This is a genomic window from Glycomyces artemisiae (assembly GCF_003002955.1).
Lineage (GTDB): Bacteria > Actinomycetota > Actinomycetes > Mycobacteriales > Micromonosporaceae > Glycomyces > Glycomyces artemisiae.
The window spans coordinates 448,176-503,913 of record NZ_PVTJ01000002.1 but is presented as its reverse complement, the minus strand read 5'-3'; the positions used below and the strand labels follow the sequence as shown (position 1 = coordinate 503,913).

Below are 55,738 nucleotides of genomic sequence, written 5' to 3'. Positions count from 1 at the left end.
GAACGCGAGCGCGTCGCCCTGGGGTACCAGCGTGAGGTCGAGCGGCTGGGAGTTGACGGGGATGCGGTGCTCGCCGAACTTGACGGCGTCGCCGTCGAACAGGTCGATGCGGTCCGTGAGGGCCCGCCCGGCCTCGGCGCGGGCGGCGCTGATGCGGCCTTCGATCTCCTCGGCGCGCACGGTGTCGTCGAGGCCGCGCAGCTCCGCGATCACCTTGCGCAGGCGCTCGACCATCGGGTCGGTCGCGAAGTACGTGTTCACTTCGTCCAATGAGGACAGTGCAGCGGTGCGGCGGGCGACGGCTTCGAGGATGCGGTCGGCGGAGGCGGCGAGCTGCTCGGCGCGGCGGGCGGCCTCGTCGAGGAGGTGCTGCTTGCGGGAGGAGAACGCCTCGTAGACGTCGGTCCGCTTGTCCGCCAGGCGCGTCAGGAACTCGTCGAAGTCCGCGAAGCGCGTCTCCAGGTTCTCGATGGTGAGCAGGAGCCGGCCCAGCTGCTCGTCGCATGCGGCGGGCGTGTCGGCGGCGCTGATCGCGGCCGTCACGGACTGGCCGAGGAGCGCGAACTCCGCCGCGAACTCCGCTTTCCCTTCGCCCACGGCGAGTTCGCGGCGGCGCGCGGCGAGCGCGGCGCGGGCGCGGTTGACGGCGGCGAGCACTTCGGAGACGCGCCCGAGGATCGCGGTGCGCACGACGGCGTCGCCGATGTCGAGGTTCGCGACGACCTCGGTGAGGGTCTCCAGGCCCTTCTGGCGGGCGTCGAGGTCGTCGAGGACCGGGTTCGCCTCGGACACGGTCTCGATGGCCTCGGCTTTGCGCTCCAGTCCGGCGATCTGCTCGTGGTAGGCGGTGAACGCGTCGTCGCGTTCGAGGAACGCGACGGCCCGGCGGCCCGTGGCGGCGAGGGATTCGGCGGTGTCGGCGCTGAGCGCGTCGATCCCGGCGAGGTCGATGTAGCGGACCTCGCGGAGGGTCACGAGGTGCCCGGAGGCGGCGCGCAGCTCGGTGAGGAGCCCGACCCATTCCTCCGCGGACTTGGGGGTCTCGCCGCGGGCGCGGCGCAGGAGCTTGACGGTGTCGGTGCGGGCGGCGTCGAGCGCCTTCTCGGCTTCGGCGGTCAGCTCGGCGACCGTGGCGTACTCGTCGAGGACCGATTCGGCGGTGTCCCTGACCTGCTTGAGCGTCACGTCGAGGCCGTGGAGGCCTTCGTCGCCGAGCCACGGGTAGTCGTCGAGGCAGCGCACGGCCGCGGCGATGAGCGCCTCGAACACCGCCTGCGCGGGCTCCATCTCGCGGACCATGCGCGCCACCGAGAGCGCGTCGGAGACGGCGCGCACGGCCTCGGCGTTGCCGATCCGGTGGATCGGGGTGTCGCCCGACTCCGTCTCGGCCGCATGGGCTTCGGAGCAGAACGGGGTGGCCCACACCTGCATCGGGTGGACGCGGGTCGCCTCGTCGCCGCCCGCGCGGAACGCGACCAGGGTGCCGTCGTCGAACACCGCGTAGCCGTGGACGCTCATCGGCGCCGCGACCTCCTTGCGGATCACGTTGTACGGCAGCAGGAGCGAGCGGCCCTCGGTCTGGCTGTAGAAGACGTAGAGGACGTCCTCGCCGTTGGGCGAGCGGATGACCTTCTTGAACCGCAGCCCGGTCGCGTCGTGGTCGAAGGTCTTCAGGCGGCCCTCGTTGAGGTAGTAGCCGCCGGGGAAGATCAGGCCGTGGTCCTCGGGCAGGCGGCGGCACGCGGCGCCGATCGCGTCGGCGCGCACCACCGTGGCGGTGCGGGTGTTGTAGATCAGGTGCCTCGCGGCGGTCTCCTTGTACGGGAGGATCCGCAGGAGGATGAGGGGTCCGATGCGCGCGTATGCGATCTCGGCGTCCGCGAGGGACTGGAGCGGCTCGGCCACGGGCTCGGAGTAGACGCCCTCGCCGGAGTCGGTGTTGTCCTCGATCTTGACGGTGAGGTCGCCGTTGATGCACTCCACGAAGATCTCGTCCTCGATGGACACGTGCGGGAAGCGGCCCGCGACGTGGTGCTCGCGGGTGGTCTCGGTCCACTCGAAGTCGTACGGGTCGGGCCAGACCGCGTCGGCCTCGCCGCGCGCGTCGATGTAGTCGGCGCCGCCGTCGGGCCGCAGCTGCCAGCGCAGGACGCGCTGGTCGGCGAGCTGCTCGCCGATCTTGAAGACGGCGAGGAGGCGGGTGTCGACCTCGCGGACCTGGAGCAGCTCGGCCGAGCGGTAGTAGCGGTAGATCTCGGTGAAGTCGGCGGTGAACTTCGGGTCGTCGAGGAGGTGGCCGGGCTCGGCGACGTCGGTGAACGCGAAGTTCCCGTCTTCGCGGACGAAGTCGTGGAGCGCGAAGACGTCGGCGACGCCGGTCTGCGACTTGAGTCCCATGTGGACGTTGTAGCCGAAGAGGAGGCGGTTCCCGACGCGGGCGATGTCGCGGGGCACGCAGTTGTTCGCGGTGCGGATCCGGGTGGTGCCCAGGAGGGTCAGCTCGGTGGACCCGAACGCGCCGGTGCGGGCGGCGTTCAGCGCCTCGGCCCGGTCGGCGAGCTCGGCGGCGTACCCGGCGAGGCGGGTGGAGAGGACCTCGTAGGTGCCGCCGTCCAGCGAGGACTCGGGCGTGGTGTCGGCGGCGGTCTGCTCTTCGGCCATGGGTTCCCCTGGGAGCGTTGGTGGGCGCGGGCTGACGCCGGGGTTGAGATCCAATTGGATCTCAACCCCGGCGGGAAGTGCTACTTCGCGGCGATCTCCAGCGCCGGGCGCTCGGCGACGCCGAGCTCCCGGGCCTTCGAGAGGAGCCCGCTCAGGGCGCCTTCGTCGCCGCCGCCGTTGATGAGCTTCAGGAGCGCGGCGGAGACGGTGAGGTTCTTGACGTCCTCGGTGCCGATCCCGGCCAGGACGCCCTTGAGGTCCTCGGCGAACGACGTGGAGCCGTTGCCCCACGCCGCGACCGCGGTCTGGGCGACCTCGGAGTGGGCGACGAACCCGTCGACGGCCTTGCCGTAGCCGATCGCGCCGACGACCTTGTCGAAGAACTGGGCGTCGCCGCCGACCAGGGAGATGTCGGCCTTCGCCAGGCCCGTGGCGATGACGTTCGCCTGCTGCTCGGCGATGGACCGGCGGGCCTCGATCTCGGCGCCGCGCAGCTCCTTCTCCATCTCCAGGCGCAGGCGGTACTCCTCGTGCTCGCGCGAGGCGGTGGACAGCGCGTCCATCGCGGCGGCCTTCTCGGTGAGGCCCGCGGACTCGGCGACGAGCTTCTCGCGCAGGGCGTTCGCCTCGGCGGTGCCCTTCGCGGCGGTCGCGGTCGCCTCGGCCTTGCCGATGGCGGCCTGGGCCTCGGCCTCGGCCTTGCCCTTCGCCTCGGCGGCCTTCGCCTCGGCGAGCCCGCCCTTCTCGATCGCGTCCGCTTCGGCCTCGCGGACCTGGACCTCGGCGAGGCCCGGGGCGGCGGCGAGCGCCTGGTCCCCTTCGGCCTGGCGGATCTTCGCGCGCGCTTCGAGCTCGGCGGCCTGCTGCGCGGCCTCGGCCTCGGTGAGGCGCTGGCGGGCGAGGTGCTTCGACGCGACCTCGGCGGCCTCGGCGGCCTTGATGTCCTTGACGAGGTTCTCCTGCGCCTCGGCCTCGGCGAGGATGATGACGCGCTGGCGCTCGCGCTCGGCTTCCTCGGTGGCGCGCAGGCGCTTGATGCCCTCTTCCTGCTCGGCGACGGTCTTCTCGACGGCGATGCGCTCGCGGATGACGTCGGCGATCTCGCGCTTCTGCGCTTCGAGCTCCTTGTTCGCGGCGATCCGGGCGAGCTCCTCCTCGCGCTCGCGGGCGACGACTTCGAGGATGCGGTCCTTCTCGATGCGCTCGGTCTCGACGGCGAGGACGCGCTCGCGGTTCTTCTCGGCGACGGCGATCTCGCGGAGGCGGTTCTCGTGCTGGACGCCCGTGGCCTCCTCGGTGCGGATGCGCGCGGTCTCGGACTTGAGGCGCTCCTCGGCCTGGACCTTCTGGACCTCGGCGGCCTCGCGGGCGCGGAGGGTGTCGATCTCGCGCTGCTGGCGGATCTCGGCCTCGGTCTGGCGGCGTTCGAGTTCGAGGACGGCCTCGCGGGCTTCGACGTCCTGCCGCTTGATCTCCTTCTCCTCGTTGCGGCGGTGCTCGTTGGTGGTCACCGACTCGCGGGCGGTCAGCTCGGTGATCTTGCGGATGCCCTGGGCGTCGAGGATGTTCTGCGGGTCGAGGTGGTCGAGCGGGGTCTGCTCCAGGTAGTCGATCGCCGCGTCCTCCAGGGAGTACCCGTTGAGGTCGGTGCCGATGACGTTGAGGATGCGGTCGCGGAACTCGTCGCGGTTGGTGTACAGGTCGGTGAAGTCGAGCTGCTTGCCGACGGTCTTGAGGGCCTCGGCGAACTTGGCGTTGAACAGCTCCTGGAGCGTCTCCTGGTCGGAGGCGCGCTTGGTGCCGATGGCGCCCGCGACGTTGATGACGTCCTCGGCGGTCGCGTTGACGCGCACGAAGAACGTGATGGAGATGTCGGCGCGGATGTTGTCCTGGCAGATCAGGCCGTCCTTGCCGGCGCGGTTGATCTCGATCGTCTTGACCGAGATGTCCATGTACTCGGCGCGGTGGATGATCGGCAGGACCAGCGCGGAGGTGAACGACACCTTCCTGGTGCGCAGCTTGGTGACGACGAGCGCCTGGCCGGGGGCGACCTTCCGGTAGAGCCGGATGATCATGAGCAGCAGGCCGAGGAAGATGAGCGCGGCCACCACGAGCGTGATGAGCGTAGCCGAGTTGGAGGCGTCCATTCGGTGGTTCCTAACGAGACTCTTCGAGGGGTCGTGAGTTACGGGCGTGACCGTAAGATATCCGAGCCGCGCCCCTTGCGGGGTCCGCGAACGCCGCCGCGGCACGATTCGGGGAGGGGCGAATCGGGCTGAGTACCCTTATGCCTCAATGACGGCGATGTCCGGAGGAAGCGCGACCGGGACGACGAGGAACACCTGGTCGGACTCGTCGTAGTCGAAGACGACGACCTTCGAGTGGCGCGCGAACAGGCCGTCGTCGATGCCCTCGGGCTCGTGCGGGGAGCGGCGCACGTTGATGAGGATCACCGCGCCCTCCTCGTCGATGACCTCCGCCTGGCCCGAGTCGAGCGTGACGGTGCCGGTGCGCACGACGCACACCTTCCCGACGAGGTCGGCGTGGTGCGTGGCGGGCGCGTCGTCGAACAGGCGCGCGAGCGGGCGCGTCAGGAGCTTCGCGCCGAGCATGCCGACGCCGAGTCCGGCGACGAGCACGGCGGTGCCGGAGGCCGCGGGCGGGATGAACACGTCGGCGCTGCGCACCCAGGTCGTGCCGAGGACGGTGACGATCCACCCGAGCGTGATCCACAGGGACAGCACGACGGTGAACGGGACGGCGCCGAAGCCGAACGCGCCCCAGAAGCCGCCGGCCTCGATCTCGGGGTCGGCGCCGACGTCGACGACGTCCACGTCGAGCGCGCCGATGACGACCGACAGCCAGTACAGGACCACGAGGATGAGGCCGAACGAGAAGACGACCGGAGGGAAGGATAGGGCGATATCCAGGAACTCACTCATGGGGCATGGTCCTTCTCGGCGAATCCGGGGGACGGCGCTGGGCGCCGCCGCGGCGGCGCGTGGGTCGCACCTCGGTTCTACGGGCCGCGCACGCGGGCGTTCCGTGCGCACGGTATGGCGGGTCAGGGCACTCGGGTCAGCGAGTTCGGGCTTGCTCTAGGGCTGTGCTTCTAGGGTAATGCACGCGCCCCTTCGGGGGAAGGTTGCGCAAAGCGGACGTTCCCGCTCGGGCGCGTCGCCCGCAGGGAGCCCCGAGGAGCCGTCCCGCGATAAGGTGTGACCGGTTGTACAGCTTCGCCGGGCGGCGCCCGGCGCGGCCCCGAACCCGCTTGAAGGGGAGGCCAGGTGCCCGGTTTCCAGACTGCGCTGGTGAACGCGGCGGCGGCCTGCGACGCGGCGGCCGCCCGCGCCTCGCTCGCGGCGCAGCGCCTCGGCGACGCCGCATTCCAGACCCCTGTGGACCCGGCGCTCCTCGCCGCCGAACGTCAGATATCCGACGCGGCCGCGGCTTCGGCGCAGCAGCTGCGCACCGATCCCGAACTGCTGCACGCGGGCCGCATCGTCCTGCACGAGGGCCGCACGCTGCCGCTGGTGGTGCCGTTCGGGTCCCGCGGACACCTCGCCACGTCCGTGGACGCGCGCGTCGAGGGCGTCGCGGCCCTGGTGCGCACCGCGGTCCTCCACGCCGTCGCGACCCGCGACGCGGGCGGGCTGCGCGTCGTCGGGATCGACACCGCGACCCTCGGCGCCTCCTTCGCGCCGCTGCGGCCCCTCGCCGACGCCGGGGTCATCGAGGCCGTCGCCACCGACTCCCGGGCCGCCGCCGACGCGGTCGCCCTCGCCGAAACCCAAGTGGCCGAGCACATCGCGGGCCGCCGCGCCGACCGGATGCTCCTGGTCGTGGCCTCGCTCGGGGACGCGCCGAAGACGCTCGTGGAGCGGATCGACGCGCTCGCGCGCTCCGGCCTCGCGCACGGCGTCACCGTCCTCGGCTGCGGCCTGCCGTCCCTCCCGCAGGCCGCCGTCATGCACGCGGTCGGCGACCACGTGGAGGTCACGAACCCGCCCGCGGCGCCGTTCGGGCGCGGCGAGCGGCTCGCGGCGCCCGTCGCCTGGCCCGACGCCCCCGATCCGTCCTTCGTGGCCGGCGAGGCGGCGCGGCTCGCGGAGCGGCACAAGGCCGCCGCGACGCTCTCGTTCGCCGACCTGCTGCCCGCGGCCCCCGAGGCCGGGGACCCCGCGAAGGGCCTGGAAGTCCTCATCGGACGCGACGCGGCCGGGGAGGTGCGGCTGCGGTTCGACGACGCGACCCCGCACTGGCTCGTCGGCGGGCGCACCGGCGGCGGCAAGACCGTGCTCCTCCTCGACGTCCTCTACGGCCTCGCGTCCCGGTACGCGCCTTCGGATCTGGCGCTGTTCCTCCTCGACTTCAAAGAGGGCGTGTCGTTCACGGAGTTCATCCCCACCGAGCGCGACCCGTCCTTCATCCCGCACGCGCGCGCCGTCGGCGTCGAGTCCGACCGCGAGTACGGGCTCGCGGTCCTCAAGACGCTCAACGAGGAGATGACGCGCCGCTCGAACGTCATGAAGCGCTACGGGGTCGCGTCCTTCGCGGGCCTGCGCCAGCACGAGGCGTACCCGCGGATCGTGTGCGTCGCCGACGAGTTCCAGGTGCTCCTCGCCGGGAACGACCGGGTCGCCTCCGAAGCGGTCGCGCTGCTGGAGAACCTGGCCCGCAAGGGCCGCTCGTACGGCGTCCACCTGGTGCTCGCCTCGCAGACGATCTCCGGCATCGAGGCCCTGTGGGCGAAGAAGGACTCGATCTTCGGGCAGTTCCCGATGCGCATCGCCCTGCCCGGCGCGCGCACCGTCCTGGAGCCGAACAACGATGCGGCCGCGCGGATCTCGCTCGGGCAGGTCGTCGTCAACCGGGAGGGCGGCACCGCCGGGGCCGACCGGGTGGCGCGCTTCCCCGACACCGACCCCGAGGCCATGCACCGCCTGCGCGAGCAGCTCGGCCGGGCCCACGCCGGGGTCGGCGCGCCGCGGGTCTTCTACGGCTACCGGCCCGTCCACCTCGCCGACGCCCTTCCCGGGGAACGAAAACCGGGACGTGCGCTCCTCGGCCGCGAAGTGTCCCTGCACCTCGCCGCCGCGGGAGTGGACCTCGACCGCAGACCCGGCCGCCACCTCGCCGTCCTCGGCTCCGACCCGGTCGGCGGCGAAGCCCTTGAGGCCGCGGTCGAATCGCTCGCCGGATCAGGGTCGACCGTGTGGGGCGTCGACTTCACCGGCGCCGCGATCATGCATCCTATATCCTATAGGATATCGGATTCGGAGTTCGCGGCCAAGCTCGGCGAGGTCCCCGACGACACGCTCATCGCCGCGTGGGGCCTCGACGCCGCCGCCCTCGACTCCAAGGGCCAGAAGGCACTCCGCGACCTGCTGCGGACCGGGCCCGCCCGCGGCGTCCACCTCCTCGGCTGGTGGCGGAACTTCCGCCGCTTCACCGACGACATCGGCGGGACCGCCGGGCGCGAGGACGTCGCCTGCGCGCTCGTCCTCAACCTCCCCGGCGGCGAGATCATGGGCCACTTCGGCACCCAGTTCCAGCACTGGAGCCCCCGGCCCGGCCGCGCGCTCCTGGTCGACCGGCACGCCGACACCGCGGGCGGGCGCCTCGTCGTCCCGTTCTCCCGCCCCGAAGGGCACGCGCCCGGCCCGCAGCGCAGCGGCGAGGGCACCGCGATCGAGAGGACCCGCCAATGAGCGCCTTCGACGACTACCTCGCCCAGGTCCGGCGCCTCGACGAAGCAAGGCGCAGCGCCGACGAGGCCGCCGCCGCCACGGCCACCGTGGCCGAGACCCTCGGGCAGCGCACGCAGCGGATCGCCGAGCAGGCGGCCGCGACCCGCACCTCCGTCGACGAGCTCGCGCGGACCGCCCGCACCGCTCCCCCGCAGCGCACCGCCGCACCCGCGCCGCTCGGCGACCCGCACGCCGAGCTCGCCGCCGCCGAGACCGACCTCCACACCGCCGCAACGGAACTCGAAGAGGCCCGCTTCCTCGCCCACCGCCCGCCCTGGCTCCCCCGGTGGCGGGCCGACGAGCGCAACGGCCTCATCTACGGGGCGTTCGCGCTCGTCTGCGTCCTCGTGCAGCTCGTCGTCCTGCGCACCGTTCGCGCCGACGACCTCACCGGCGCGGTCGTCCTCGGCGCGATCCTCGTCGCCGCGCCGCTCGCGGCGTTCTGCGCGGGCTGGCTCACGATCGGCGTCGCCGCCCGGCCCCGCATCGGCGACGAGGAGGCGAAGCTGGAGCGGAACTTCCGCCTCGGGCTCGTCCTGTGCGGCTCGACCCTGCTGGTCGCGTGCTTCGGGTTCTTCTCCTGAGCAGGGGCTTCCTATAGTCGAGTGACCCGAATGCCTCACCGTGCGGCTCGACGAGCTCGACGCGCTCGCCGCGGAGCTCGACCGGCTCTCCGGGAGCGGCGACTCGATTTGCAGCGCCGACGAGATGGCGGCGGCCTCGTTCGAGACGCTCTACAACCAGATGTGACCGGAGGCGGATGCCGTGGAGGCGATCGCGCAGTTCTTCCTGGAGACCGTGTTCGGCGCGGCCACGGGGGCGGCCCGGCGCCGCCGCGCGGCCCGGTTCGCCGCCGCGCACGGCCTGCGGGCCGGGGACGATGCGGGGCTCGACGAGCTCGACGCGCTCGGTGTCCGCTTCAACCGGCCTGCGGCCGACACGGCCGCCGGGGACCGGAGCGGGCGGCGCGTCGCGGTGTTCACCAACCCGGGGGTCTGGGACGGCAGGAAGCACGTGGCGTACCGGTTCGCCGCCGTGGCGCTGCGGCGCCCCGCCCCGGACCTGCTCGTCGCCGACCCCGGCACGGAGCGGTTCACGAAGCAGTGGTTCGACCCCGACGCGCGCTGCCTCGCCGTCCCGGTTCCGGCCGGTGCGAAGCGGACCGTCGTCGCCTCCGACCCGGCCGCCGCCAGCGCCGTCCTCGCCTCGCTGCCCGATCCGCTCGGTCGGCCGTGGATGGTCAGGTCGACCTGGGTCGCCGGCTGGCGCCGCGGACACGTCAAGCCCGAGGAGGACGCGGCGCTGCTCACGTTCCTCGCAGCCGCGGCCGACGCCGTCGAGCGCTAGCCTTCCCTGCGGCGCTTGAGCAGGTATAGCAGGCCCGCGACCGGCAGGACCAGCGGCACGTACCCGTACCCGGACCCGAAGTGGGACCACACGGACGGCTCGGGGAACCAGTCCGGGTCCGCGAAGCTCAACGCGCCCACCGCGACCACGCCGACGAGCTCGACGCCGACCGCCGCGAGGGCGGTGCGGGCCGCGCCGCGGATGATCGCGACCGCCGCGACCAGGTAGATCGCGGCGGCGACGGCGCTGAGCGTGAAGCTGAGCGGCGCGTGCGAGAACTTCGTCGCGACCTGGTAGCCCGCGCGGGCCCCCGCGGAGACCGCGAACACGATGTACACGAGCACGATCAAGCGGCCGAAGCCGTCGGCGAGGCGGCGCCGCGCCTCCGGTTCAGCCGACATGGATCTGGAACTCCCAGATCTGGTGGACGCGCAGCAGCAGCGCCGCGACGATGAGCCCCGACGCGGCCACCGTCCCGATCCCCCAGCGGCTGCGGTCGATCGACCCCCAGAAGCACGCGGCGACCGGCACGAGCAGGGCCGTGACCAGGTACGAGAAGAACAGCCCCGCGCCGCCGCCCGGCTCGCCGGGGACGATCGCGATGCCCGCGACCAGCTGCGCGAGCACGAAGACTTCGAGGACGCCGACGCCCGCGAAGTGGCGGCGGCCCACCCGCTGCGAGCGCGCCGTGTCCACGAAGAACCAGGCGCTCATCGCCAGCGCGGCGGCCTGGGCGGCGAGGTAGAGCCAGTCGATCACGCACCCGACGCTAATACAGGCCCGCGGCGCCGAATCCGAGGCCGCACCGCGAAGTGGCCGCGTACGCTGGAGCGGCCCCGCCCCTCACGTTCCCTTGCGTCCCCTCGACCACTTGGAGCCCATGTGTCCCTCAAGCGCGCCATCGCCGCCCTGCTGCTCGCCCTCTGGTTCGGCCTGACCGGCGCCGTCATCGTCTGGTGCGTCTCGTACCTGTTCTGGGGCGAGTACGAGACGGTGACCGTCCTCGACGACGGCGAGGACCCGAACTGCGTCGGCACCTGGTGCACCGACGGGTCCTGGATGCGGTCCCCCGCGCTGCGCGAGACCCCTTCGGGCCCAGAGGAGATCACGATCCTGGGCGACTTCGAGCCGGGCATGGAGCCGTCGACGCTCATCGGCCCGCTCCCAGGACTGGGCCTGTTCTCGCGGTTCGAGGCGATCCTCCCGCTGATCCTCGTGTTCGGGCCGTTCGTCACCTCGATCTTCGCCAACCTCGCGTTCTGGACCGACCGCGACTGACCTCCCGCACTGCCGCGGAAACGGCGTCTTGTCCCCCGCCGCGGCTAGACTTCGCAGCATGACCGACCTGACCCACGTGGACTCGACCGGTGCGGCCCGGATGGTGGACGTCTCCGGCAAGGACGTCTCGCAGCGCTCGGCGCTGGCGACCGGGCGGCTGCGCACGACGCCGGAGGTCGTGGCGGCCCTGCGGGAGAACTCCCTCGCGAAGGGCGACGCGCTCGCGACCGCGCGCATCGCGGGGATCATGGCCGCCAAGCGCACCCCTGACCTGGTGCCGCTGTGCCACCCGATCGCGATCAGCGGCGTGAAGGTCGACCTGACGGTGACCGACGAGGGCGTGGACATCGCCGCCCGCGTCAAGACCGCCGACCGGACCGGGGTCGAGATGGAGGCCCTCACGGCCGTGTCGGTGGCGGCGTTGACGCTGGTGGACATGGTGAAGGCCGTGGACCCGGCCGCTGTCATCTCGGACATCAAGGTCGAGGAGAAGCTGGGAGGGAAGACACAGGAATGGCGGCGCGAAGCGCCTCCGGTTCGGGGAAGCGAGCGCAGCGAGCGGCTGGGCGGGGCGACGGGTGAGGGCGAATGGCATCGATAAAGGTGACCGTCATCGTCGCTTCGAATCGGGCGGCCGATGGGGTTTACGAGGACGAGTCGGGGCCGATCCTGGCCGATGGGTTCCGTGCGGAGGGGTTCGCCGTGACCGGGCCGGTCGTCGTGCACGACGGCGCCGAGGTCGGCGCGGCCATGCGCGCGGCGGTCGCCGCGGGCGCGGACCTCGTGGTCACCTCCGGCGGGACGGGCCTGACCAGCCTCGACCTGACGCCGGACCAGACCAGCGAGGTCGTCGACTACGAGGTCCCCGGGATCGCCGAGGCGATCCGCGCGGCCGGGCTCGCGAAGACCCCGCACGCGGCGCTGTCGCGCGGGATCGCGGGCGTCGCCGGGCGCACGCTCATCGTCAACCTGGCCGGGTCGCGGGGCGCCGCGAAGGACGGCCTGGCCGTCCTCACCGGGGCCCTCATCGAGCACGCGGTCGCCCAGCTGCACGACGGCGACCATGAGAGGACAGCATGACCGACCCCATCACCTGGGCCGACGCCCGCGAGACCGCTTGGGCCGCAGGCTATGCCGCGAAACCGGCGCCCGCCGAGCTGCCGTTCGCCGAGGCCGCCGGGTCCGCGCTCGCCGCGCCCTTGACCGCCGTGTCCGACCTGCCCGCGTTCCCGACCTCCGCGGTCGACGGCTGGGCCGTCGCCGGCACCGGGCCGTGGCGCATCGGCGGCGAAGTGCTCGCCGGGCACGTCCCCGAGCCCCTGGCTTCCGGTGCGGCCGTGAAGATCGCGACCGGCGCGCAGGTCCCCGAGGGCACCGACGGCCTCATCCGCCTGGAGCACAGCACCGTGGAGGACGGCTACGTCTCGGGTCCGACCGACCGCGAATGGCGCGAGGCCGGAGAAGAGGCCCGCCACGGCGAGGAGCTCATGCCCGCGGGCACGCCCGTCACGCCGCCCGTGATCGGCCTCGCCGCCGCCGCGGGCCACCTGACGCTCCCCGCGCACGGGCGCCCGCGCGCCCGCGTCGTCGTCTTCGGCGACGAGCTGCTGACCAGCGGCGTCTCCGGGAAGGGCCGCATCCGCGACGCCCTCGGCCCGATGGTCCCGCACCTCCTCGTCGGCGCCGACGTCCAGGCGTCGATCGGCCCGGTCGCGGACACCCTCGAAGCGCACGTCGCCGCCCTGCGCGAGGCCCTCGCCGACGCCGACGTCGTCTGCACCACCGGCGGGACCATGGTCGGGCCCGTCGACCACCTGCACGCCGCGCTCGCCGAGATCGGCGCCGAGTACGTGCTCAACACCGTCGCCGTGCGCCCCGGGTTCCCGATGCTGTTGGCGCGCACCGCGGACGGCAAGTTCATCGCCGGGCTCCCCGGCAACCCGCAGTCGGCCGTGATCGCGGTCGTCACGGTCGTCGCGCCGCTCCTGGCGGGCCTGCGCGGCCTGCCGCTGCCGCCGCTGCGCACCGTCGAGCTCGCCGAGGACGTGCCGGGCCGCGGCTCGTTCACGCACCTCGCACTGGTCGACCCGGCCGGGCGGCGGCTCGCCCACCACGGTTCGGCGATGCTCCGCGGGCTCGCGGGCGCCGCCGGGTTCGCGGTCATCCCCCCTGACGACGCGGCCGCCGCCGGGACCGTCGTCGACCTCGCCACCGTCCCTGGAGTGTCGTCATGATCCGCGCCCGAGTCCTCGACGCCCCGCTCGACGTGTCCGAGCACGAGGCGGCCGTCTCGGCCGCCGAAGCCGGTGCGGTCGTCTCGTTCGCTGGGGTCGTGCGCAACCACGACCACGGCCGCGGCGTCCTGTCGCTGTCCTACGAGGGGCACCCGTCGGCGGGCGAGGAGCTGCGCCGCATCGCCGAGGAGATCGCCGCGCGTCCCGGCGTGCGGGGCGTCGTCGTCTCGCACCGGGTCGGGGATCTCGCGATCGGCGACCCGGCGCTGGTCGCGGCCGTCGCCGCGGAGCACCGCAAGGAGGCGTTCGAGGCGTGCGCCGACCTCGTCGACGAGGTGAAGGCCCGCCTGCCGATCTGGAAGCACCAGTACTTCGCCGACGGCACCGACGAGTGGGTCAACTGCCCCTAAGTCCTTCGGGTCGTCCTTCTTGCGGCCCACGGTCTTCACGAGGACCACGCCGAGCACGACGATGACGAGCAGGCCCAGCAGGATCGCGCCCAGTGCCGCGCCCGCCTCCGAGTCGCCTTCGGCCGAAGCGGCGAGCGCGAGGGCGGCGGCGTCCAGGCCGTGAGTCGTCTGCATGGCGCCCATGATGCCACGGGAGCGGCCCGGGAGCGCCGGGCCGACCGGCCGGCCGGTGGGGGGCTGGTCACATCGCGCACGCGGTGGCGTCGGGGCGCTACACACGGTCACCGTCTTGCCGGGAAATGGCCCGGTTGGCGGAGATAGTACCGCTCACCCTCGTGTTGACGATCGCCGGAAGTTGTGGTGTGCTTACGTCCATGGTTGAACCGATCCGATGGGGAATCCTGGCGACCGGCGGAATCGCATCGACCTTTGTGGAAGATCTTGCCCTCCTCGACGATTGCCGCGTCACCGCTGTGGCCTCTCGATCGGCGGAGCGCGCCGCCGCGTTCGCCAAGAAGCACGACATCCCTCACGCATGGGACTCCGTCCAGGCGCTCGCCGCCGACGACGAGGTCGACATCGTGTACGTCGCGACCCCCCACTCCCACCACTACCTGCCGACCCTCCGGCTCCTGGAGGCGGGCAAGCACGTCCTGTGCGAGAAGGCGTTCGCGTACAACGCGGCGCAGGCCCGCACCATGTTCGACGTGGCCCGCGAGCACCAGCGGTTCCTCATGGAGGCAATGTGGACCCGCTGCAACCCGGCGATCCGGGAGATGCGCCGGGCCATCAAGGAGGGCATGATCGGCGAGGTCGTGTCCGTCAACGGGAACTTCGCGACCGCCGGGGACATCCCGCCCTCGCACCGGCTCCGCAACCCCGAGCTCGCGGGCGGCGCCCTGCTCGACCTCGGCGTGTACCCGGTGACGTTGGCGCACTTGGCGCTCGGCGTCCCCGAGTCGGTGTCGGCCGTGGCCGTCATGGACGAGGTGACCGGCGTCGACGCGCAGACCGCGATCACGCTCCAGTACCCGAAGGCCGTCGCGCAGCTGTCGTGCTCCTACCGCGGCGGCGCCGCGAACGAGGTCACGATCGCGGGCACCGAGGGCCGGATCGAGCTGCGCGACTACGCGTACCGGCCCAGCGGGTACACGCTGGTGCGGTACAACGAGCCGCCGCGGGAGTTCGAGGCGCCGTACGTCGGCCACGGCTACGTCCACGAGGCCCTCGAAGTGCACCGCGCGCTGCGGCAGGGCCGCCTGGAGTCGACCCTGGTGCCGCCGCAGTCGACCCTTGAGGTCATGGAGATCCTCGACGAGGTGCGGGCCCGGATCGGGCTCCGCTACCCCGGCGAGACGCACCCCAAGCAGTCGTAGACCCAAGGGGCGCTTAGTACTCGATCGCCTTCTGCGCGGCCTCGCGCTTGGCGACGATCCCCGCGTGCTTCTCGCGCAGCCACGCGACGCGCGCCTCCGCGTTCTCGATCGCGGTGTCCTCGGCCTGCTCGACGAGGATGCCGCGGCTCGCGGCCTCGTCGCGGAAGATCCGGTCGAGGTTCGGCAGGAGCGCCATGACGGGGCCGGTGAAGTACCCGGTCGCGGCCTCCTTCGTGAAGATCCAGCCCTTGTACTCGATCTCGCACACGACCTGGCGGTGGCCCGCCTCGGGGTCGCGGATCGCGAGGTCGGCGACCATGGCCCACAGGGTGAAGATCGCGGAGGTGGCCTTCTCGGAGACCCAGCCGCGGCCCGGGACGGGCGGCAGGAGCGCCTCGATCGACTCGGTGAACGTGTCGGTCGAGAGCTTCTGGAGGATCCCGTCGAGCGAGCGGGTCCGGATCGCCTTCACCTTGTGCCACTTGGCGGTCCCGCCGTCGAAGCCGACCTCCTTCGGGCCGATGTCGATCGTCCCGAAGTTGTCGAGCAGGCCCAGCAGCAGCCCGGTCCCGGTGGGCGGCTTGCTCCCCGCGGTGATGAGCTTCGCGAGGCTCCACTGCCATTCCTCCTGGACCGGCTGCGCCGGAAGGGGAAGCCGGGCGAGCAGCTCCTCGAAGTCGCCCTCCTTGAACGCGGACTTGGTGTTCGCCGCGAAGTCCACGGCCGCGTCGCGCTTCTGCACCGCGTAGCCCGTCACGTCGTCCACTTTGCCCTTGGCGAATCCCGTTGCGGCGTCGCGCTTCTCGCGGGCGCTCTCCACGCCGACGTCGACGACCATCTTCCCTGCGTCCTGGGCGCGCTGCTTCATCTGCTCCAGGCGGTCCTTCATTCCCATGCGAGCAACATACCGGTGTCGGGCAACCGGGCGGTGACCCTGCGGCGCCGGACGGGGGCCGGGCCGCAGGGGCCCCTAGCGTTCGAGGTTGTCGCGGGCGCGGTCGCGCAGGTGCTCGGGCATGTCGCGGTTGACGATGCCCATGACGTCGATCTTGTCGCCGACGAGGGACTGCGCCATCTGCGCCATCTTCACCGCGTGCGTGGCGGTGGCCTCCTGGATGAGCGCCATGATCGTCGGGGACAGCGACTGGTGCTGGCGCATCGAGGACTCGTCGATGCCGATCTCGGCGACCTTGCCCTCGGCGTCGAGCTTGACGCGGATGCGGCCGTCCTCGGAGAAGACCTCCACGGCGTCGGCGCCGAGCCGCTCGCTGAGCTCGTTGAACTTCGCGAGCATCGACTCGGCCTCCGCCTGCATCTGCTCCAGGCGGCGCATCATCGCCTCGGGGTCGGTCGGGCGCTGATCGCTCATCGGGGCTCCTCGGGGTCGATGGGGGCGAGGCCGCTGCCGCCGAGGTCCTCGGGCGTCAGGGCTGTGCCCATGACGGCGCCGACGCGCTGCGCGAGGTCGGCCTGCGTGCGCCGGTCGGCGTCCCGGATCGTCTCGACGATGAGCTCGCCGAGCTCGACGCCGGACAGCTGGAACGCGCTCATGCGCAGGTCGAGCACCTTGATGTTGCCGGCGGCGCCGGTCACCACGCGGACCGAGCCGTCCTCGCTGACGGCCTCGCCTTCGAGTTCGACCGCGATGCGCTCGATCTCGCGGGCCTTACGCCGCATGTCCTCGGCCGGATCCTCCGGCATACCGCTCACCTCCCGGGGCAGGCGCGGCCGGATGGGTCGGCCGCGATCACACGATGCTAACGGCACCCTGCTAGCACCGGTCACGGGTGTGAACAGGTTCGTCACTGGCGCCGGTTTGGGGGGCTTCGCTATATTGACGTCAGTCCGCTCCGCCCCCGTCGATCAGAGGTGTCCCATGGGTGAACCGGTTGGCGTCACGCCCGCCCAGCTCGAATCCGCCGAGCAGCAGCTCCGCGGGCAGGTCCCGGCCGCGCAGCAGCTCCAGGGCAAGGCCGACGACGACGGCCTCGACATGATGGCGTGGGGCGTGCCCGGCCTGTTCTTCTCCCCGGGCTACTACCAGATGCTGGGCGAGCTGCGCGAGATGTTCGAGATGCTCACCGCGGGCCTCGAAGGCCACGCCGGGCGACTCAAGGACTGCCGCGAGTCGTGGGAGACCGCGGACATGGACACCGCGAAGGAGTTCAGCCAGTTCTCGCCGGAGGGCATCGGCGGCTCCATCCAGTGGGGCGGCTCGACCTTCACCGACGGCGACGGCAACTTCCAGATGTTCGAGATCGGCGAGTCGAAGAAGCAGTCCTACGCGAAGCCGATCTTCGGCGCGATGGACACCGTCGAGAAGATCCAGAAGGTCGGACGCGCCGAGAACGCCGGGGAGCTCATCGGCGCCGTCGCCGACGTCTCGAACTCGCTGCTCGGCACCCTCAACGACGTCGCGCAGGCGATCACCGACCCGCTCATGTTCCTCATCTCCGCGGGCCTGGACTTCCTCATCTCGCTCATCCAGCCCATCGACGACCTGGTCGGCATGGTCACCGGCAACGGCGAGCGCATGAACCAGGAGATCCAGCGCTGGGACCCGATCAAGGACGCGCTGCCGCCGATCGGCGAGGCCGTCGCGAAGGTCCCCGAGGAGATGCTCACCGCCTGGTCGGGCAAGGACGGCGACGCCGCCCGTGAGAAGATCGCCGAGTTCGCCGAGGCCGTCGTCGACGTCGGCGACAAGATCCAGGTCATGCAGGGGCTCCTCCAGCTCACCGAGCTCATCGCGACCCTCATCCGCAAGACCCTCCTCGACATCGCCGGGAAGTGGGCGAGCCAGCAGATCATCACGTGGGCCGCGGCCGGGCCGCTCTCGGCCGTGACCTTCGGCGGCGCCGCCGTCGCCGCGATGATCAACTCGATCCGCTCCGCGATCCAGTCGATCGTCTTGGCCATCCGCCGCTACAAGACCGCCGTCGACGCGTTCCTCCAGGCCAACACCATCCTCGGCCGCGTCGTCGAGACCCTCGGCAAGGCCGCGTCGCCGCTCGCCGAAGCCGGGATCAAGTCCGTCGGCATGGTCGGCAACCTGGCCGGCTCGGGCGCGCCCTCCGACTCCTCGATCGTCGACGGGCTCAACGGCTAGTGGAGGCCGCCGGGCGCGCGTTCCGGGACCCGCAGGACGTCGACGACGCCCCGCGGGCGGCCTACCGCGACCGGGACGGGCGCCGCCACGAAGCGCCCGGCGCCCCGACGCTGCGCTTCGACTCCGTCGAGGACTACCGCGCGGGCCGCTCGGCCGCCGCCGACCCCGGGCCCGGCTCGGGCCTGCTCGACGTCCTCGTGTGCACCGCGGCCACCGCCGACCGGACCGGCGTGCTCCTCCTCGACGGCGCTCCGGTCGCCGCCGGGGACGGCCGCTACCAGGTCGAGGTCGCCCCGGGGACGCACCGGCTCGACGTCCAGGGCGCCGACGCCGCCAGCGCCGTGTTCACCGTCGCCGCGGGCGAGCGCGTCCACTTCACGACCGGGCAGGGCGTGGCCGTGCGGCACCAGGTCGACTACCGGACCCAGCTGTACCGGGTGCGCGACGCCTCCGACCTGCTGCCGGTCCTCGGCGGCCGGGCCGCGAACGTCTCGGGCGCCGGGTGCCTCATCGCGGTGGTCGGCGCGATCGCGCTCGCCTTCGCGATGGTCGCCGTCCCGCTGTCGGACGGCGGGACGTTCGGCGCCGTGGCGGGCGCGATCGGCGGCGGCGGCGGGCTCGTGCTCATCGGCGGCGCGGCCATGGGCATCACCGCGACCCGCTCGCTCCACAAGCGCGCCAAGGCGAACCGACTCGAATCCGCGCGCACCGACGGCGGCGCGACCGCATATCCGTCCGCTGAGGACGCCCGCGGGAAGGCCCAGGGGCTGCTGGTCGTGTACGACCTGTTCCTGTACCGCCTTTCGCGGGCCGACGACGGGACCCTGGCGTACGAGGGCACCGGCGAGGCGCTCGCCCTCGCGCACGCCGGGCGCCTGCGCGCCTGGATCGACGGCGCCGAGGTGCCGTGCGACTGGGCCGCCTGGCACTACCCGCTTGCGCCTGGGCCGCACCGGTTCCGCGTCGACTACGACGGCGAGACCTCGACCGAGTTCACTGTGGACGTCCCCGTGCACGGCGACGCGGCCGTGCTCCACGTCCCGGTCCGCGTCTTCCGCGTCTGGGACGGAACCGGCTTCGAGCCCCTGCCCGCCCAGATCGCGCACCGGATCACCAAGCGCGCCAAGACCGCCGTGGGCCGGGTGTACCAGAACAACGCCGACCCCGACGACTGGGTGCCGCCCCGGATCTGGCCTCCCGCTTAGTTACTGGTGCCGCCGCCGCAGGTCCACGCCGGACCCGTCGGCGAGCGTGATGCGCCGGTAGAGCCCGGCGGGCTTGGTGCGCCGCAGCATCCGGGTCTTGCGGAAGCGGTGGTCCTCGTCGTACGCGTACTGCTCACGCGGGATCTCCAGCACCGTCTCAAGTGGAACCGGCCCGTCGATCTTCGTCTCGGGACCCGAGCCGCTCCAGAACTTCCCGTAGCTCCGCTGCACGGCCACGTGCGCCACCCGCCGGTCGGTGAGCACCCACCAGCCGCGCCGCCGCAGCGCGGGCGTCACGAGCCGCCCCATCATCGAGCCCTCGCCCTCGCCGCGCAGGACCACCCCGGGTCCCTTGATGCGCTTGGGCTTCCCGCTGTCGCCGCCGCTGCCGGTGATGCCGTCGGCCAGAGCCACGAACACGATCGCGATCAGCACCGAGAACACGATCCACAGCAGCGCCAGCCCGACGACCTTGGCGACCTGCTTCGCGAGCTGGCCCGCGGTCCAGCCCGGGTTCGGGATCCCGTCCAGCGCAGGCAGCTTCCACACCGGCACCGCTTCGAGCAGGCGCTCGCCGGGGCGCAGCCAGTTCTCCTGGAGCACCCGCTGCGCGTCGCGCTTGAGGTCGAGCTTCGGCGGGCGCGTTCCTGTCATGCGCCGAGGCTACCGCCGCGGGCGGGCCGCAGGGACCGTCGACCCCTAGTAGGAGGTCTCGATGGACCTGGAGCGGAAGTCGGAGAGGCGCCAGACGTAGATGCCGACGGGCCCGGTCGCGACGGCGAGGGCGGCGGGCCAGGCGTCCTCGGCTCCGGTGGCGAGATGCTCGTCGAGGAGGTCGAGGTCGGCTCTGTAGGAGTACGCCGACCAGACGGCGAGGACGAGCACCAGGCACCAGCCCCACCAGGGGACGCCGGTCGCGAACAGCCCGCGCCCGGTCGCGGCGAGGGCCGCGTTGACGAGGGCGAGGGCCGCGAGTCCTGTTGCGGCGGTGGCGGGCACGACGACGAGGGACGCCCTGGTCCCCCAGGGCGCGCGCCGGATCGCGAGGGCGGCGAGGCCGGTGAGCACGGTGCCGAGCAGCGCGTTGGCGAGGAGCCCGCCCGAGCCGAGGTCGAAGGCGGTGCCGAGCCAGGCGAGGAGGCAGCCCTGCGCGACCGCGTAGAGCGCGGCCACCGCTGCGCTCGAGACGGGCCGGAACGTGCCGTAGACGAGCACGGCGGCCGTGACCGCGAACCCGGCGGCGCCGATGAGGTTCGCGGTCGGCCCCGGCCACTCGCCGCCGGGCGGCCACTCGCTCGGCTCGGCCGCCCACGCGGACATGGCGGTCCAGGCGACGGCGCCCGATATGAGGGTGGCGGCCAGCAATGCCGCGGCGCGGTTCAGGATCTGCTCCGCGCCGATCGGGGCCGAGTGCGGGGATCGCGTCTCTTGATGCTTGAGAAGGCGTCTGAGGAGTCTGTTGCCGCGTGCCATTCCGTGCCGTTCTCCATTGCGATTCCTGGGGCGGATTCAGGCTACGACAGGCGTTCCAACCGGCTTGCACTGGTTGACTACACTTGGTGACGCCCGCATCTCCCGCCCCTCGGAGTGAACCGATGACATGGATCAATGTCGATGCCGAAACGCTGCGCCAAGCGGCCGCCGCCCTGCACGAGTCGGAAGGCGAGATCTTGGCCCTCGCCGATTACGCGAAAGAGGCCGACCCCGAATGGTGGATGTGGGGTGTGGCCGGTCTGGTGATGGCTCCGGCGTATTTCGCACTCGCCGACTACTTCCATTCCGCCGTAACGGATTCGGTCGAGGCCGTGTCCGGTCTGGCCGACCGCATCCAGGCGTGCGCCGACGAGCACGCCGGCAATGACGCGGCCATCGCGGCCGAACTGGAGCGCATCGGCGGCGACCTCAGGGGAGGCAAGTGATGTCCGACGACGTCAAAGAGCCGACCTGGGACGAGCAGGCGCCGCACCAGTCGGACAATCCCACGGTCAGCGGCGGCGACGCCTGGAAGGCCGTGACCGGCCAGGGCTCCCCGGACGCGAGCAGCGACGGCGGCCTGATCCACCAGGCCGTCGACGGGTACCGCAACCCCGACGGCACCACCACGAAGGCGACCTCCACGGGCCTGAACGTCTTCAAGAGCGTCGCCTCTCCCGTTGTCGCCGTGCAGAACACGATCACCAACGCCGGGAAGATCGAGGGCCTGACCGACTGGGACGGCTACGCGAACCTCGTGACCGGCCTGGCCGGGGACATCACGGCCGTCCAGGGCGCTTCGGAGGAGTTCTGGAACTTCGTCGAGGGCGTCACCGACCCGAAGTTCGACCCGGTGCAGTGGCTCGCGGGCACGCTCATCGACTTCCTCATCCAGATCTTCCAGCCGCTGGAGGACCTCGTCGGCATCGTCTCCGGCAACGAGACCCGCATGAAGACCTCCGCGTCGATGTGGAACTCGGTCTCCCAGGGCGCCCCGCAGGTCGGCGAGTACATCGCCGCGGCGGGCGGCGACATCCTCGCGGACTGGCAGGGCGAGGACGGCGACGCGGCCCGCATGCGCGTCTCCGAAGCGGCCGAGGTGATCAACGGCCTCGGGTACCTCGCCGTCGGCATGGAGGGCCTCCTGACCTGCATGGCCGACCTCGCGAAGGCCCTCCGCCAGGACATCGTCGACCTCCTCGCCAAGGGCGTCTCCTGGGCCCTGACCCGGCTCCTCCCCCAGGTCGCCGCTGGCATCGCGACCTTCGGCGCGACCGTCGCCACCGCGATCGTCGACGCCGTCTACAAGGTCGCCTCGATGCTCCTCAAGGCCTTCAACCGCATCCGCCAGGCCACCAGCATCTTCGCGCGGGCCGCGCAGGTCCTCGCGAAGATCTGGGCCGTCCTGGACAAGATCAAACCGGTCCTCGAATTCCTGAAGGACCACAAGAACGCGATCGTCACGGGCGCGGGCATGGTCGAGCAGGCCACCGGCTGACGAAGGGACGCAGCAAAGACCGGGCCGGTGGCGCAACGCCACCGGCCCGGTCCTCTTACCTTGTCTCGCTACGCGTAGGGGTCGTCCTTCTCGTTCCCGATCCCCCACACGTCGTCGTCCTCGGTGAGCCAGGTCCCGGACTCCCCGTTCTCGTCCCCGGGGCCGCCCATGCCGCGTCCGCCGCCGGCACCCATCATGCCGCCGGCCATGCCGCGACCGCCGGCACCGGCGCCCATCTTGCCGCCCATGCCACCGGGCCTGCGGCCCCCGGCACCTGCGCCGCCAGCGCCGCGACCGGCGCCTCCGGCGCCCATCATGCCGCCCATGCCACCGGCGCCGATACCGCCGCCGACGCCTCCACCGAGGCCGCCGCCGGCACCGCCTCCGGGCAGGCCACCGCCGGCGCCGCCGCCGGGAAGACCGCCGCCGCCGAGACCGCCACCGCCGCCACCGGCCAGACCACCCGAAGGCAGGTCGTCGGGGTCGGGCGTGGACGGCTCCCACGGGTTGTCGTCGAGCCCGCCCGGGTCGTTGCCGCCCGGGAGATCAGGACTGCCGGGGAGGTCCGGGTTATCGGGGTTACCAGGCATGTCCGGGGTCGACGGCGACACCGGCTTCATGCCGCCCGGGGGCTTCATGTCGCCGAGCCCGGGAGGCGTCCCGCCGCCGGGGGGCGAACCGCCGTCGAGGCCGCCGGGCGGCTCGGTGTTGCCGTCGTTGAAGGTCGTCGGCTCCGACTGCCCCGCTTCGGGCTTGATCTCCGTGACCGCCATGTTGGTGTTGCTCGTGCGGTCCGTGATGTCCTCGTTGACCTGGGTGGCCTGCGCTTGCAGCTCCTCCTGGCCGTCGGTGCCGAGGCTGTCGGTCGCGTCCTTGGCGTACTCGTCGGCGCGGGTGCGGGCGAGCTCCTCGCCGCGCATCCCGTCCTCTTCGTAGTCCGGGTACTGGTTCGTGTACTCGATGTACGCGTTGTACGTCCGCTCGCGCTCTTCCTGGACCTCGTCGACGATGGTGCTGTCGAACCCGGCCCACTCCATGGCGACCTTGGTCTCGTCGTCCGGGAAGACCTCGCACTCGGGGAAGTACGGCGGCCGGATGTGGATCTTGTGCGAGCAGGCCGCGGCGTCTTCGAGGTGGAACTTCGGCGAGGGGTAGGGGCATTCGTCCCCGCCCTGCTGGGCCAGGATTTCCGACGCCTTGTCATTGAGATTCTTGACGGCCCCGCCGAGGCTCGTGTCCTCGCCCCAGATGTCGCCGAGGACCTTCTGGCAGTTCTTGATGACCTTCTCGACCTGCTCCTCGAAGGCGTCGTAGTCGTCGCCTTGCCATTCCTCCGCGAGCGTGGTCAAACCGTTCTTGAGTTCCACCGGAATGTCGCTGAGGCTGCCGCACAGCGTTACCCACAAGCTGCTGATCTTGGTGATCGCGTAGTTGTCCGGATCCGCCGGCCGCAGCGAAGCCACGAGCGATGCGATCGACTCGCCGTTCGGGAGCGCGTAGGACTGGATCTCGCGCGACGGCCGGATGTTCGCGGTCGCTCCATCGCCATTCGGCACCGCCGACATGAGCTTGAGCCAGGCTTCCTCCGCCGGGTCGACCGTCTTTGCAGTGCACTCGCTGAGCCCGCAGGTGGGGGTCTTCATCAGCTCGTTGATCCGAGCCTGGATCGCGGAGTTCGCGATCCCCTCCTGGGCGTCGCCGTACTCTTCGGTCTCGAATTCTTCGGCCATGTCTAGAGCCCGCTCTCTTTCTTGGCGAGGAGGTCCGAGTAGGTCGTCGGCATATAGTCGTTCAGCATCCAGTCGACGATCGACTCATCGGTGAAGGGGTAGACCGGGTCCGCGCCATCCTGGACAGCGGGGTCGGTCGTGTAATCGATGAAAACGTAGAGGACGAGATCGCCCTTGTAGGCGATCGCATCAGCATTGAACCCGGTGTTCGAGGCCCCCGCATAGTAATAGGAGCCGTCCCAGTCGCCCTCGATTTCGCCTTCCTGCACGTTCGAGTACTCGGTTCCACCGGTCTCGATGGCCTCTTTCAGCTGGTCGACACGCTCCTGGAAGTTCTCGGCCGCCTCCGAGTCGGATTCCCACGGAGCCACGCCGACATCGATGTTCGCGGTACCGGGAATCTCCTTGTCACCGGTGACCTCGTTCTCCATAAGGTAGACAGCCAGGTTCGCCGCCCCGCCGCAGTTGAACGCCTCCCCGTCAAGGCCGCCGGGGATGTCGCTGGACATGATCCCGTTGGTGCCCCAGTCAGTGACACCCATGAAGTCTTGTACCGCCTGGACGTCGTCGAGCGCCTCGCAGCCGTCCCACTCGGCCATCACGCCGTACGAGCTGGAACCGGAGCTGTCGCCGCCGTCGGGGTTGTTCGTGCCGTTCTCACCGGGCACCGGGGGTTCGTTGCCGCCGCAGCCGGTCAGCAGGAGGCCGGCGGCGCCCGCGACGGCGAGGCCCCGGATGAAGGTCAGGTTTCGGGTCACGTTGGTGGATCCTCTCTCTCGGTCGCCCGGTTGCCGGCTGACCACTCTCACAGCTGGTTGTCGAAGTCCTGGCCGCTGGCGTCGTCGGAGTCCTCGTGCTGCTTGGCAGTGTCTTCGAGGGAGTTGACGATGCCGTCGAGGGCTTCCCGCAGCGCCTGGAGGTTGTTCCAGGTGGTCTCGTGGAACGTCGTGTACGTCGTACGTGCCTGCTCAGACCCGTCCAGCACCCCGAACGCGGGCAGCTTGCCGAGGGGCTGCCCGTTCCTCATCTGGGAGATGATCTCGTCCTCGAGCTTGTCGAGCTGCGCTTGGACAGTGCGCTGGTAGGCGCGCAGCGCTTCTGGATCGACCTTCGGCATCGCATTTCCTGTCTGTGAGTTCAGTACCTGCGGTACGGTCCCCCGACGTGCGGTCGGACTCCATCGCGCGAGGACGCGGTGGGCAACTGCGGAATCGGGGCGCTGCCTGGCGTCCTTCGGGGGGATTACGCGGGTCTCGGCGGTAAGTTCACGGTTCAGGTTAGCAGGGGTGTGCAAACCGTGCGCCTGTAGACAACCGGGTCGTCACGCATGGTGACCACCGGCCGCGACATGCGGAAAGAGGCCGGTTCAGGCGTAGAGGTCGTCGCCGTCGGCGAGGTTGCGGAGGTCGGTGGCGGTCTGGTGGTCGACGGTGCCGCCGTTGTCGATGGCGGACTGGAGGCCGGCGCGGAGGCCGTGGAGGGTGCCGCGGAGGTACTGGAGGTTGCGCCAGGTGGTGGCGTGGAAGTCGGCGTATTCGGCGGCGGCGTGCTCGGTGGCGCCGGGAGAGGAGCCGAAGGCGGGGGCCTTCTTCAGGGCGCCGTCGCGCAGGGACGGGACGATGTCGTTCTCCAGCTCGTCGATGAGGTCGCCGAGGAACTGCCGGTAGCGTTCGAGCGCGGCGGGGTCGAAGGCGCGGTTGGCCATGCGGGGGCTCCTTGTCTAGGCGTAGGGGTCGTCGTCTTCGTTGACGAAGCCCCACATGTTCGCGTCTTCGACCAGGTCGACGTCGGGTTCGCGGTCCTTGTCCTCGGCGGGCGCGCCGCGACCGGCCGCGCCGGGGGCGCCCATCATCGGGGCGCCGCCGCTGCGGGGAGCGGCGGCAGCGGCCGAGGCGCCCGCGACCGTCGCCGCGGCAGGGGCGGCGAACGAGGTGGGGCCCGCGCCACCGTTCGACACCGGGGACGCGGCCGCAGGGGACGCGAAGGCGCCGCCGCCGAGCGGAGCCGCGCCGGGAGCGGTGCCGCCGCTGGCGAGGCCGCCGGAGGCGCCGTCGTCCTCGGCGGGCTCCTCGGCGTCCCCGGAAGGCGGGTCGCCCGCGGGCGGTTCCAGGGACGGGTCCTCGGTGGCGCGCGGCGAGGAGGCCCCGGCGGGCTGGTCCATCGGCGGGGGTTCGAGGTCCATGTAGGCGGGGTCGGCGGCGGCCGGGTAGGGCTTGTCGCTGCGGACGGTGCGCACGGACCGCTCCTCGCCGTCGGTGTCGGCGCTGCGCTGGCTCACGTCGTCGTCGACCTCGGCCTGGCGGGCGTCGTAGGCGCCCCAGCTCTGGTCGACGAGGGTGCCGTAGTGCTCGACGGCGTCGGCGACGGCGAGCTCCTTCGCCTCCTCGACGGTGAGGCCCTTCGTCGGGTCGAGGCCTTCGCGCTCGATGGTGACGGGGCTGGAGTAGTAGTCGATGTAGTGGACGATCCGCTCGTCGATGTAGTCGATGACCTCGGTCGCGAGGTCGGGTTCGGCGCCGCCGAGGGCGAGCACGTGCTCGGCGTCCTGGCAGGTGTACTGGAGGCAGTCGCCGTGCCACCAGGCGGGCCGCACGTGCACGGACACCCAGCTGTGCCACTCGCCGTCGATCCAGAACTGCGGTGCGGGGTAAGGGATCTCGCCGGAGTCGCCGCCCTGGATCGCGTAGAGGGCGTCCTCGGTCGCCTGGAGGCTCGCGACGGTGGCGTCGACGTCGTCGATGAGGTCCTCGACGAGCTCGCGGGTCTGCCCGCAGGCGGCCTCGAACGCGTCGAAGTCGGTGCCGGACCAGCCTTCGGCCAGGTCGGCGAGGTTGGAGCGGATCCGCTCGGACCAGTCGGCGAGGCGGCCGGAGACGTCGTCGGTCCAGGCGGCGCGCAGGCGCGCGAGGGAGTGCGCGTCGGCTTCGGCGGGGCGGACCGCGGCGACGGCGTCGCGGAAGTCGGCCTCGGTCGGGTACGCCATCCCGGACTCCTTGGGCCGCAGCCGGAACAGCTGCCGCTCGACCGGCACGGCGGACACGAGCTGCTGCCAGGCCTGCTCGGAGGGGTGTGCGGTCGCGTTGCCGCACGCGGCGTTCGAGCAGCCGGGCCGCACGGCGACGATGGCCTCGTCGGGCTGGGTCTCGATGTCGGGGGCGGGCGCGACGGACCCGAACGCGGGCGCGGCGGCGGCCGGGGCGGCAGGGTCGAGGCCCTGGTACGAGTCGTTGTCGCTCATCGATACTCACCTCGCGAGGGGACGGGTGGCCGGTCCCCCACACGGTACCAACTGGAGGCGCCCCGCGACAGCACTCACGGCCGCGGCCGCAGGCGCCTCCGCAGGAGCCACGCGGCGAGCGCCACCGGCGCCACCAGGAAGACGGTCACGACGACGACGGGAGCGAGGTGCGCGGCGGTGCCGGTCCCGGCCGTCCACGCCGTGGGACGGCCCCACCAGTCCGGGTGCAGCGGCGCGGGTTCGACCAGGAACGCGTCGAGCACCGCACCTTCTTTACAGCGGCCGTCGACCTCGACGTCGACTTCGACCGCGGGCCCGCCGTCGGCGGGGCTGAAGGCCCCCGTGCACACCTCGTCGCCGCTGCCGGAGGTGAAGCCCTGCTCGACCACGACCGTGCCGTGCGTCCCGGCCCCGTCCGCGGCGGCCCGGAACTCGAAGTAGCGCACCAGGGTCGCGGCGAGCGCGAGGAGCGGCACGGCCACGGCCAGCGCCAGCACGATGCTGGCCCTAAGCGCCATTCGACCGACTCGGGGTTGGTGAACCGGTCGGGGGCGTGGTCCTCCCACAGGTTCAGCAGCGAGTCGGGGATGCCGAGGGCGGGGCCGCCGCCGTCGAAGAGCGCGCCGGTCTCGCCGTCGCCCTTGTACATCGGGAAGATCGAGGAGACGCCTTGGAAGACGTGCATGGCGTTGGCGACGGAGGCGTGGCGGCCGCCGGGGGTCATGGTGGCGACGTTGATGCCGTAGACGAGGAGCCCTTCGAGCATGTTGGCGAGCCCGGCCCCGGCGATGTCGAGCGGGTCGACGGGGTTGCCCTTGATCTTCTGGTATCCGAAGGTGACGGCGGTGAGGCCCCCGGTGAGGGCGGCGCAGCCGGTGGACACGGCGATGAGGTACGCCTCGAAGCTCTTCATGGAGGCGACGAGGCTGGTGGCGACGGTCTGGGCGCTGGCCATGATCGCGGGGGCGCCGGGGGCGGTGAGGACTCCGGCGAGCGCGGCGAGGTAGGCGGCGAGGAAGGCGTCCATGACGACGGTGCAGGCGGTGAGGAACAGCCAGTAGACGGTGAGCATGGCGGCGAACGCGAGGAGCTGCGCGCCGATGAGGAACGCGGTGACGGCGAGCTCCTGGAGCTGGGCCTTGACGTTCGCGGCGGAGGCGCGGAACGCGTCGGCGTCGTCGCCGGACCAGTTGCCGTCGTTGACGGTGTCGACCTCGGCCTGGAGGGCCTCGGCGGCGGCGGTGTTCTTCTCGGCCAGGCAGACCCAGGCTCCGGCGGCCTTGAGGATGTCGCCTGGGTTGCACTGGTTGAGGTAGATGCTGGTGGCCATGGACTGGACGGCGAGGCCGAAGACGATCGCGGGCGGCGCGATGGCGACGGCGCAGGACTTGATGACGCCGTTGTAGTACGGCGACATCTCCTCCCCTGCGTCGTAGAGGCTCTGCCCGGTTGACATGCGGCGGCCCCCTCAGTTGCCGCCGAACGCCCGGGCGCAGGCGTCGTCGGTGTCGGTCATGTCCTGGGCGCAGGCGTCGAGGGCGTCGCGCATCTGGCGGAAGCCCTCGGCGGCGCCGGCCATGGACTCGGTGACGGTGGCGGTCGCGAGGGAGTACGCGGCGGCCATGGGGAGGGTGACGGTGGTGTAGAGGCTGCGGTCGATGGCGCTGAGCTCGGGGAGGTCCTCGTTGGTGGATTCGAGGACGGGGACCACGTTGGCGTCGATGCCCGCGCCGAGGCCGCGGACGAACTCGGGGTCGAAGATCCGGGTCATGTGCGTCCTGCCTTCCTCTGGAGGGTCTCGTTGGCCTTGGCGATCCCGTCGAGGATGCGGCCGGTGGCCTCGCCCGCGCGCGCGGCGTCCTCGGGGGCATTGTCGATCGTCTCCGCCACTTCCCCGGGGAGGGCGGCGTGGGCGCGGTCTTCGGCGAGGCGGCGGACCTCGTCGCGGGCGCGGGCGATGAGGCCGGTGAGGGCCTCGCCGAGGCCGTCGATGCCGCGGCCGCGGGCATCGGGTCCGATCCACACTCCGGCGACGGCGCGTTCGGAGCTGGAGGTGACGGAGCAGTCGCCTTCGTCGGTGAAGACTTCGGCGGTGAGGACCTCGCGGGCGGGTTCGGCGCGGGCGGTCTGGGCGGCGCGCATGGCGTTGAGGACGCCGTCGAGGCGGTTGGCGATGGCGCGGTCGAACTCGGGGTCGCGGCTGAGGGTGTTCGCGGGGGCCTCGATGCCGAGGCGGCCGCGGACGGCGGCGGCGAAGTCCTCGTAGCCGCCGGTGGCGGCGGCCTGCTGGAGTCCGGCGACGGCGTCGATGCCTGACGCGAGGTTCGCGTCGGACTCGGCGCCGGGCCGCGGGAGGGTCCCGGCGAGTTCGACGATGAGCTTGGCGATGGCGGCGGGCGGCTGGCCGAAGCCGGTGGTGGTGATCTGGACGGTGATGCGGCCGTCGAGCACGCGGAGCGTCACGTGCTCGTCGAGGTCGGTGAGGACCCGGTCGGCGTCGTTCACAGTCGCGGCTCGCTTCGCTGGAGGTCACTCCGAGGATAGCGAACCGCGCTCACAGTGACCGACCGCGTTTCGCAGGCGCCGGTGCTCAGGCGGTGCGGTCGGCTCCGGCTTCGGTGCGCCCGTTGTCGCCGTTCTCCAGGGGCCAGACGGTGGCCTCGACGGAGCCGACGAGTTCGAGCGGGCCGACGAGGGAGGCGGTGCGGGCGACGGTGAAGTCGTCGAGCGCGAGGAGGCTGATGCCGCCGCGGCTCTGGGCGACGGCGGCGTAGAACGCGCCGGTGCCCTTGTCCTGGAAGACCCAGCCGGGGCGGGTGTCGGTGGGGATGGTGGGGACGCCGGGTCGGGCCGCGGGGAGGCTTCCGGTGGAGGTGAGGTCGGGGGCGTACGGCGACTGGGGGGCCTGGCGCGGCTCCGGCGCGTACTGGTGCGGCTGGTCCTGCGGGTCGGGTTCCACGGGCGTCTCCGTGTAGTCGGGGATCTGGTAGCGGGTCGGGTCGCCGGAGACCGGGATCGGCGGCGGGGCCGCGTGGTGGTCGGGGACGGCGATCAGGGTCCGCATCTCGATCTTGCCGGCGACGACGCTGACGAGCCACAGCCCGGCGGCGAGGGCGAGGAGGTCCACGCCCACGGCGAGGAGTACCCGCAGGTTGGCGTTCAAACCGGTGCCGAACTGGGCGAGGGAGAACAGCCCGGCGGCGAGGGCGAAGACGACGAGTCCGGCGAGGGCGCCGGTCATGACGGCGGGGCGGCCGAGCCGGGGGGCGGGGGCCGAGGGCCACTTCTCGGAGGCGCGGACGCCGCCGAGGGCGGCGGCGGCGAGCGCGGCCACCGCGAGACCGGCGACGGCGAAGGCGACGGCCGCGGCGGTGAGCCGGCCGGCGATGTCGTCGATGTAGTCCATGGTGGTCTCCGCGAGGTCGGTGCTCGGCCGGTGGGCCGGCGGATCGGGCTGGCCCGTGAGGGCTGTCGGGCTCTATTGTGCGGTGCCGCTTGAGCGTAGGGCACCCGGCTCTCCCAGTTTAGTGTCGGATTGCCGACACGGAGTGATCGCGGCCATCGGATTGATACTTCCCGGCTTATCTGTTTCAGTTGCGGTTGTCCGGTCTCACGGTCGCTCTTCGAGCCGACGAAGGTGCGTTCCGTCAGGGGTCCGGCATATGATGAGGGCAGACCCCGCAATGGGTTGGGAGACAAGAAACATGAGTGAAAATTGCGTTACGTGAGGTTCTAGTGGCTCGTGTGACGGAAGGATGGGACTGATGACTGTGAGAGAGACACTCTGGACGGTGGCCGCGCACGCCCAGGCCGGCGCCGAGATCAACACGCAGGGGATCATCGGGTTCTTCCTGTCCAAGATCGCCCCGATCCTCCTGGCCATCCTCGGCCTCATCTTCATCGCCCGGGCGAACAAGGGCGAGGTCAGCCGCGTCCTCACCTCGTCGACGATCGCGATCATCGGCATCGCGTTCATCGCGGGCGCGGTGGTCCTGGTCGCCGTCGGCGGCGGCCTGGTCGACGTGCTGTTCAGCCAAGAGGACTAGCATCCCGCATCGCCCCTTAGAGGAAGGCCGGACGGAGGACGCCCATGCGCTTGCGCACCGACGACGACATCTACCGTGCCCGCCTGCTGTACCTCGGCCCTCCCGGGTACACGCTCCCCGTCCACCTCCCGTACGGGCAGTACGGCGCGTTCGCCGCGCTGCTGGCGATGTTCATGTTCGTCCGCTGGGCCTTCACCGGCGACGTCGACCTGTTCCCCGCCATCGAGATCTCCCTCGCCCTCGTGACGACCTCGCTGATCTTCCGCTACGTCGACGCCGACCGGCCCGCGACCACGGTCCTGCGCACCCTGCTCACCGACTGGAAGCACACGCGCGACTCCGGCCACGAGGTCCGCATCCCGGCGTTCACGACCCGTTCGATCCGCCTGCGGCCCACGCTCGTGGAGCCCGTCCGAACTGAGGAGCGCCTATGAGCGGCGAGGACCGCCGTCAGCCCGTCGCCAAGTTCTCCGCCCCCCGGCCGCCCGCGCCGGTGCGGGACCGGGAGCGGCCTTCCGGCGACCTCGGCGACGACGCGACCGCTCTGGCCGATGCGGTGTTCCGGGCGGAGCCCGCAAGAGGGCACGGCAGAGGCGAACCGGCGAAGGCCCGTCCCCAATCCGAGCCGCAGCGGCCCCCCACGGCACAGGAGCCCCGCCAGCAGTCCCCAGTGGAGTCGCTGCGACACGCGTCGCCACCTGCGCCGACGACGCCTCCTTCGACCGCTCGTCCACAGGGTCGTACACAGGGTTATCCACAGAATCAGGGAAGTTATCCACAGGGGTATCCACAGCGTTACGCACAGGCTCCGACCAGCGGGAATCCACAGGGTTATCCACAGCGTAACGGAAGTTATCCACAGCAGGGCCCGAGTTATCCACAGGGCACTGACCAGGGTCGCCAAGCCTCCGCCGCAGGTCGCCGCCAGTCCGCGCAAACCAGTACACAACGGGTGCCCGGACAGGACCTCGTCCCGGTCCGGCAGTCCCGGAAGGAAGCGGTCGCGGTCCCGTCCGGGGACGCGAAGCCGACGCGCGTCAAGCCGATCGGCGCGCAGAAGGAGCGCCAGCCGCTCCGGGAGCTGAGCCTCACCGAGATCGCCGGGCACGCCACGTTCACGCCCGCGTCGGTCACCGCCTGGTACAAGCTGCCCGGCGTGCGCTGGTCGTTCCGGCCCGACCTGGAGCGCGAAGCGCTCATCGTCGCGATCGCCGAGCAGTACGCGGGCCTCGCGGGCATGCGCGTCCACCTGCGCCGCACCACCCGGCCGTTCCCGGCCGACCAGTGGGCCCGCACCGTCGACAAGCACACGGCGCGGCCGCTGCGCACCGTCCCCGGCGGCACCAGCTGGGCCGACCACCTCGTGGCCGCCCAGCGCCACCTCCAGCAGCTCTCCCACGCCGAGGGCGAGACGTTCCTCGGCATCACGTTCTCGCGGCGCGGCGCTTTCGACCAGCTCGGCGAGAAGGTAGGCCGCATGTTCGGGCGCGGCACGAAGCTCTCCGAGCGCGAGAAGATCGAGAAGCGAAGCCTCCAGTTCGACGAGGTCCTCGGCTCGTTCGGGGTGCGCGCCCGCCGCGCCACCACCGCCGAGCTCGAATGGCTCGTCTACCGGTCCGTCGCCCTCGGCATGGAGCCGCCGCGCCTGCTCTCGGGCTCGGACGGCGACTGGGAGCCCGGCGACGTCCTCGCGCTGACCGAGTCGATCGAGCGCTACCGCAGCCCGTACGGGTCCACGGTGAAGCTCGTCAACCGGCTCACCGGCGAGGAGAAGCACACGGCGGTCCTCACAGTCGGCCGCATGGAGGAGCTGGAGATCCCCCAGCGCCACGAGCCGTGGCTGCACTTCCACGAGCGGTGCCCGTGGCCCGTCGAGCTGTCGAGCCGCATCGACATCCTCGGCGCGGGCGAGGCGTTCCGCGACCTCGACCACCGGCTCCGCCTCATCCGCTCCCAGCAGCGCGACTACGACGAGCACGCCATGGACGCGCCGCCGGAGCTCCAGCGCCTCGCCGAGCGCGCGCTCGGCGTCGGCGACGAGATGACCACCGGCCTGCCGATCGACGCCGCGCGCGCCCACGGCTGGCACCGCCTCGCCGTCACCGCGGAGACGAAGGAGGAGTGCCTGGAGCGCGCCCGCACGCTCATGCAGATGTACCAGCGGGACATGCGCATCAGCCTCCAGCACCCGAAGAACCAGGACTGGCTCGCCCGCGAGTTCATCCCCGGCGAGCCGGTCGCCCAGACCGGGTACGTGCGCCGCATGCCCGTCAAGCTCATGTCCGCGGCGATGCCGCAGGCCGCGTCCGTCGTCGGCGACCGCCGCGGCGACCTCATCGGGCGGACCGCGGGAACCTCCCGCAGCCCCGTCTTCCTCGACCTGCACTTCGCCACCGAGGTCCGCGAGAAGTCCGGCCTGTCGGTGTTCGTCGCCGAGCCCGGCGGCGGCAAGTCCACGCTCATGGGCGCCATCGGCTACCTCGCGGCCCGCCGCGGCGTCCAGGTCACGCTCCTGGACCCGTCGGGGCCGCTCGCGAAGCTCTGCGAGATGCCCGAGCTCAAGCCGTTCTCGCGCGTGCTCAACCTGACCGGCTCCGAGTACGGCACGCTCGCGCCCTACGCGCTCATCCCGTCCCCGAGGCGCGAGCACTACGCCGACTCCCCGGACGGGCAGCGCGAGTACGACATCGCCGTCTCCAACGCCCGGTCCGAGCGGCGCATGCTCGTCCAGGACATCTGCTCGATGCTCCTGCCGCCGCAGGTCCAGCGCGAGGCGAGCACCGCCCGCCTCCTTCGCCACGCCGCCCGCCACGTCCCCGCCGAGGAGGACTCCGCGCTCGAAGACCTCGTCGAGTCCCTCCAGGACGCCGAGGACCACGCCACCGGCGACGGCGCCGAACTCGCCGCGCTCCTGCTCGACACCGCCGAGATGCCGCTCGCGAAGCTGTTCTTCGGCACCCCCGACAAGGGCGTCCTGGAGGACGACACGGCGCTCACCGTCATCACCATGTCGGGGCTGCGCCTGCCCGACCTGGGGATCGAGCGCGAGTACTGGTCCGCGGAGGAGGCCCTCGCGCTGCCGATGCTCCACACCGCGCACCGCCTCGCCGTCCGCCGCGCCTACGGCGGCGACATGCACCGCCGCAAGCTCGTCGGCCTCGACGAGGCGCACTTCATGGAGGGCTGGAAGTCCGGCCGCTCGTTCCTGGTGCGCCTCGCCCGCGACTCCCGGAAGTGGAACCTCGCCGCGCTCGTCGCCTCGCAGAACCCGAAGGACATCCTCGGGCTCGACGTGCAGAACCTCGTCTCGACCGTGTTCGTCGGCCGCATCGCCGAGGACGCGACCATCGCGGAGGAGGCGCTCAAGCTGCTGCGCGTCCCCACGGGGGTCGGGTACGAGTCGGTGCTCGCATCCCTGTCCGAAGTGGACGCTTCCGAGACCCGCAAGCTCCCCTACCGCGAGTTCGTCATGCGCGACGTCGACGGCCGCGTCCAGCGCATCCGCGCGGACTTCGGCTGGGTCCGCGGCCTCCTCGACTACCTGAACACCACCCCCGGGGAGGACCAGTGACCGACCCCTCCGCCCACGACCTCGCCCCTCCTCCCGCCCGGTCCTGGCGGCGTGCCGGAGGGCGCGCCGCCCGCATCCTGGTGGCCTTGGCCGCCATGCTCGGAGCACTCGTCCTGACGCCGGGTTCGGCTGGGGCGCAGGGGGACGAGGGGTGCTCGGACTACGAGTGGCACACGGCCTGGTCGCAATGCATCGACGAACTGCCTGAAGCGCAAGAACTGCCATGTGAGGCCGCCCCGCAGCCGGCCTCGCCGGATTCAGGCATGGCGGGGTGGTTCGCCGAACCGAGCCAGCTCGACCGGAGCGAAGGCATCGGGACCTACAGCCGGTACGGCTACGCCGGATACCAACTGCCCATGTACGGCTCCCAGCAGATGAGCGTCGGCGGCCAGTGCGTGGACTCGGTGTCGATCCCCAACGGCGCCGACACCGCGAACGCCCTCGCCAACATGGAGTTCAACCTGTCGGTCGCCACCGTCGGCGCCGCGAACTCGATGCGCCAGGCCGCGTGGGAGCCGGACACCATGTGGGGCTGGTCGAACCGCTTCATGGAGCAGGGCACCGAGGTGCTCTACCGCCAGATCTTCACCGTCTTCGGCGCCGTCACGGTCGGCTTGATCGGCCTGTACCTGCTGTGGCGCTCTCGTCAGGCGGACATGAACAACGCGGTCACCACCGTCGCGTGGGCAGTGCTGATCCTCGTACTCGTGACGGCGGTCGTGCGCTGGCCGGTGAAGGCCGCCGAGTACACCGACAAGGCGCTGACCATCGGCATGGACCTCAGTACGGTCCTCATCGCCGATGACACTGCCGACGGCTGCGCCCGCATCCCCGGCGTTGACCAGGACCGCTACGACGAGCTCAAAGAGCTCAACGGCGACGACTTCTGCATCGACACCCGTTCGGCGGCCGTCACCGCCTCAGACACCGTCTCGGGCCAGGTGCTGTACCAGAACTGGCTGCGGACGATGCTGGGCCAGAGCGAAGAGGTCACCTTCCGCGAGCGCAACGGCGAGGTCGTCGAGGATGCCGAAGGCAATCCCGAAGTCACCGAGGCGAACACGGCCTACAAGTACGGACCGGCGCTGTTCGCGGCGCAGGCGATGTCGTGGCAGGAGGACGACGAAGCCCAGGACTCCGCGACGTACCGGAACGACCTCATCGCCGAGAAGCAGGAACTCTGGCAAGGCCTGGTCGCGCAGATCCAGACCGAGGACCCCGAGGCGTACGCGAACATCAGCGGCCAGCGCGCCTGGGAACGGACCGGCACCGGGCTGCTCGCGCTGCTGACGGCGATCTTCTTCTCGCTGTTCGACCTCACCGCGTCGATCCTCATCATCCTCGGCTTCATGATCGTGCGGTTCGCGATCGTGGCCCTGCCGATCATCGGCACCATCGCGCTGCTCCGCCCCGCCGGCGGCCCGTTCAAGCGTCTGGTGAACACCGTCCTGGGCGCGATCATCAACGTCGCGATCTTCTCCCTCGCGGCGGTCATCTACATATGGGCGTCGAGCCGCATCCTCCAGACCGCCATGCCCGTATGGCTGCAAGTGGTCATGATCGGGCTCCTCGGCGTCGCCGCCTGGCTGCTCCTCAGACCGGGCAGACGCATCGCAGGCCTAGTGGGTGGCAGCGGCCCGGCCGATGCGTTCCTCGGCCGCCGCGTCGACTCCGACAGGAGCGCCGAGCGCGAACGGGAACTGGAGCGCGCGCGGCAGCGCCGCGACGACGCCCGGCCCGAGGAGACTTCGGATACCGTGCGCACCCCGCGCAGCAAGGGCAGCGACACGCTGCCCGAGCAGCAGGCCACCCCGGACAAGTCCGCGAGTTCCACGAGCGGAGCCGGATCGAGCACGTCCACCGGAGGCGGATCCTCCGGCGGTGGAGAGGTCTACCGGCCTGCGAGAAGGGAATGACGGATGAACCGCGCCCTCCGGATCATCTTCTCCCGCTATGGGATCGTCGTCATCATCCTCGTCCTGGTGCTCGGCGTGATCGCGCTGGCGAACCGCCGCCAGGAGACGCCGCTGGACGGCACCAACGGTGCGGACGGCTCCGATGCCACGTCGGAGGCGGTGACCGCTGACGACGGCTTCGCGACCGACGACTGCGAGGACGACGGCTGCTTCACCGACGAGGAGCTGCCGCAGGAGGCGGTCGACAAGGCCGTCGCGTTCGCCGAGGCGTGGCTGAACCCGAACGGGTACGGGGCGCAGGGCTGGCTGGATTCGATCAGGCCGTTCCTGACCGAGGACACCGCCGCGCTGATGGAGGGCGTCGACCCCGAGACGGTCCCGGCGACGGAGATCGCCGGGGAACCGGCCCCTGACGGCCCGAAGGTCGCCATCCCGCTCGACACCGGGACGTTGACGCTGACGATGGTCGAGGTCTCGGGCGGCGACTGGCTGGTGTCGGCGATCGACTGGGAGCAGTCATGAGCATCGCGAGCGAGGAGACGACGGCGAAGGACCGGTCCGAGGACCCGCTGGCGCCGAAGGTCCCGAAACGGCTGCGGCCGCTCATGTGGACGCTCACGATTCTGTCCGTGTGCTGCCTGGGCGCGGTCGTGTCGATCGTGCAGCTCCTGTCGGACCAGTCGAACGACGAGGACGGCAACGCGATCGCCGCCGGGTGCGGGACGACGTCGGTCGATGTGGACGGCGAGTTCCCGGAGATCGGGCCGTATAGTTCGGAGCAGGTCGGGAACGCCGCGATCATCATCGCCGTGGGTCAGGACCTCGAAGTGCCGGTGCGCGGCTGGGTCATCGCGGTCGCGACCGCGATGCAGGAGTCGCGGCTGACGAACCTGGGGCACTTGGGCGACCAGAACGACCACGACTCGCTGGGTCTGTTCCAGCAGCGTCCGTCCTCCGGCTGGGGGACGCCGGACCAGGTCACCGACCCGGTGTACGCGTCGACGAAGTTCTACGAGAAGCTCGTGAAGATCGACGGCTGGGAGTCGCTGCCGCTCACGGTCGCGGCCCAGCGCGTGCAGATCTCGGCGTTCCCGAACGCGTATGCGAAGCATGAGCCGATCGCGACGGAGATCGTCAACACGCTGACCGGCGGCGGCGCGAGCGTCTCCGCGGTGAGCACGCAGCTCGGCACATGCGCGCAGCCGGGCGAGCTGTCCGCGGCGGGCTGGATGGCGCCGGTCGAGGGCCCGATCAACTCGGGCTTCCAGACTCCGGAGCGCCCGACCCACAACGGGGTTGACATCGGCGCGCCGCGCGGTGCGACGATCGTGGCGGCGTCGAGCGGGACCGTCATCACCTCGGAGTGCAACGCGAGCCTGTACGGCGAGCCCTATTCGTGCGACGTCGACGGCTCGCCGGAGGTCGCCGGGTGCGGCTGGTACGTCAACATCCTCCACGCTGGCGACTACCTGACCCGCTACTGCCACATGGGTTCCGCACCGCTGGTGAAGGAGGGCGACGTGGTCCAGGCGGGCCAGATCCTCGGCTACGTCGGCTCGTCGGGCCGCTCCAGCGGTCCGCACCTGCACTTCGAGACGCATTTGAACGCGGATCGCAGCGCGGCGGGCGCGGTGGACCCGATCGCGTTCATGAACCAGATGGGCGCGCCGCTGAAGTGAGGTCAGTCGGCGGCGTTCATGAGGTCGTCGCCGCCTTCGAGTGAGGCGACGCAGTCGCCGTCGACGGCGATCTGGAACGTGAAGCTCTCCTGGTTCAGTTCGCCTTGGAGGACGATCTCGGTCTCGAAGGCGCCGTCTGCTTCGGCGGGCGAGATGCCGTTGAGGTACCCGGTCGTGGCGCCGTTGACGGCGACCCATTCGGTGATGGCGTCGTCGAGGTCCTGGGCGGTGATGCCGGTGAACGCACTGCACTGCATGGCTTCGGCGGTCGCCGGGTTCCGGTCTGCCACGACGGTGCGGAGGAAGTCGGTGGCGACCTCCTGGGAGTCGATCTCCTGGGTCTGTCCTTCGTCGGGGGTCGCAGTCGGGATCTCGGCCGCTGGTTGCGTCGCGTCGGACACGCAGTAGGTGCCGTCGTACTCTTGCACGGTGACGAGGAATTCCTCGTGTCGTTGGGTGCCTTGGTAGATGTAGGAGACGGTTCCTGCGATGGCGATGCCGTCGCTGGAGGGGACCGGATCTCCCGTGGTCAGGTCGATGTCGGTGATGCCGCCGAGTTCGTCGGCGTACGACTGTCGCATCGCGTCGAGGTCGCTCGGAGTGATCTCGGGAGAAGCGTCGTCGCAGAGCGCGTCCTCGGCGCGATCGGTCTCCTCGTTGGAGCCGTACCGCAGGTAGCGGAGCGCTGCCCCCTCCGCATCCGTTGCGGCCTGGTCCCGCGGGTCCTGGTTCTCCTCGCTTCCGCTGGCGGCGAACGCAGGGGCGATCCAGGATCCCAGCGCGAGCACGAGAGCCCAGGCGCCGGCCATTGTGGCCACGCGGGGCCATGTGCGGGGCGGGTCTGCGTAGGCGGCGGTTTCGGGGTCGTCGGCGGGGACCACGCGGTAGCGTTTGCCGCTGGTGTCGGCGACCGTGGCGGGCCGGGACGGGCGGGCGCGCCGGATGGTGCGGCGGATCAGACCCTTTCGCATGTGAACACCCTATGGGACGGGGCCCACCCGGCTCAACCGGAAGCGGCCGCCGGTTCCGGGCTCGGGTCGGGTTGGGGCCGTGGTCGAGGGCCCCGGTGACGTGCATGTCCGCCTTAGACTTGTGGCATGAGCCACCCCCCGATGCAGCGCGGCGAGCAGGAGACAGCGGTCGTTCCGGGGCAGCGGGACGGCACCGCGCCGGACGCCGCCGGACTCCGGTTCGACCTGGTGGCGAGGGCGCCCGAGGTGCAGGGCCGGATCGAGGCGCACCTCCATCAGCGGTGCGGGGTGGACACGCAGGCGGTGCGGGACTGCTTCATCTGGAACGGCCTCCAGTCGGAGGTCGACCCGGGCGGTGAGCTGGACGTGGAGGACGTGTTCCTGCGCCGGGCCGGGGAGGTGTTCGAGGCGCAGGCCGCTCTCACTCCGGACGCTGTGGACCGGGCGCTGCTGTGCCTGTGGGTGCACCACAGTTCGGTGCGCGCGTGGAACCACACGTACCGCGTGGACCTGCTGATGAAGTGCATGCTGCGGTTCCGCGACATCGTCCGCCGCGACTGGGCGCTCAAGGCCCGGCCGGCGCCCGAAGTGGAGCTGGCGCTGCGTCTGTGCGAACTCGTGCGCCTGGAGATCGAACTCGAAGACTGCCTGAAGACCGGGTCGCAGCTGCGCTACTCGGAGGCCCTGGACATGGTGATCGGGTCGTGCAGGGGCCTGCTGCACGACGCCGAGGACGACGCGGGACCGGTCGGGGTGTACGTGCGCGGGGAGGTCGCGGTGCGCCGCGAGTACCACGTGATGCTGCGGCGGCTGCACCGTGCGCTGGTCGCGCAGTCCGCGGGGAAGGAGCGGGAGCGGTTCGAGGTCCGCAAGGAGCTGCGGACCCTGGTGAACACGTGGCCGTTCTCGTCGGTGGAGCTGTCGAAGATGAACGCGCACCGGCAGGCGCTGGAGCGGCTGCGGGAGGCCCACGCGGACCGGAAGAAGCAGTGGATGCGAATCGACGAGGGCCGGATCGTGTACCTGTTCCCGTTCGGGGTGAACGGGATCGACTACGAGACGGTCCGATCGCGCCTGAAGCGGTCGTTCGGGGAGGGCGCGGGGCCGGTGCGGCCGTCGGCGGCGATCGACCACTTCACGTACCACGCGGACATCTGGGAGCCGCGCCTCGAACCGTCCAAGCGGTTCGACGGCCTGGAGCTGATCCTCCCGAAGGTGCGGCTGACGATCGACGGCGACACGGTCGAGGAGCTGAACGCGGCGCTGCGGTTCTCCCCCATGGGCGTCCACTGCCTGCGCCTGGAGCGGACGGTGGAGGACCTGTACCCGAGCGGCCTGCACGCGGCGATGTTCCGGGCGGCCCGGGAGCACGGCACGGTCGAGGTGTCGTGCGAGGGCACGGACCGGACGTGGGACCGGTTGGCGCGCTTCGCGAGGGACCTGATCCTGCGGCAGCTGCCGGAGGCGCTCGCGCCGCGCGGCGGGGAGCCGGACGCGCCGGTCGGGATCCACCGGGGCCGCTCGCACGTGCTGATCCGGGTGCTGCGGGCGAGCGAGCGCGGCCGGGAGTTCGAGCCGCCGAGCGGGGACGAGGACCGGCCGCTGGTGCAGGACGGGAACCGGCTGCTGGAGCTGGTGGGCTCGTCGGTGCTGCTGCATTCGGCGCCTGACGCGAAGGAGTCGCTGTGGGACTGGATCCGCTTGGCGGACGACCACTCCCGCAAGATCTGGAACCAGCGCAACGAGGGCGACCTGCTGATCTCCACGGAGAACACGACGGTGATCGCGGCGCTGGACGCCCCGAACTTCATCTCGGGGGACTTGGAGGCGCTCGCGGAGTTCACGGCGTGCCTGGGCGGGATGATGGCGGCCTGGAACCACCAGCTGGACGCGTACCGGGCGGGCGTCTCGGAGATCATCGCCGGGTACAGCCTGCCGGGCGCGGACCGGGCCGCGCAGGTGGAGGCGATGAAGGCGAAGCGGATGCAGATGCTGGAGTTCGAGAGCGAGACGCGGCAGGTGATCGCGCTGCTGCACTCGCCAGGGCTGCTGCGGTCGCCGTCGAATGCGGCGGAGCTGCGTCGGCTGCTGGCGGTGAAGGGCATCGACGAGCAGCTGGCGAGTTTCAGCGAGCGCCTGAACGAGGTGATGGCGGACCAGTCGGAGGCGACGCTCCAGCGCTGGGAGGTGGACCGGCAGCAGCGGGTGCGCGATTCGCTGACGGCGGCGGTGTCGGCGCTGTCGGTGTGCGCGGCGATCAGCATCTGGCAGGCGGCGGGGTTCTGGACGCCGTTCGGGTGGGGCGCGGCGACGGTGGTCGTGGCCGCGTGGGCGGCCGTGTACGTGTCGGCGCGGTGGGTGTCGTACCAAGGCGGCCCGTGGTCGACGGCGCGGTTCCTCGCGGGGTTCCCGGTGCGGGCGCTGTCGCGGGCGCGCACGGGCCTGGCGCGGGCCCGGATGCGCCGCATCGCCCGCCCGTAGGCCCCGGCGGTGGGAGACTCCGTGGCATGGGGTTCTCGACCGTGGAGCGGACCGTCCCGGACGCGCTGTTCACCGCCGTCTACCGGGGCCTGTTCGCGCAGGCGTTCCCGCCGGAGGAGCTCGACGGGGAGGACGTCCTCGCCGCGGCGCTCGAAGGCGGTGCCGCGAACCTGTTCGCGGTGGTCGACAACGCGGGGACGCCGGTCGCGGCCGCGTTCGGTGAGTGGTCGGAGGCCTCGCGCGTCCAGCTGCTCACGTACCTGGCGGTGGGACCGGCGGCGCGGGGCGGCGGGATCGGCGGGCGGCTGCTGCGGGACGCGGTGAACGTGTGGAGCGTGCGTCGCGACCCGTGCATCGTGGTCGCCGAGATCGAGGACCCGGGCGCGCCCGCGCACGACGCGCACGGGGACCCGCGGCGGCGCCTGGCGTTCTACGAGGCCGCGGGCGCGCGGGTCCTCGACGTCCCGTACTTCCAGCCGGGCATCGGCGGTCCCGGCGGCCGCGTCCGCGGCATGCTCCTGCTCGTCCTGCACGCCGCGCCCGTGTTCATCAGCGGCGACGGGATCGACGGGGCGCCGCTGCGGGCGTTCATGGAGGAGTACCTCGCCGAGGCGGAAGGCGCCGTCGGCGACGACGATGAGGCGCGGGCGCTGCTCGCGGCGTTCGACCGCCCCGGGGGCGTCCCCGCGGGCCGGTGGCGCGCAGCGCAGTGATCGGTGCGTTCACCGCTCAGTAGTGGACGCGCCGTTCACTGCCTGGCGTGCTCCAGGTACCGCATGAGGTTCGACGCGGTCTGCTCCAGGCTCCCGTCGCCGCCGATGACGGTCCGCAGGTCCTCGGGCTCGCACGGGCGCCTGTCGGCGAGGTGCGCGATGTCCAGGAAGTGCGGGGCGGTCCCGGTGCGCCGGTACGCGGCGAGCTTGTGGTGCCCGTCGATGAGGAACGCCGCGCAGTCCTGCTCGTCGCCGGGCGGCTCGGACCGCAGCAGCACCGCCAGGGGCCGCTCGCCGCGCTCGATGGCCTCGGCGTACGCCGCGACGGTGTCCTCGCCGGGCGGGGGCCACGCGTCGGTCGGGATGACCGCGGTGCCCTCGGTGCCGATCGGCTCGTACGGGTACCACCACGCGGACCGGTTCTCCCCGAACGGCTCGATGTGCACGTTCGCGTCCGGCCAGCGCCGCACCCCGTACGCGCCGGGCGCGAGGAGCTTGAGGATCGGGGCGGCGAGGTCGACGGGGTCGGCGTCGCGATCGGGGAAGCGGAGGCGTTCGCGCATGTCGCGCAGGCTCCGGCGGTGCCGGTCGTCGCGGGTGCGGATCGCGAACCGGTCGATGGACCCGGACCCGGTGTAGCCCTCGACGATGAGGGGCCGCCAGCCGACCTTGAGGGCGCTGGCGCCGTCGTGTCCGCCGACGGCGAGGGTCCCGTCGCCGTCGTCGACCTCGACGACCTCGTATCCGAGCGACTGGGCCAGTCGCATGATCATGTCGCGTCTCCGTCCTGCCGCGGGTCCGGGCGGCGCCCCTGCCGTCCGGTCCGCGCCCACCCTAGTACCCCGAAACCGCTCCGCCGAAAACCGATCGGCGGCCCTCGGGCCCGGTTTCTCGGGGCGGGCGGTGGCCGGCGGGGCGGCGCGGGGGCGGTGAAACCGCGTTGCCCCCGGTGGCGGGGGCGTCTTAAGGTGGGGCCCGAAAGTGAGGGTTGCTCCGTGACCAAGTTGAACCAGATCATCGCGATCGAGAAGAGCGTCAAGGCGAAGGCCGCCCGCTCCCTCGGCGACGCCGGGCGCGAGCTCGCGAAGGCGCCGCTGCTGTCGGGCATCTCCCGGACGTACCAGCCGAAGGACGAGGAGGGCGAGCAGCTGCCGCCCGAGTCGACGAAGGTGCAGCGCCGCGTGGAGGAGCAGCTGCGCGAGGTGTCCGCGGCGATGACGCGCCTGTTCGACGTGACGGCGACGAAGGACCGCACGAACGCGCTCGCGACGGCGGACGTCGCGGTGGACGGCGAGGTCCTCCTCGCGGACGTCCCGGTCACGTACCTGCTGTTCCTGGAGAAGCAGCTCGCGGAGCTCCAGTCGTTCGTGAAGGCCCTGCCGGTGCTGGACGCGGCCGAGTCGTGGTCGTTCAACGAGGCCGCGGACTGCTTCGCGACCGACCCGGTGAAGACGGTGCGCACGAAGAAAGTGCCGCGCAACCACGTGAAGGCCGAGGCGACCGAGGAGCACCCGGCGCAGGTCGAGGTGTACTACGAGGACATCCCGGTCGGCTACTGGACGACGGTGAAGTTCTCCGGCTCGGCCCCCGCGAAGCGCGTCGCGCAGCTGACCGAGCGCCTGGAGAAGCTCCAGGTCGCCGTCAAGTTCGCGCGCGAGGAGGCCAACGGGACCGAGGTCGTCGACGAGCAGGTCGGCGCGAAGGTCTTCGGGTACCTGCTCGGCGAGTAGGACGCAAGCTCCCCTGCTTTGAGCGGCAGGGGTGGCGCGCAAGCGCCGAACCACGCTGAAACTGAGGTTCAGTCGGAATACAGCGCGGTAGAGGTGGGGGTTCGAGTCCCTCCCCCGGCACTCGTGCCGGGGTGGCCCAACTGGCAGAGGCAATCCGCGAAGATTCAGATTCTCGCTCCAGTGTCAGCATTCGCCACGCCGACCGCATCCGCGAGCAGTCCCCTGGGACACAGGAGTTGAAGGTTCGAATCCTTCCCGCCGCACCACATGCGGCGGTAGCTCAATGGCAGAGCACTGTGCTAGCAGCAGACTCAACGGCTGCCGCAGGAGCGTGACGGCCACTATGTGGCACATGGCGGCCCGGTGTCGAGGTCAACGACCCGGGCCGCACCATCCTTTTCGTCCACACCGGACGCTCTCCGGGAGCGGCGCCGATTCGATGGCGCGTCCGGCGCCGCTCCTGCTCTGGGGAGAGCGGGGGAAAGTCTCAGCCTTCGGTGGTCTCGTCGGTGGCGCTCTCCTGGCCGGGGGCCTGGCCGCCGGGCATACCGCCGCCCTGCGGGAGCTCGTCCGCGCACGCCTCCGTGGCGGCCGTCCAGTCGTCCTCGTCGACGCCGTCGGGCGCCTCGAAGCCCCCGAACCCGCCACCGCCGCCGAATCCGCCGGAAGGCATGTCGGTGGGCATGTCGCCGGTCGGCATCTCGCCAGTGGGCATGTCCGACGGCATGTCGGTGGGCGCCCCGCTCGGCATCTCACCGCCGTTGCCGCCGCCGGGCATGCCGCCCTCGCCGAAGGGGCTCCAGTCGTCGGGGAGGTCGATGCCCTGCTCTTCGAGGCACGCCGTGTACGCCGCGAACTGCCCGTCCGCGGTCGTCGCCTCATCGGTGGCGTCCGCGTCGTCGTCGCCGCAGGCGGCCAGCGCGAACGCGGCGAGGCCCGCGGCGCAGCCGATCCGCGCGGCCCGGGAAAGCATCGGTCTCATGGGAGCCGAGCCTCGCGGCCGAACCTCAGGGGTGGCTCACAACCGGGTCAGACCACGCTCCCGAAACGGTCGCCCCGACCGGCCCGGTAGGGCTGTCCCTACCCGCGAAATGCCTGCTCGCAGGCTCGAAGGACCACCGGCCGCGGACGAGGATTGAAGGCATGAACAAGACCTTCAAGCAGCTCGGCGCCGACTCCGCGTACCTGCTCTCCGGCTTCCCGATCGCACTGCCCGCGTTCGTCATCACCGTGACCGGCTTCGCTGCCGGCATCGGCACCGTCGTCGTCTGGCTGGGGGTCCCGATCCTCGCCGCGACCCTCCTCGCGATGCGCGGCCTCGCCGCCGCGGGCCGCGTCCAGCTCGCAGGGGTCCTCGGCACGCCCGTCGAGCGGCCGCACTACCGCCGGGCCGCCGAGGGCGCGTCGCCGCTGCGCCGGTTCCTGACGCCCCTCGCCGACGGCCAGTCGTGGCTGAACCTCCTGTGGGGCCTGGTGAACTTCCCGCTCGCGGTCGCCGGGTTCGCGGTGGCCCTGTCCTGGTGGGCGGCGACGGTCGCGTCCCTCGCGTACCCGCTGTACGGCTGGGTGATCCGCCGCGCCGCCGGGGACGGCGACGGCCTGGAGTACGCGACCCGCTGGCTCGGCTGGGGCGACTCCTACCTCGCCGTCTCGGCGCTCGCGTTCGCGGGCGGCCTGGTCATGGCCCTGCTCCTGCCGCTGGTGCTGCGCGGTTTCGCGCTCACCCAGGCGAACCTGTCCCGCGGGCTGCTCGCGTCGCTGACCGACGCCGACGCCCCGAACGGCCCTGTCCGCTCCGCGCTCGCCGACGCCGAGGTCACCCGCGTCCAGGAGCGCCTCTCCGCCGCTTAGACGATCTCGCCAGGGGCGGCCGCTCGCTGAGCGGCCGCCCCCGGCGCGCGTCCGGTGATAGGTTGGGCCGCATGGCACCCCACGGGCACCACCACGGACGCGACGACGCGGTGTTCGACTTCGCGGAGGCCGCGCCCCGGTTCCGGGCGCGCGCCGACGCCGAGACCCCCAGGTACCGGCGCCTCGCCGCGTCCCTCCCGGACCCCGGCGCCCGCACGGCCGCCGACATCGGCTGCGGCGCCGCGAGCATGGCGTTCGCCCTCGCCGAGACGATCCCCGGCATCGAGGTCACCGCGGTCGACGCCGAACCGGCGATGCTCGAACTCGTCCGCGGGCGCGCCGCCGAACGCGGCACCCCCATGCCGACCGTCCTCGCCTCCGTCGACGACGCCGAAGCGCTCGCCGCCCTCGCGCCCGTCGACTTCGCGTGGGCCGGCCACGTCGTCCACCACGCCGCCGACCCCCAAGCGGCCCTGGGGAACCTGGCCGCGCTCCTCAACCCGGGCGGGCGCCTCGCCATCGGCGAAGGCGGCACCGCGCCCCAGTTCCTTCCCGCGAACCTCGGCACCGGCCGCCCCGGCCTGGAACTGCGCCTCATCGAGGCCGGCGCCCGCCGCCTCGCCGACGAACTCGCCGCCCACGGCGGCACACCGCTCCCCTACGGCTGGAACCTCGCCCTCGAACACGCCGGGCTCACCGAGGTCCGCACCGTCAACGAACTCGTCGCGAAGCCCGCCCCGCTCACCGGCGCCGACCTCGACCACGCGCTCGACGCCCTCGCCACCCGCGTCGACTGGTTCGAGCACTTCCTCGACGACGACGACCGCGACACGTGGACGCGCCTGCTCGACCCCGACGGCCCCGAATGGCTCGGCCGCCGCCGCGACCTCCACCACCTCGCCATCGACACCGTCTACACCGCGGTCCGACCCGCCTAGGACCGGTGGGAACAGGCCCGGTTCACTCCTCGGAGTCGAGGGTCCCCGACTCGATCTCCAACTGGAACAACCGATCCAGGGCCGCCAACCCGTACACGTCGTCCACGCCCTCCGCGCACGCGAAGTCGCTCAGCAGGTCGAACCCGTCCCCCACCCCGAGCCGCCCCAGCCGGTACGCGGCCTCGATCCGCCCCGCCCAGTGGAAGCACGCGTCGACCGCGAGCACCGAGTACGCCTCCACGCCCGCGTCCGGGTCGACCCCGTGCATCGCCTCCGCCGCATCGATCCCCAGATGGTGGTCCATCAGCGACTCCACGCCCTTCACGATGCGCCACAGCGCCTCCCGGGCGTCCTCGCGGCTGTCGTCGGCGAGCTGCTCGGCGCAGATGATCCGCAGCCGCGACGTCACCAGCGGCGCGTTCGCCAAGTGCCGCAGCGCCATCGCCGCCGCATCCCGGTTGACGCGCCGCAGCGCGTGCGCCGCCGAATGCCGCACGTACTCGCTGACGCCGTCGTCGGTCACCAGCTGCATGAGCGCGATCGCCGCGGGGCTCGCGGCGCTGTCGGCGAGGGCGCTGGCGGCGTCGAGGCGGTACTTGTCGTCGACGGCGGGGTCGGTGGCGATCGCTTCGAGCGCGTTCACGGCGTCGTCGAGGTTGAAGCGGCCCATGTGCTCCGCGGCCTCCAGCCGCACCTCCACGTCCACTTCGGAGGCGACGGCGACGGGCGAGAGGCGCAGGGCCATCGCCTCGCCCCCGAGGTCCACGAGGTCCTGGATGAGCTGGATGCGCAGGTCCGCGTCCACCGACTCGTCCTTGATGGAGGCCACGAGGTTCGTCATGGCCCGGTCGCGGCGCTCGTCGTGCCCGCCGGGCGCGGGCGCGCCGGGCCGGTCGGGGTCCCAGAACCCCTGGCGCGGAGGCGCTTCGGCGGCCGCGGCGACGGCGGTGCGGGCGAGCTGGCGGCGGCGCTGCCACAGCCCGGTCGCCCATGTGGCGGCGATGGCCGGGCAGAGGAGGCCGTAGCCCCAGAACCGGTTGATCTCCAGGAGCTCGACCACCGGGACGGGGGCGAGGACGGAGGAGAACCTGAGCGTCCAGAGCCCCATTGCTGCGTTCGCCATACGTTGAACCTCGGGTAGAAGCGGTGTTCGGTGCTGCCTGAACTTCTCGGTACGGCGCCGTGCGGGGCCCCGGCGGGGGTCCGTTCCGCAGTGGGCCGGGGCATAAAGCGTAGTCCTCGCGGGGCCCCGGCGGTCGCACAGGGTGTGCGACGGCCGAAACGCCCCAGCAGGGCCCGATCCACTCGCCCCGTTTGCGGCGCTGTTGCCGTATTGCGGCCCGGACCTGCACTTTCGCGGGTGCCACATTCTCGCGCCGGGCCTGTACGATCGGAAGCGCGGGGAGAACCCATCCCTCCGCCCGGCCCAAGCCCCTGAGCAGACGAGGCGTGTTAGAGCTATGACGTATCCGCCCCCCGGCGGCGAGAACCCGCAGTACCAGCTGCAACCCGAGCCGCAGCAGCCCAGCGACCCTTACTCGCAGGGGTACAACACGCCTCCGCCCCCCACGAACTACTACCAGCAGCAGCCGGGCTACTCGCAGCCGCAGATGCAGCCCCCGCCGCAGCAGCCGCAGTACACCCAGCCGCAGATGGGCGTCCAGCCGGGCCCGTACCCGTCGGCCCCCGGCTCGGTCCTGCCGCCGCCGATCCCGCCCGCCAAGCAGGGCGGCAGCCTCGGCGTGATCCTCGCGGTCGTCGTCGGCCTGGTCATCGTGCTCGGCGTGGCCGCGGTCCTGCTGATCCCGAAGCTCACCGGCGAGGACGACGACCCCCAGGCGGGCGGCGACGACCCGGCGACCAGCGAGTCCGAGGAGGAGCCCGAGCCCTCCGACGAGGCGTCTGAGGAACCGGCGGAGGAGCCCACCGACGGCGGCGACTCCGGCGGCGGCGGGTTCGACTCGTGGGGCACGCCGGTCGGCTCCGCGGGCGACTACTCCTACGACGTCTCGACGCCCGAGGGCGTGGCGCTGGCGTACCAGGTCGCGCAGAACAACGGCGACGACGAGACCCTCCAGTCGCTGTGCGCGGCGGACATGACCGACGACATGGCCTGGGACCTCGACTACGAGATCAACGACACGGCCGCTCCCGCCTCGTACCCGTACTGGGCGATGTCGCGCGAGGTCGACGGCGTCGTGCAGGCGTGGGCGGGCTACACCTGGGACGACACCGCCCCGCAGTCCGCCGACGACACGATCGGCGGCTACACCTACACGCTGGTCGAGGAAGACGGCGCGTGGAAGCTGTACGACCTTGAGTACGGCCTCCTGAACTAGGCCCGACCGGACTCGACGGCGGTGCCGGAGCCCTGAAGGGCTCCGGCACCGCCGTTTCGGCATCCGGGCGATGGCCACCGAGGCGAGTTATCCACAGGGCGATGACCTGCGCCGCGATACCACCCCAAGAGTTATCCACAGGCCTGAAACAAAGATGTGGACGCTCGGCGACGGGTCGGCGACGGTTGGTACATGACGCAGCAACCGATGTACCGCACCGCAGCTCCCGTGATGACCGATTCTCCGTTCGAAGGCGACCTGCTCACCGCCGGGGAGGACCTCCTCCTGCGGTTCGAGACCGTCTTCGAATCCGACTTCTCCCAAGTGGCGACGGGCCGCACCGCGGCCTGGATCCACGGCTTCGACGTGCTCCCGCCGGGTGCCGACCAGCGCGAGTGGCCGGTCGAGTCCTCCTCCGATCCGGTGCTCGCGGACGTCGCGGTGGTCGACGGCCTCCCGGTGACCACGCTCGCGCGGACCCTGGTGGACTGCGCGGCCGACCTGCCGCGCCTCGAAGCGGTCGCGGCCGCCGACCAGTTCCTGCGGGCGGGCATCGAGGTGCACCGCCTCGCGGACGCCCTCGAACCGCTGCAAGGCGAGCGCCTGCGCCGCGCGAACGCGACGCTCCTCGCCGCCGACCCGCGTGCCGAGTCGCCCATGGAGTCCTGGACCCGCTGCCTCATCGCCGACGCGGGTCTCCCCGCCCCGGTCCCGCAACTGCGGGTCCGCGGCCCGAACGGCCGCTCCCGCTTCCTCGACCTCGGCTGGGACCGGTGGCGCATCGGCGTCGAGTACGACGGCATGGCCACTCACTTCGGACTCGCCGCCGAAACCGGCGACCGGCGCCGCCACCTCCTCCAGACCCTCGGCTGGGAGGTCGAGGTCCTCACCGCCTCGGAGGTCATGGAGCACCCCCGCCCATGGCTCATCCGGCTCCGGGATCGCCTGCTGCGCAAGGGCTGGGACCCCAGCGCCGACGACCTCCACGACATCAACGCACGAATCGAGGAGATCGCCCTGGCCCTGAGGTAGTACCGAAGAGGACGGCACGACCGGGCGGGGCGTCGGCACCGCGGCTCGAAGCGATCGCCCCGCCGCACGCCGAGCAGAGGACGGCACGATGACCGGGCGCCGCGCCGCAGGGTGGGCGGGATTTGGCGGGCGCGGGCGCGGAGGTGGGCGGGAATCGGGGTGGGGTGGGGGCGGGGGGAGGGGGAGCCCCCCCGGGGGGCCCAGGAGGTGAAAACGGGGGCGGGGCCGCGGGCGCGGGCGGGCTAGGATCGTTGCGAGCATTGTTCGAATAAGGCGGGGAGCGCACGTGGCCGACGGGACCTTCGGCGGGTTCGCGCGCCCGGCGGAGCCGACGCCGCAGGAGATCACCGAGTGGGCGCTCGACCCGTACTCGACCGCCCCCGAAGGGCGGCAGTGGGACCTCACCCTCGCCACCGACGAGCTCGCCGACACCTGGCTGGAGCTCGCGGGCGACCCGACCTGCCCGAAGCGGTCGTTCGCGCTGCACGTGCTCTACATCTACGCGGGCGACGCCGTGCGCACCAAGTTCCGCGTCCACGCGCGCAAGCGCGTCGACCGGCTCCTGGAGAAGGCGTCGGAGTCCCGGGACCAGTATGTTGGACTGTGGGCAGCCAACACCCGAGCGCTGATCCGCCAACCGGACCTGTTCGACTACCACGAATGGTGCAACGGCGGGCTGGTGCGACGGCCGCGGCGGCTCGACCCCGGCCCGAAGAGAAGATGAGAAGCCATGGCACCGCTTGAAGAGAGCGCCGTCCGATGAACCGGCCCGACCCGAACCTGCGCATGTCGAACGCCGACCGCGAGGCGATCATCGCCCGCCTCCACGCCGCCACCGAAGAGGGCCGCCTCGACCTCCACGAGTTCGCCGAGCGCTCCGGGAAGGCCTACGAGGCCCGCACCTTCGCCGAGGTCGAGCACCTCCTCGCCGACCTCCCCGAGGCCGCCGGCGCCCTCGCCGTCCCCACCCCGTCGCCGCTCGCCCCGAGCGCGCCCGCCGAGATGCGGATCGCCCCGAAGGCGTCGTCCGTGGAGCGCAAGGGCGACTGGGTCGTCCCCGCGCGCCTCGTCGTCGACGCGAAGGCCTCCTCCGTGAAGCTCGACTGCCGCCACGCCGTGATCCGCTCCGGCGCGGTCGACATCGACGTCAACCTGATCGCGTCCTCGCTCGAAGTGGTCCTCCCCCGCGGCGCCTACGCCGCGGACGACAATACGGACGTCGTGGCGAGCTCGGTGAGCAATCACGCCCCCTACAAGGGAGGTTCGGGCATTCGCTTCACGTTCTCGGGGAAGGCCAAGGCCAGCTCCGTGACGTTCCGCCACGAGCGCCGATTCCTCTGGTGGCGTTGGTAGACCGCTCCCCCGGAGGAATGGAATTCAGTGAATGCAAGGGCGCCGCAACGTCCAATGTAACGGCCCCATAACAGTCATGCCTGATCCCGGCAATCCCCTCATACGAGGGTTTACACCGAACCTTCCTCGCAATAGGCTCGTTTCCGTGCGCCGCGGCCACGGCAAGTGACCTTGCAGTGGAGGACAGTCACCCTCCGCGGTGCGCGCCCCCCTTGAGAGGAGCTCATCGCATGGGGACCCCGTACCCATCCACATCCCGGCGCGCCCGAGGGCGCACCCGAGCCGGAACCAGAGCCGCGGCAGGCGCCGCGGCCGTCCCGCTGGTGCTCGTCGGCCTCACCGCCGCGGCGGCCCCGGCCGCCGCTGAGCCCGCGCTCCCCGAGGTCGTCCCCCAGTACTTCAAGGAGGCCGCGGCCCCCGTCGACTACGAGGACGGCTTCTACGTCGTCCAGCTCGCCGACGACCCCATCGCCACCTATGACGGCGGCATCTCCGGCCTCGACGCGACCACCCCCGACAGCGGCGACACGATCGACTTCGCCGCCGACGCGGTCCAGGAGTACGGCGACTACCTCGCCGAGGAGCGCGCCGACGTCATCGCCGAGTTCGACGTGGACGCCCTCGCCGAGTACGACACCGTCCTCAACGGCTTCGGCGCGCACCTCACCGCCGCCGAGGCCGAGGCGCTCGCCGCCAGCGACGACGTGCTCGCCGTGACCCCCGAGGTCATCTACCAGCCGACCGGCAGCAACTCCGCGGTCGACACCACCGGCTTCCTGGACCTCTCGGGCGGCGACGGCGCCTGGAACGAGGAGTTCGGCTCCGCCAAGCACGCCGGCGAAGGCGTGATCGTCGGCGTCCTCGACACCGGCATCTGGCCGGAGAACCCGGCCCTCGCCCCGCTCTCGGAGCCCCGCCCCGACCAGGACGTCATCGACGCCAAGTGGAACGGCGAGTGCGTCACGGGCGAGGACGAGGACCCCGCCGGGAACATCGAGTGCAACAACAAGCTCATCGGCGCCCGCTGGTTCGACGCCGCCGGCCGGTCCGCGGACGGCTACGCCTCCCCGCGCGACTCCGACGGCCACGGCACCCACACCGCGACCACGGCCACCGGCAACTACAAGACCAAGGTCGAGGTCGACGGCGAGCGGATCGGGACGTTCACCGGCATGGCGCCGGCCGCCCGCGTCGCCGCCTACAAGGTCTGCTGGGGCGGCTGCTCCAGCCTGGACATCAACGCCGCCATCGAGGCCGCGGTCCAGGACGGCGTCGACGTCATCAACTTCTCGATCGGCTCGACCGGCACCCCCGAGTTCCTCGACTCGACCTCGTGGGCGTTCCGCGCCGCCGCCCAGGCGGGCGTCTTCGTCGCCGCCAGCGCCGGCAACGACGGTCCCACTTCCACTGTGGACCACCAGGAGCCGTGGGTGACCACGGTCGCGGCGTCCTCGCACGACCAGACCTTCCGCACCGAGATGGAGTTCGGCCGCGAGGAGATCGAGGTCGCGGGGCTGGTCGGCGAGGCCGAGTGGCCGGTGAAGCTGGCGACGGACGCGGCGTTCGACGACGCCGACCCGGCCGCGGCGGCGACCTGCAACACGGGCACGCTGGACCCCGAGAAGGCCGAGGGCTACGCGATCGTGTGCGTGCGCGGCAACACGTTCACGGCGAACGCGGACGAGGTGCACGGTGCGGGCGGGGTCGCCCTGATCGTGGTGGACCAGTCCGAGCGGGGCCCGGCGAACGTCGTGACCTCGCAGTCGGTGCCGGTGATCCACGTGTCGTACTCGGACGGCCAGGAGCTGACCGAGTGGATCGCGTCGAAGAGCCGCCCGAAGGTGGAGGTCGAGACGTCGGAGCTGGAGGACCAGAACGCGCCGTCGATGGCGGCGTTCTCGTCGAACGGCCCGGCGCTGTCGGCGGGCCAGAACCTGCTGAAGCCGGACATCACCGCCCCGGGTCTTGAGGTCCTGGCGGGGATCACGCCGGACAACCACGCGGGCAACGACTTCGCGACCGCGCAGGGCACGTCGATGGCGAGCCCGCACATCGCGGGCCTGGCGGCGCTGATCGCATCGGCGCACCCGGACTGGTCGCCGATGGCGATCAAGTCGGCGATGATGACGACCTCGTACCAGACCGACCAGGACGGGAACCCGATCCAGCGCGGCACCGAGGACGCGACGCCGTTCGACTTCGGCGCCGGTCACGTGGACGGCGCGGAGATGTTCGACCCGGGCCTGGTCTACGACTCGGGCGTCGTCGAGTGGGTGCAGTACGTGTGCGGCACTCCGGAGGCGTTCAAGATCCAGTCGCTGTGCGACACGTACGGTTCGATGGACCCGTCGCAGCTGAACTACCCGTCGGTGACGGTGGCGGAGCTGACCGGCGTCTACGAGGTGACCCGCACGGTCACGAACGTGTCGGACCGCAAGTCGACGTACAACGCGGACATCACGGCTCCTGCGGGCTTCGAGGTCGAGGTCGACCACTCGCGGCTGACGCTGGACGCGGGCGAGTCGGCGTCGTACACGCTGACGATCACGCGCACGGATGCGGCGTTCGGCGAATGGGCGTTCGGCGACATCACCTGGGTGGAGAAGCGGGGCCACCGCACGGTCCACGAGGTGCGTTCGCCGATCGTGGTGAAGCCGTCGCAGCTGGCGGCCGCTGACGAGGTGACCTATTCGGGCGCTTCGGGTTCGGCCGAGATCTCGGGCGTGTCGGGCTTCGACGGGTCGCTGGGCGCGTCGGTGTCGGGCCTGGTGCCCTCGGAGGTCTCGACGGCGTCGCTGACCGACCCGGACTCGTCGTCGTTCCCGTCGGACGCGCCGGTGGAGAGCTCGCACACGGCGTCGTTCGAGTTCACGACGCCGGCCGATGCGGCGCTGGTGCGGTTCTCGACGTTCGAGGACGAGCACCCGACCGGGACCGACCTGGACCTGTTCGTGTACCTGAAGGAGGGCGACGAGCTGACGCTGGTCGGCTATTCGGCGTCGGGCGGCTCGAACGAGTCGGTGACGCTGCCGGGCGGCTACACGTTCGTGGCGTTCGTCGACGAGTGGGCGGGCCCGTCGCCGCTGGACGCGCGCCTGCACACGTGGGTCGTGCCGGGTTCGGACGAGGGGAACCTCGCGGTGTCCCCGGCCGAGCAGGACGTGTCGCTCGCGGGCGAGTTCTCGGTGTCGCTGTCGTGGTCGGGTCTGGCCGCGGACTCGCGGTTCCTCGGGACGCTGAATTATGCGGCGGACGGCGAGGCGATCGACTCGACGGTCGTGGGGGTCACGACCTGAGTGCGCCTGAGCGCTTGAGTATCTGAAGGGTTCAGGGCGCCCGCCGCGGTCGCGGCAGGCGCCCTGTTCGGCGTCCCGGGAGCCGAACGGCGCCCCGGAGCGGAAGCTCCGGGGCGCCTCGTCGTGTTCGCGACCGGCTAGGCGTAGGGGTCCTCTTCGGCATCGCGGATGATGCCCCAGATCTCCTCGTCCTCTTCGAGCCAGTCCTTGTGCTCGCCTTCGGCTTCCTGGTCGCCGCCCATGCCGCGGCCTCCCATGCCGCCGCCGGCGCCCATCATGCCGCCCATGCCTCCGCCGGTGCCGCCGAGGCCCGCGGCGGTGTTGCCGACGGCGCCCGCGCCGGTCGCGGAGGCCGCGCCGACGGGGAACGATCCGCCGCTGCCGAGCGTGGAGCCGCCGAGGCCGCCCCCGCCGGAGGCGAGACCGCCCGAGACGCTGCCGCCGCCTCCGCCGCCGGGCGGTTCGAGGCCGCCGCCGTCGGACATGGCGCCGCCCGCTTCGAGGCCGCCGCTG

54 protein-coding genes (2 of these 54 only partly in view) are annotated in these 55,738 nt (G+C 71.7%); 30 read left to right on the top strand and 24 right to left on the bottom strand.

The window, feature by feature from the left end:
* From B0I28_RS06915 to B0I28_RS06905, 3 genes are all read right to left on the bottom strand, one after another.
* Window positions 1-2,661 carry the 5' portion of a DNA repair ATPase gene (locus tag B0I28_RS06915; protein WP_106363051.1) on the bottom strand. 2,307 nt of this gene lie to the left of the window's left edge, so only the first 2,661 of its 4,968 coding nucleotides appear in the window; the start codon lies at window positions 2,659-2,661; the stop codon falls past the left edge of the window.
* Between the two features lie 80 nt (window positions 2,662-2,741).
* Window positions 2,742-4,808, bottom strand: a complete 2,067-nt coding sequence (locus tag B0I28_RS06910) for an SPFH domain-containing protein (protein ID WP_106363050.1) — start codon at window positions 4,806-4,808, stop codon at window positions 2,742-2,744.
* 138 nt (window positions 4,809-4,946) lie between these two features.
* Entirely contained in the window at window positions 4,947-5,603 is a 657-nt protein-coding gene (locus B0I28_RS06905) for an OB-fold-containig protein (RefSeq protein WP_106363049.1), read from the bottom strand.
* A gap of 345 nt (window positions 5,604-5,948) precedes the next feature.
* Here B0I28_RS06905 and B0I28_RS06900 point away from each other — a divergent pair, with 345 nt between their 5' ends.
* Genes B0I28_RS06900 through B0I28_RS06890 form a run of 4 tightly spaced genes read left to right on the top strand, consistent with a single transcriptional unit; the run spans window position 5,949 to window position 9,758 of the window.
* The gene (locus B0I28_RS06900; RefSeq protein ID WP_106363048.1) at window positions 5,949-8,372 is read left to right on the top strand and encodes an FtsK/SpoIIIE domain-containing protein; all 2,424 of its coding nucleotides are present in this window, start codon (window positions 5,949-5,951) and stop codon (window positions 8,370-8,372) included.
* Window positions 8,369-8,995: a hypothetical protein gene (locus tag B0I28_RS06895; protein ID WP_106363047.1), complete on the top strand. Its 627-nt coding sequence runs from the start codon at window positions 8,369-8,371 to the stop codon at window positions 8,993-8,995. Before B0I28_RS06900 ends, B0I28_RS06895 begins: the two co-directional genes overlap by 4 nt.
* Window positions 8,996-9,035: 40 nt before the next feature.
* Window positions 9,036-9,161, top strand: a complete 126-nt coding sequence (locus B0I28_RS28225; RefSeq protein WP_281260919.1) for a hypothetical protein — start codon at window positions 9,036-9,038, stop codon at window positions 9,159-9,161.
* Window positions 9,162-9,176: 15 nt separating this feature from the next.
* The gene (locus tag B0I28_RS06890; RefSeq protein ID WP_106363046.1) at window positions 9,177-9,758 is read left to right on the top strand and encodes a hypothetical protein; all 582 of its coding nucleotides are present in this window, start codon (window positions 9,177-9,179) and stop codon (window positions 9,756-9,758) included.
* Here the strand turns inward: B0I28_RS06890 and B0I28_RS06885 are convergent.
* Window positions 9,755-10,159 carry a hypothetical protein gene (locus B0I28_RS06885; RefSeq protein WP_106363045.1) on the bottom strand — a complete coding sequence of 135 codons (405 nt, stop codon included), beginning with the start codon at window positions 10,157-10,159 and terminating at the stop codon, window positions 9,755-9,757. The genes B0I28_RS06890 and B0I28_RS06885 overlap by 4 nt on opposite strands.
* Window positions 10,149-10,517, bottom strand: coding sequence for a hypothetical protein (locus B0I28_RS06880; RefSeq protein ID WP_106363044.1), 369 nt, complete (start codon window positions 10,515-10,517; stop codon window positions 10,149-10,151). Before B0I28_RS06880 ends, B0I28_RS06885 begins: the two co-directional genes overlap by 11 nt.
* A gap of 123 nt (window positions 10,518-10,640) precedes the next feature.
* Here B0I28_RS06880 and B0I28_RS06875 point away from each other — a divergent pair, with 123 nt between their 5' ends.
* From B0I28_RS06875 to B0I28_RS06850, 6 genes are all read left to right on the top strand, one after another.
* Window positions 10,641-11,036: a hypothetical protein gene (locus B0I28_RS06875; RefSeq protein ID WP_106363043.1), complete on the top strand. Its 396-nt coding sequence runs from the start codon at window positions 10,641-10,643 to the stop codon at window positions 11,034-11,036.
* A gap of 58 nt (window positions 11,037-11,094) precedes the next feature.
* Window positions 11,095-11,637, top strand: coding sequence for a cyclic pyranopterin monophosphate synthase MoaC (gene moaC / locus B0I28_RS06870; protein ID WP_106363042.1), 543 nt, complete (start codon window positions 11,095-11,097; stop codon window positions 11,635-11,637).
* Window positions 11,625-12,116 carry a MogA/MoaB family molybdenum cofactor biosynthesis protein gene (locus B0I28_RS06865; RefSeq protein ID WP_106363041.1) on the top strand — a complete coding sequence of 164 codons (492 nt, stop codon included), beginning with the start codon at window positions 11,625-11,627 and terminating at the stop codon, window positions 12,114-12,116. Before moaC ends, B0I28_RS06865 begins: the two co-directional genes overlap by 13 nt.
* Window positions 12,113-13,270, top strand: a complete 1,158-nt coding sequence (locus tag B0I28_RS06860) for a molybdopterin molybdotransferase MoeA (protein ID WP_106363040.1) — start codon at window positions 12,113-12,115, stop codon at window positions 13,268-13,270. The genes B0I28_RS06865 and B0I28_RS06860 overlap by 4 nt, the downstream gene beginning before the upstream one ends.
* Complete coding sequence (locus B0I28_RS06855; RefSeq protein WP_106363039.1) at window positions 13,267-13,680, top strand: molybdenum cofactor biosynthesis protein MoaE; 414 nt, start codon at window positions 13,267-13,269, stop codon at window positions 13,678-13,680. The genes B0I28_RS06860 and B0I28_RS06855 overlap by 4 nt, the downstream gene beginning before the upstream one ends.
* Before the next feature lie 374 nt (window positions 13,681-14,054).
* Entirely contained in the window at window positions 14,055-15,056 is a 1,002-nt protein-coding gene (locus B0I28_RS06850; RefSeq protein ID WP_106363038.1) for a Gfo/Idh/MocA family protein, read from the top strand.
* A 13-nt stretch (window positions 15,057-15,069) separates the two neighbouring features.
* Here B0I28_RS06850 and B0I28_RS06845 read toward each other — a convergent pair whose 3' ends face one another.
* The 3 genes from B0I28_RS06845 to B0I28_RS06835 all read right to left on the bottom strand — a co-directional run bounded on the left by B0I28_RS06845 (window position 15,070) and on the right by B0I28_RS06835 (window position 16,757).
* A complete protein-coding gene (locus tag B0I28_RS06845; protein WP_146147994.1) occupies window positions 15,070-15,951 on the bottom strand; it encodes a hypothetical protein in 882 nt (293 codons plus the stop codon).
* A gap of 75 nt (window positions 15,952-16,026) precedes the next feature.
* Window positions 16,027-16,425, bottom strand: coding sequence for a YbaB/EbfC family nucleoid-associated protein (locus B0I28_RS06840; RefSeq protein ID WP_106363036.1), 399 nt, complete (start codon window positions 16,423-16,425; stop codon window positions 16,027-16,029).
* Window positions 16,422-16,757 (bottom strand): YbaB/EbfC family nucleoid-associated protein, encoded by a 336-nt coding sequence (locus tag B0I28_RS06835; protein WP_106363035.1) that lies wholly within the window; start codon window positions 16,755-16,757, stop codon window positions 16,422-16,424. Before B0I28_RS06835 ends, B0I28_RS06840 begins: the two co-directional genes overlap by 4 nt.
* 175 nt (window positions 16,758-16,932) lie before the next feature.
* Between B0I28_RS06835 and B0I28_RS06830 the strand changes: the two genes are divergently transcribed.
* Window positions 16,933-18,165: a hypothetical protein gene (locus B0I28_RS06830; RefSeq protein WP_106363034.1), complete on the top strand. Its 1,233-nt coding sequence runs from the start codon at window positions 16,933-16,935 to the stop codon at window positions 18,163-18,165.
* Window positions 18,165-19,370 carry a hypothetical protein gene (locus tag B0I28_RS06825; protein ID WP_106363033.1) on the top strand — a complete coding sequence of 402 codons (1,206 nt, stop codon included), beginning with the start codon at window positions 18,165-18,167 and terminating at the stop codon, window positions 19,368-19,370. Before B0I28_RS06830 ends, B0I28_RS06825 begins: the two co-directional genes overlap by 1 nt.
* Here B0I28_RS06825 and B0I28_RS06820 read toward each other — a convergent pair whose 3' ends face one another.
* Window positions 19,371-20,024 carry a hypothetical protein gene (locus tag B0I28_RS06820; protein WP_106363032.1) on the bottom strand — a complete coding sequence of 218 codons (654 nt, stop codon included), beginning with the start codon at window positions 20,022-20,024 and terminating at the stop codon, window positions 19,371-19,373. It abuts the gene before it with no gap.
* 45 nt (window positions 20,025-20,069) lie between these two features.
* Window positions 20,070-20,843: a Bax inhibitor-1/YccA family membrane protein gene (locus tag B0I28_RS06815; protein ID WP_106363031.1), complete on the bottom strand. Its 774-nt coding sequence runs from the start codon at window positions 20,841-20,843 to the stop codon at window positions 20,070-20,072.
* A 122-nt stretch (window positions 20,844-20,965) separates the two neighbouring features.
* Between B0I28_RS06815 and B0I28_RS06810 the strand changes: the two genes are divergently transcribed.
* Complete coding sequence (locus B0I28_RS06810) at window positions 20,966-21,289, top strand: hypothetical protein (RefSeq protein WP_106363030.1); 324 nt, start codon at window positions 20,966-20,968, stop codon at window positions 21,287-21,289.
* Complete coding sequence (locus B0I28_RS06805; RefSeq protein WP_106363029.1) at window positions 21,289-22,341, top strand: hypothetical protein; 1,053 nt, start codon at window positions 21,289-21,291, stop codon at window positions 22,339-22,341. Before B0I28_RS06810 ends, B0I28_RS06805 begins: the two co-directional genes overlap by 1 nt.
* Window positions 22,342-22,409: 68 nt before the next feature.
* On the opposite strand, the gene B0I28_RS27155 is transcribed toward B0I28_RS06805, so the two are convergent.
* The 9 genes from B0I28_RS27155 to B0I28_RS27150 form a co-directional block, all read right to left on the bottom strand.
* The gene (locus B0I28_RS27155; protein WP_181245670.1) at window positions 22,410-24,071 is read right to left on the bottom strand and encodes a hypothetical protein; all 1,662 of its coding nucleotides are present in this window, start codon (window positions 24,069-24,071) and stop codon (window positions 22,410-22,412) included.
* A gap of 2 nt (window positions 24,072-24,073) precedes the next feature.
* Entirely contained in the window at window positions 24,074-24,829 is a 756-nt protein-coding gene (locus B0I28_RS06795; RefSeq protein WP_106363028.1) for a hypothetical protein, read from the bottom strand.
* Window positions 24,830-24,876: 47 nt separating this feature from the next.
* Window positions 24,877-25,188 carry a hypothetical protein gene (locus B0I28_RS06790; RefSeq protein ID WP_106363027.1) on the bottom strand — a complete coding sequence of 104 codons (312 nt, stop codon included), beginning with the start codon at window positions 25,186-25,188 and terminating at the stop codon, window positions 24,877-24,879.
* Window positions 25,189-25,437: 249 nt separating this feature from the next.
* Window positions 25,438-25,776 carry a hypothetical protein gene (locus B0I28_RS06785; protein ID WP_106363026.1) on the bottom strand — a complete coding sequence of 113 codons (339 nt, stop codon included), beginning with the start codon at window positions 25,774-25,776 and terminating at the stop codon, window positions 25,438-25,440.
* Window positions 25,777-25,791: 15 nt separating this feature from the next.
* The gene (locus tag B0I28_RS06780) at window positions 25,792-27,309 is read right to left on the bottom strand and encodes a WXG100 family type VII secretion target (protein ID WP_106363025.1); all 1,518 of its coding nucleotides are present in this window, start codon (window positions 27,307-27,309) and stop codon (window positions 25,792-25,794) included.
* Window positions 27,310-27,454: 145 nt separating this feature from the next.
* Window positions 27,455-28,765 (bottom strand): WXG100 family type VII secretion target, encoded by a 1,311-nt coding sequence (locus B0I28_RS06775; RefSeq protein WP_106363024.1) that lies wholly within the window; start codon window positions 28,763-28,765, stop codon window positions 27,455-27,457.
* Between the two features lie 12 nt (window positions 28,766-28,777).
* Complete coding sequence (locus tag B0I28_RS06770; protein WP_106363023.1) at window positions 28,778-29,080, bottom strand: hypothetical protein; 303 nt, start codon at window positions 29,078-29,080, stop codon at window positions 28,778-28,780.
* The gene (locus tag B0I28_RS06765; protein WP_106363022.1) at window positions 29,077-29,814 is read right to left on the bottom strand and encodes a hypothetical protein; all 738 of its coding nucleotides are present in this window, start codon (window positions 29,812-29,814) and stop codon (window positions 29,077-29,079) included. Before B0I28_RS06765 ends, B0I28_RS06770 begins: the two co-directional genes overlap by 4 nt.
* A gap of 85 nt (window positions 29,815-29,899) precedes the next feature.
* Complete coding sequence (locus tag B0I28_RS27150) at window positions 29,900-30,715, bottom strand: hypothetical protein (protein ID WP_181245668.1); 816 nt, start codon at window positions 30,713-30,715, stop codon at window positions 29,900-29,902.
* A gap of 358 nt (window positions 30,716-31,073) precedes the next feature.
* On the opposite strand from B0I28_RS27150, the gene B0I28_RS06755 reads away from it, so the two are divergent.
* The 6 genes from B0I28_RS06755 to B0I28_RS06730 all read left to right on the top strand — a co-directional run bounded on the left by B0I28_RS06755 (window position 31,074) and on the right by B0I28_RS06730 (window position 38,521).
* Window positions 31,074-31,355 (top strand): hypothetical protein, encoded by a 282-nt coding sequence (locus B0I28_RS06755; protein ID WP_106363021.1) that lies wholly within the window; start codon window positions 31,074-31,076, stop codon window positions 31,353-31,355.
* A gap of 44 nt (window positions 31,356-31,399) precedes the next feature.
* Entirely contained in the window at window positions 31,400-31,789 is a 390-nt protein-coding gene (locus tag B0I28_RS06750; RefSeq protein ID WP_219926602.1) for a hypothetical protein, read from the top strand.
* A 122-nt stretch (window positions 31,790-31,911) separates the two neighbouring features.
* A complete protein-coding gene (locus B0I28_RS06745) occupies window positions 31,912-34,926 on the top strand; it encodes an ATP-binding protein (RefSeq protein WP_483866758.1) in 3,015 nt (1,004 codons plus the stop codon).
* A complete protein-coding gene (locus B0I28_RS06740) occupies window positions 34,923-36,842 on the top strand; it encodes a hypothetical protein (RefSeq protein ID WP_146147993.1) in 1,920 nt (639 codons plus the stop codon). Before B0I28_RS06745 ends, B0I28_RS06740 begins: the two co-directional genes overlap by 4 nt.
* Before the next feature lie 3 nt (window positions 36,843-36,845).
* The gene (locus B0I28_RS06735; RefSeq protein ID WP_106363018.1) at window positions 36,846-37,364 is read left to right on the top strand and encodes a hypothetical protein; all 519 of its coding nucleotides are present in this window, start codon (window positions 36,846-36,848) and stop codon (window positions 37,362-37,364) included.
* Between the two features lie 83 nt (window positions 37,365-37,447).
* Entirely contained in the window at window positions 37,448-38,521 is a 1,074-nt protein-coding gene (locus B0I28_RS06730; protein WP_106363427.1) for a M23 family metallopeptidase, read from the top strand.
* A 2-nt stretch (window positions 38,522-38,523) separates the two neighbouring features.
* Here the strand turns inward: B0I28_RS06730 and B0I28_RS06725 are convergent, their stop codons facing one another.
* A complete protein-coding gene (locus B0I28_RS06725; protein ID WP_106363017.1) occupies window positions 38,524-39,492 on the bottom strand; it encodes a hypothetical protein in 969 nt (322 codons plus the stop codon).
* Between the two features lie 126 nt (window positions 39,493-39,618).
* On the opposite strand from B0I28_RS06725, the gene B0I28_RS27145 reads away from it, so the two are divergent.
* Together B0I28_RS27145 and B0I28_RS06710 are read left to right on the top strand one after the other, a co-directional pair.
* Window positions 39,619-41,973 (top strand): hypothetical protein, encoded by a 2,355-nt coding sequence (locus B0I28_RS27145; RefSeq protein ID WP_181245667.1) that lies wholly within the window; start codon window positions 39,619-39,621, stop codon window positions 41,971-41,973.
* A 26-nt stretch (window positions 41,974-41,999) separates the two neighbouring features.
* A complete protein-coding gene (locus B0I28_RS06710) occupies window positions 42,000-42,686 on the top strand; it encodes an N-acetyltransferase (protein ID WP_106363016.1) in 687 nt (228 codons plus the stop codon).
* A 35-nt stretch (window positions 42,687-42,721) separates the two neighbouring features.
* Here the strand turns inward: B0I28_RS06710 and B0I28_RS06705 are convergent, their stop codons facing one another.
* A complete protein-coding gene (locus B0I28_RS06705; protein WP_106363015.1) occupies window positions 42,722-43,459 on the bottom strand; it encodes a VOC family protein in 738 nt (245 codons plus the stop codon).
* A 222-nt stretch (window positions 43,460-43,681) separates the two neighbouring features.
* Here B0I28_RS06705 and B0I28_RS06700 point away from each other — a divergent pair, with 222 nt between their 5' ends.
* Window positions 43,682-44,416, top strand: coding sequence for a DUF7873 family protein (locus B0I28_RS06700; RefSeq protein ID WP_106363014.1), 735 nt, complete (start codon window positions 43,682-43,684; stop codon window positions 44,414-44,416).
* 487 nt (window positions 44,417-44,903) lie between these two features.
* On the opposite strand, the gene B0I28_RS06695 is transcribed toward B0I28_RS06700, so the two are convergent.
* Window positions 44,904-45,398: a hypothetical protein gene (locus B0I28_RS06695; protein ID WP_146147992.1), complete on the bottom strand. Its 495-nt coding sequence runs from the start codon at window positions 45,396-45,398 to the stop codon at window positions 44,904-44,906.
* A gap of 161 nt (window positions 45,399-45,559) precedes the next feature.
* On the opposite strand from B0I28_RS06695, the gene B0I28_RS06690 reads away from it, so the two are divergent.
* Window positions 45,560-46,267 (top strand): sensor domain-containing protein, encoded by a 708-nt coding sequence (locus B0I28_RS06690; protein WP_106363012.1) that lies wholly within the window; start codon window positions 45,560-45,562, stop codon window positions 46,265-46,267.
* 71 nt (window positions 46,268-46,338) lie between these two features.
* Window positions 46,339-47,205, top strand: a complete 867-nt coding sequence (locus tag B0I28_RS06685) for a class I SAM-dependent methyltransferase (protein ID WP_106363011.1) — start codon at window positions 46,339-46,341, stop codon at window positions 47,203-47,205.
* Window positions 47,206-47,227: 22 nt separating this feature from the next.
* On the opposite strand, the gene B0I28_RS06680 is transcribed toward B0I28_RS06685, so the two are convergent.
* A complete protein-coding gene (locus B0I28_RS06680; RefSeq protein WP_146147991.1) occupies window positions 47,228-48,328 on the bottom strand; it encodes a HEAT repeat domain-containing protein in 1,101 nt (366 codons plus the stop codon).
* 337 nt (window positions 48,329-48,665) lie between these two features.
* Between B0I28_RS06680 and B0I28_RS06675 the strand changes: the two genes are divergently transcribed.
* The 5 genes from B0I28_RS06675 (at window position 48,666) to B0I28_RS06650 (ending at window position 55,225) form a co-directional block, all read left to right on the top strand.
* Window positions 48,666-49,544: a hypothetical protein gene (locus B0I28_RS06675; protein ID WP_106363009.1), complete on the top strand. Its 879-nt coding sequence runs from the start codon at window positions 48,666-48,668 to the stop codon at window positions 49,542-49,544.
* A 192-nt stretch (window positions 49,545-49,736) separates the two neighbouring features.
* Window positions 49,737-50,576 carry a hypothetical protein gene (locus tag B0I28_RS06670; protein ID WP_146147990.1) on the top strand — a complete coding sequence of 280 codons (840 nt, stop codon included), beginning with the start codon at window positions 49,737-49,739 and terminating at the stop codon, window positions 50,574-50,576.
* 286 nt (window positions 50,577-50,862) lie between these two features.
* Window positions 50,863-51,300 carry a hypothetical protein gene (locus tag B0I28_RS06660; protein ID WP_106363007.1) on the top strand — a complete coding sequence of 146 codons (438 nt, stop codon included), beginning with the start codon at window positions 50,863-50,865 and terminating at the stop codon, window positions 51,298-51,300.
* Between the two features lie 35 nt (window positions 51,301-51,335).
* Entirely contained in the window at window positions 51,336-51,929 is a 594-nt protein-coding gene (locus B0I28_RS06655; protein WP_106363006.1) for a DUF1707 SHOCT-like domain-containing protein, read from the top strand.
* 230 nt (window positions 51,930-52,159) lie between these two features.
* Window positions 52,160-55,225 (top strand): S8 family serine peptidase, encoded by a 3,066-nt coding sequence (locus tag B0I28_RS06650; protein WP_106363005.1) that lies wholly within the window; start codon window positions 52,160-52,162, stop codon window positions 55,223-55,225.
* A 137-nt stretch (window positions 55,226-55,362) separates the two neighbouring features.
* On the opposite strand, the gene B0I28_RS28220 is transcribed toward B0I28_RS06650, so the two are convergent.
* On the bottom strand, window positions 55,363-55,738 hold the final stretch of the coding sequence (locus tag B0I28_RS28220; protein ID WP_181245666.1) for a hypothetical protein. 1,244 nt of this gene lie beyond the right edge of the window; only the last 376 of its 1,620 coding nucleotides appear in the window; the start codon falls outside the window, past its right edge — the gene reads right to left on this strand; its stop codon occupies window positions 55,363-55,365.

Excerpts from the sequence above, each read along its gene's own strand:
- B0I28_RS06905 (WP_106363049.1), bottom strand. The coding sequence starts at position 5,603 with ATGAGTGAGTTCCTGGATATCGCCCTATCCTTCCCTCCGGTCGTCTTC.
- B0I28_RS06710 (WP_106363016.1), top strand. The coding sequence starts at position 42,000 with ATGGGGTTCTCGACCGTGGAGCGGACCGTCCCGGACGCGCTGTTCACC.
- B0I28_RS06910 (WP_106363050.1), bottom strand. The coding sequence starts at position 4,808 with ATGGACGCCTCCAACTCGGCTACGCTCATCACGCTCGTGGTGGCCGCG.
- B0I28_RS06840 (WP_106363036.1), bottom strand. The coding sequence starts at position 16,425 with ATGAGCGATCAGCGCCCGACCGACCCCGAGGCGATGATGCGCCGCCTG.
- B0I28_RS27145 (WP_181245667.1), top strand. The coding sequence starts at position 39,619 with ATGAGCCACCCCCCGATGCAGCGCGGCGAGCAGGAGACAGCGGTCGTT.
- B0I28_RS06805 (WP_106363029.1), top strand. The coding sequence starts at position 21,289 with ATGTCCGACGACGTCAAAGAGCCGACCTGGGACGAGCAGGCGCCGCAC.
- B0I28_RS06775 (WP_106363024.1), bottom strand. The coding sequence starts at position 28,765 with ATGTCAACCGGGCAGAGCCTCTACGACGCAGGGGAGGAGATGTCGCCG.
- B0I28_RS06845 (WP_146147994.1), bottom strand. The coding sequence starts at position 15,951 with ATGGGAATGAAGGACCGCCTGGAGCAGATGAAGCAGCGCGCCCAGGAC.
- B0I28_RS06695 (WP_146147992.1), bottom strand. The coding sequence starts at position 45,398 with ATGAGACCGATGCTTTCCCGGGCCGCGCGGATCGGCTGCGCCGCGGGC.
- B0I28_RS06655 (WP_106363006.1), top strand. The coding sequence starts at position 51,336 with ATGAACCGGCCCGACCCGAACCTGCGCATGTCGAACGCCGACCGCGAG.
- B0I28_RS06730 (WP_106363427.1), top strand. The coding sequence starts at position 37,448 with ATGTGGACGCTCACGATTCTGTCCGTGTGCTGCCTGGGCGCGGTCGTG.
- B0I28_RS06815 (WP_106363031.1), bottom strand. The coding sequence starts at position 20,843 with ATGGCACGCGGCAACAGACTCCTCAGACGCCTTCTCAAGCATCAAGAG.
- B0I28_RS06780 (WP_106363025.1), bottom strand. The coding sequence starts at position 27,309 with ATGAGCGACAACGACTCGTACCAGGGCCTCGACCCTGCCGCCCCGGCC.
- B0I28_RS06735 (WP_106363018.1), top strand. The coding sequence starts at position 36,846 with ATGAACCGCGCCCTCCGGATCATCTTCTCCCGCTATGGGATCGTCGTC.
- B0I28_RS06830 (WP_106363034.1), top strand. The coding sequence starts at position 16,933 with ATGGGTGAACCGGTTGGCGTCACGCCCGCCCAGCTCGAATCCGCCGAG.
- B0I28_RS06680 (WP_146147991.1), bottom strand. The coding sequence starts at position 48,328 with ATGGCGAACGCAGCAATGGGGCTCTGGACGCTCAGGTTCTCCTCCGTC.
- B0I28_RS06650 (WP_106363005.1), top strand. The coding sequence starts at position 52,160 with ATGGGGACCCCGTACCCATCCACATCCCGGCGCGCCCGAGGGCGCACC.
- B0I28_RS27150 (WP_181245668.1), bottom strand. The coding sequence starts at position 30,715 with ATGGACTACATCGACGACATCGCCGGCCGGCTCACCGCCGCGGCCGTC.
- B0I28_RS06790 (WP_106363027.1), bottom strand. The coding sequence starts at position 25,188 with ATGCCGAAGGTCGATCCAGAAGCGCTGCGCGCCTACCAGCGCACTGTC.
- B0I28_RS06705 (WP_106363015.1), bottom strand. The coding sequence starts at position 43,459 with ATGATCATGCGACTGGCCCAGTCGCTCGGATACGAGGTCGTCGAGGTC.
- B0I28_RS27155 (WP_181245670.1), bottom strand. The coding sequence starts at position 24,071 with ATGGCCGAAGAATTCGAGACCGAAGAGTACGGCGACGCCCAGGAGGGG.
- B0I28_RS06685 (WP_106363011.1), top strand. The coding sequence starts at position 46,339 with ATGGCACCCCACGGGCACCACCACGGACGCGACGACGCGGTGTTCGAC.
- moaC (WP_106363042.1), top strand. The coding sequence starts at position 11,095 with ATGACCGACCTGACCCACGTGGACTCGACCGGTGCGGCCCGGATGGTG.
- B0I28_RS06895 (WP_106363047.1), top strand. The coding sequence starts at position 8,369 with ATGAGCGCCTTCGACGACTACCTCGCCCAGGTCCGGCGCCTCGACGAA.
- B0I28_RS06675 (WP_106363009.1), top strand. The coding sequence starts at position 48,666 with ATGACGTATCCGCCCCCCGGCGGCGAGAACCCGCAGTACCAGCTGCAA.
- B0I28_RS06770 (WP_106363023.1), bottom strand. The coding sequence starts at position 29,080 with ATGACCCGGATCTTCGACCCCGAGTTCGTCCGCGGCCTCGGCGCGGGC.
- B0I28_RS06755 (WP_106363021.1), top strand. The coding sequence starts at position 31,074 with ATGACTGTGAGAGAGACACTCTGGACGGTGGCCGCGCACGCCCAGGCC.
- B0I28_RS06725 (WP_106363017.1), bottom strand. The coding sequence starts at position 39,492 with ATGCGAAAGGGTCTGATCCGCCGCACCATCCGGCGCGCCCGCCCGTCC.
- B0I28_RS06670 (WP_146147990.1), top strand. The coding sequence starts at position 49,737 with ATGACGCAGCAACCGATGTACCGCACCGCAGCTCCCGTGATGACCGAT.
- B0I28_RS06855 (WP_106363039.1), top strand. The coding sequence starts at position 13,267 with ATGATCCGCGCCCGAGTCCTCGACGCCCCGCTCGACGTGTCCGAGCAC.
- B0I28_RS06850 (WP_106363038.1), top strand. The coding sequence starts at position 14,055 with ATGGTTGAACCGATCCGATGGGGAATCCTGGCGACCGGCGGAATCGCA.
- B0I28_RS06785 (WP_106363026.1), bottom strand. The coding sequence starts at position 25,776 with ATGGCCAACCGCGCCTTCGACCCCGCCGCGCTCGAACGCTACCGGCAG.
- B0I28_RS06810 (WP_106363030.1), top strand. The coding sequence starts at position 20,966 with ATGACATGGATCAATGTCGATGCCGAAACGCTGCGCCAAGCGGCCGCC.
- B0I28_RS06835 (WP_106363035.1), bottom strand. The coding sequence starts at position 16,757 with ATGCCGGAGGATCCGGCCGAGGACATGCGGCGTAAGGCCCGCGAGATC.
- B0I28_RS06860 (WP_106363040.1), top strand. The coding sequence starts at position 12,113 with ATGACCGACCCCATCACCTGGGCCGACGCCCGCGAGACCGCTTGGGCC.
- B0I28_RS06750 (WP_219926602.1), top strand. The coding sequence starts at position 31,400 with ATGCGCTTGCGCACCGACGACGACATCTACCGTGCCCGCCTGCTGTAC.
- B0I28_RS06690 (WP_106363012.1), top strand. The coding sequence starts at position 45,560 with ATGAACAAGACCTTCAAGCAGCTCGGCGCCGACTCCGCGTACCTGCTC.
- B0I28_RS06865 (WP_106363041.1), top strand. The coding sequence starts at position 11,625 with ATGGCATCGATAAAGGTGACCGTCATCGTCGCTTCGAATCGGGCGGCC.
- B0I28_RS06820 (WP_106363032.1), bottom strand. The coding sequence starts at position 20,024 with ATGACAGGAACGCGCCCGCCGAAGCTCGACCTCAAGCGCGACGCGCAG.
- B0I28_RS06885 (WP_106363045.1), bottom strand. The coding sequence starts at position 10,159 with ATGTCGGCTGAACCGGAGGCGCGGCGCCGCCTCGCCGACGGCTTCGGC.